The organism is Leyella stercorea, from assembly GCF_021531655.1.
Genome location: NZ_JADYUF010000030.1, coordinates 1 through 45,564, shown reverse-complemented (window position 1 = coordinate 45,564; position 45,564 = coordinate 1). Strand labels below are relative to the sequence as shown.

The window sequence follows — 45,564 nt, the reverse complement described above, 5'->3', positions numbered from 1 at the left end:
TTGCTTAGGCAAGCGGCAGAGCCGAGCGGCCCTGGGCTATGAGCTTCTGCCCCTTCGGGGCGTACTGCTGTGAGTTTTGACACGCCCTCTTCACTTACCACAAGTCTGGCATCCGCTCATGCGGAACCAAGACTATCTCAGTAGGAATCTTCAGCCACTTGCGATTCACCACAATCTTTAGTCGGCTTCCGCCAGTCTGCTTCAGCACATACGTATTGTCCTTAGGATTGTAAGTGAGCGTAGCTGTAAGGTCTTCCGACCCGTAATCGTTGATAATTTCCAACTCGGCCTTGTTCTTGCCCACAATCTTGGCATCGGTCACAAGCCATTTACGTGAGTCGCGCAACGCCCCGAAGAATCCAGGAACCGTCCCGAACACGTCCTGTCCAGGGACGCTAATATTAGCCTCATACAGATTCACGTCCATATACACCTTATACTCGTCGTTGTATATATAAGTGTGGAATACTTGGTTGGAATTTACGTTTTGTGCTGCTCCGACAAGTATGGAGGCCATCGCAAGTAAAAGCATAAGAAATCGTTTCATGTTTTTTTATTCTGTTTTTTATGGAAAAATATACAATTGTTAATATAACATTTGTCTGCACAACGGCAATTTTTGCCCTATAGCAATGCAAATATAACGAATTCAAATCAAGAATAGATGTAAAAAACGAAAAAAAAAGCAGAAATCCTCGTGTTTTTGCTTTTAATATACTATTTTTGCAGCAAATATTTAACTTTTTTATGAAAAAAGAGAGACTATTTCCTGATTATATTTTTGAGTCAAGTTGGGAAGTTTGCAACAAAGTAGGTGGTATTTATGCAGTTCTTTCCACCCGTGCAAAGACCCTTAAAGAGAAGCTTGGCGACAATTTGGTTTTCATCGGTCCCGATTGTTGGGGCGAGAAGCAAAGCCCGTATTTTGAGGAAGACCCCACACTTCTTAAGCCTTGGCGTACAGCAGCAGCCAAACAAGGTCTTAACATAAAGATAGGTCGCTGGACTGTTCCTGGCAATCCCGTAGCTGTATTGGTTGACTTCCAGCCTTATTTCGCCAAAAAGGACGAAATATATGGCGAATTGTGGGAGAAATACCACGTTGACAGCCTTCACGCTTATGGCGACTACGACGAAGCCTCTATGTTCTCGTATGCAGCAGCACTCGTAGTGGAGAGCTATTACAATTATTACATAAGCAAGAAGAAGCGTGCCAACAAGACCATATACCATGCCAATGAATGGATGACCGGTTTGGGCGCTCTATATATCAACGACCGTCTGCCGCAAGTTGCCACAATCTTTACTACACATGCTACAAGCATCGGACGAAGCATCGCTGGCAACAACAAGCCCCTCTATGAATATCTTGAAGCTTACAACGGCGACCAGATGGCTGACGAGCTCAATATGCAGAGCAAGCAATCAATCGAAAAGCAGACAGCTGCCCATGTAGATTGCTTCACCACCGTGAGTGAGATTACAGCACGCGAGTGTGCCGAACTGCTCGACAAGCCTGTTGATGTGGTTCTGCCTAACGGATTTGAAGACGACTTCGTACCGCAGGACAAGGCTTTCGACCGCAAGCGCGAGGCTGCACGCAAGCGTCTGCTCGACATCACACGCGCCCTCACAGGCGACGAAGTAGCCGACGACGCTATAATAATCTCTACAAGCGGACGCTACGAGTGGCGCAACAAGGGAATTGATGTATTCATCGAAGCTGTAAATCGTCTGCGTCTTTCTGCCGACGAGCTTAACAAAGAGATTGTAGCATTCATTGAGGTGCCGGCTTGGGTCAACTGCAAGCGCGACGACCTTGCCGAACGTCTTGAAAAGATGGCTCAGGGCGAAAAGTTTGACACTCCGCTCGACACTCCGGTCATCACCCACTGGCTCAACGAGCAGCAGAACGACCGTGCCCTTGGCATGATGAACTGGCTCGGAATGCACAATCAGAAGGGCGAGAAGGTGAAGCTGATATTCATCCCCTGCTATCTCACAGGCGACGACGGTATCGTTAACCTCTCTTACTTCGATGTCATCCTCGGCAACGACCTCTGTGTCTACCCGTCATACTACGAGCCGTGGGGCTACACCCCGCTTGAGGCTGTAGCATTCAAGGTGCCTTGCATCACTACCGACCTTGCAGGATTCGGACTATGGGCACACTCAGAGTGCGGAGGCAAGTCGACACTCGACAACGGCGTGGAGGTAATCCATCGTACCGACTACAACTACAATGAGGTGGCAGACGACATCAAGAAGACTGTCATCAAGTATGCCAATGCAACCAAGACCAAGCAGACACGTATGCGCAACAACGCACGCTCTCTGTCAGAAAAGGCTCTTTGGACTCATTTCATTGAGTACTATTACAATGCCTACGATTTTGCATTGCGCAAAGCTGAAGCAAGAAAAGAAAAATAATAAATATCAAATTATAAACTGAGCTTTAGCAAGTTCAGAGAATTCAGTAGTTAAAGGAGTTAAGAAGTTAAGCCAAATGCTTATAATGCTATATCAAGCAAAAAAAACTAATGGCTTAACTCCTTAGCGACCGTAGGGTGCGACAACTCCTTAACTTCTTAACTACTTTCGCTTGCGAAACTTAAATTATAAATAAAAAAATCTATGAAAATTAAAGCAGATTATGCTAACGCTCCCCAGTGGAAGGAAGTTACTATCAAGTCTACCCTTCCTGCAGAGCTGAAGTGTCTTGACGAGCTCGCGCACAATATGTGGTGGGCTTGGAACTATGAGGCTCGTGATATGTGGAAGAGCCTTGACAACGCCCTCTACGAAGAGGTAGGTCACAACCCGGTAATGCTTCTCGACCGCCTGAGCTACGAGCGCAAGGAGGCTATCGTTAAGGACAAGGCCATCATGGAGCGCGTTAAGGCTGTGTACAAGAAGTTCCGCGAGTATATGGACGTTGCTCCTGATGCAACACGTCCTTCTGTGGCTTACTTCTGTATGGAGTATGGTATCAACCAGGTTGTCAAGATCTACTCAGGTGGTCTTGGTATGCTCGCCGGCGACTACATGAAGGAGGCTTCTGACTCTAACGTCAACATGTGTGGCGTAGGTTTCCTCTATCGTTACGGCTACTTCAAGCAGACTTTGTCAATGGACGGTCAGCAGATTGCCCAGTACGACGCCCAGAACTTCAACTCACTCCCCGTAGAGCGCGTTCTCGACGAGAACGGTCAGCCTATGGTAGTTGACGTTCCTTACATGAACTATCAGGTTCACGCTTATGTATGGGTGATGAACGTAGGCCGTATCAAGCTCTACCTCCTCGATACCGACAACGAGATGAACTCAGAGTTTGACAAGCCTATCACACACGCCCTCTATGGCGGCGACAACGAGAACCGTCTGAAGCAGGAGATTCTTCTCGGTATCGGCGGTATGCTCACACTCAAGAAGCTCGGCATCAAGAAGGACATCTACCATTGCAACGAGGGCCACGCAGCTCTCTGCAACCTCCAGCGTCTTATCGACTACATCAAGGAAGGACTGTCGTTCAACGAGGCTCTTGAGCTCGTTCGCGCTTCTTCACTCTATACAGTTCACACTCCGGTGCCTGCTGGCCACGACTACTTCGACGAGTCGCTCTTCGGCAAGTACATGGGCGGCTATCCCAGCATGCTCGGCATCTCTTGGGACGAGTTCATCGGCATGGGTCGTACAAACCCCGATGACCACTCAGAGCGCTTCTGTATGTCTACATTCGCTTGCAACACATGCCAGGAGGTCAACGGCGTAAGCAAGCTCCACGGATGGGTAAGCCAGCGTATGTTCGCTCCTATCTGGAAGGGCTACTATCCTGAGGAGAGCCACGTAGGCTACGTCACCAACGGCGTTCACTTCCCCACATGGACAGCTACAGAGTGGCGCAAGGTTTACGCCAAGTATTTCGACAAGAACTACATCTACGACCAGAGCAACGAGAGCCTCTGGCACTCTATCTATAATGTGCCCGACGCAGAAATCTGGGAGACACGTATGGCTCTCAAGAAGAAGCTCGTTGACTACATCCGTGAGAAGTTTGCCGCTACATGGCTCAAGAACCAGGGCGACCCTTCACGCGTAGTGACATTGCTCGAGAGCATCACTCCTAACGCTCTCTACATCGGCTTCTGCCGTCGCTTTGCTACCTACAAGCGTGCCCACCTTCTCTTCACCGACCTTGAGCGTCTGTCTAAGATCGTGAACAATCCGGAGCGTCCGGTCAAGTTCATCTTCTCAGGTAAGGCCCACCCGGCTGACGGTGCCGGCCAGGGCTTGATCAAGCGTATCTTCGAGATCAGCCAGCGTCCTGAGTTCCTCGGCAAGATCATCTTCCTTGAGGACTACGACATGCAGCTTGCACGCCGCTTGGTTTCAGGAGTTGATATATGGATGAACACTCCGACACGTCCTCTTGAGGCTTCCGGTACATCAGGCGAGAAGGCCGAAATGAACGGTGTTGTCAACCTCTCAGTACTCGACGGCTGGTGGGTTGAGGGCTATCGTCAGGGTGCAGGCTGGGCTCTCAAGCAGGAGCGCACATACCAGAACCAGGGCTATCAGGATCAGCTCGACGCCGCCACAATCTACTCTCTCCTTGAGAACGAGATTCTGCCGCTCTACTACAACCGCAACAAGCAGGGCTTCAGCGATGGCTGGATCAAGACCATCAAAAACTCCATCGCCACTATCGCTCCCCATTACACAATGAAGCGTCAGCTCGACGACTACTATGATAAGTTCTACACCAAGGAGGCTGCCAACTTCAAGAAGCTGTCTGCCGACAACAACCGCCTCGCCAAGGAGCTTGCTGCCTGGAAGGAAGCTGTTGCCCAGCGTTGGGACTCAATCCGCGTAGTCAGCAAGGACGACTCTGTGCTTTACGGCGCCGAGACTGGCAAGAAGTACACTCTGCGCTACGTCATTGACGAGCAGGGCTTGAACGACGCCATCGGACTTGAGCTCGTGTCTATCAAGACCGACCAGAACGGCGAGGAGCACATCTTCTCTAAGCGTGAGTTTGAAGTTGTAGGCCACGAGGGCAACAACTATACATTCGAGACTACATTCGAGCCTGACGTAGCCGGCACATTCAAGAGCTGCGTGCGTATGTATCCTAAGAACGAGAACCTCGTTTATCGTGAGGACTTCTGCTACGTTAAGTGGCTTGACTAATATTCATCAAAAAAGGCTGACACCTCATCTCTGAAGTGTCAGCCTTTTTTATATATCTCTTTATTGAACTTTCGCAAGTTCAGAAGTTATAGAATTTAAAGAAGTTATAGATTTTAAAGCCGTATGTCTTATAGCTGAATATTCAGCAAAAAGAGTAATGGCTATAAATTCTAGCGACCGTAGGGAGCGCAGTTTCCTTGAGCTTTGTGAAAAACTTCTTTAACTTCTGAATTCTCTGAACTTGCTAAAGTTCAGTCTCTTTATAAGAACATTTTGTGACAAAGCCTGTTATCAACAGGCGATTTTCAGTTTTCATATACGCGCTTTATCAGCCATTCAATTTAATGGTTTCCATATCATCAGGCACTTCTATTCTTCCTCCAAATCCGATGGCAGCCTCCTTTGTGTAACAGTCCTTACGTGTAGCAAGAGTCTTCTCCTCCGTGTGGTATAGAATGAGGTTTTTGACATGAAGTTCAGCCGCAAGTCTTCCTGCGTCAAGAGCCGTACTATGACTCTTTTCGTAAGGCTTAAATATGTCGCGGTCGGCATAAAGACAGAAAGCCTCGCACATCATCCAGTCGGCATTTTCTATATAAGGGCGATTTGCATGATTGTATGGTTCATCACCAAGACACGCCAGTATGGTATGGTCTGGCAATACGGCACGAAATCCATACTGCTTCTCCTTCGTCGAATGGATGTCGAAGCAGGTCATCTGAATATCGCCGACGTTGAAGTTCTCACCATCCGTAAGTTCGTGAAACACAACACGCTCCTCAACTTTAGCCAATTGTTTTTTAGCCAGAATCATGTCAATAATAGTACGCACAACCTTCATCACCTTGTCGTTGCCATAGACGTGCAGCTTATCCTCATACCCCTTGCATTGGGCTACCATACGTACAATCCAAATTACGCCCAACACATGGTCGGTATGAGCGTGAGTGACAAAGAGGTGATGAATGTCAGAGATAGAAATCTTTGCCTTATCCAGCTGCGTAAGTATGCCATTACCACCTCCAGCGTCAACAAGAAGCAATGTGGTATCTGTGGATAGAACAAAACATGTATTGTAAATATGGGAAACTGTGGCGCTACCCGTGCCAAGCATCGTTATCTTATTCATTATATTTTATATTAGTTCTACGTACAAAGGTAGTATTTTTTGAAGACAAACAATGCCTTTTTCTTTATAATGTTTCTTATTTGTGAAACATTATACTTACCTTTGTATGCAAAAAGAAAATGTATGGCACAAAATATATTCCGACTTGTCTTGACAGACTAGGCACAAAACTTCATTGAGAGTTTACCCGAAGCTGTATCCTACAAGATTTACTACAACATCAAGCGTGTTGCAGGTGGTGAACGCAACAAGGAACTTTTTAAGAAGTTGGAGAATTCGGAAATATGGGAGTTTCGTACATTATACAATAAAACGGCTTATCGCTTATTCGCCTTTTGGGATAAAGACAAAGAGACATTGGTGATTGCCACTCACGGCATCATTAAGAAAACCCAGAAGACACCAAGTAAAGAAATTGCGAAAGCTGAAGCAATCAGAAAAGAATATTTCAAAAACAAGTAATTATGGCACAAATGAATCTTACTCCATTGGACGATGTGCTTGACAAGCATTTCGGCAAAGTTGGCACTCCAAAACGTAATGCTTTTGAAAGTGAAGTGGATGAAGCATTGCATGCTTATAGGCTGGGTGAAGCCATCAAGAAAGCTCGCATAGAACAGAACTTGACGCAAGAGCAACTTGGTGAGCGTATAGGAGTGAAAAGAGCACAAATATCTCGATTGGAAAGAGGTTATAGCATAACCATTCCAACTATGAGAAGAGTGTTCAAGGCATTGGGTGTAGTAACTGCAACTATTGACTTGGGAATAGCAGGCAAAGTTGCACTGTGGTAAATCTTTATTATATGGTGTAAAATGACAGAAAAGACAACAGACCTCATAATATCGAAGTTGCTTGATTAACGGTATTGAGCCAATCATGGATCTGCAACATCAGGAGTATCTTACCTTCTCTAAAGCTGCCATTCTGATGGGATGCACCCGACAGTATATCTACAAACTTGTGGCTAATGGCAAGCTGAAGGCATCAAGATTGAGCAGCCGAATGGCATTCGTAAGAAAGGCTGATATAGAGAAGATGTTTGAGGGTAATCCCTACAAGCGTGTGGTTCCTGCCAGCAAGAGCAAGCTCAGTAAAAAGGCAAAAGCTGAAAAGCCAACACAAAACCAGGAACCAATAAAAGGGGAAGAGGAGTATGAGGTGCTTGACTATTATCCAGGCTATCGTGACGAGAGCACGATGAAAGTCATCCGCCATGAGTCGTTTGGCATCTACATCTATGCCAAATCGAAGAACCTGATGGAACAGAAGTACAACCTCAACCTTACGGCAAGAGCCGATGCGATACGCTGCTGTCGCTTCGAGGCTATCGTCAACGAGCGTTACGATTTCTTCGACAAGTAGAAGATGAAAGGCGATTTCCTTGCCTACTTCAAGAAACTGGCGGACAAGAAGAACTCCAAGTGCCAACACGTTTATATGCACTTTCGTACCTCCATGCAAGGCAAGTGTACCTTCGGGAAGATAAACGTGGACTTGTGCAACAGATTTCGTGAGTATCTGCTGACAGCACCACAGGGACTGCATAAGAACAGAAAACTACATATCAACTCAGCAGCCAACTACTGGTAAACCGACGACAAACCGAGCGCAATCAAACTTGTTTGAATTGCCGAGGTGCGAAGGAGGAAACCGAAAGGTAACTTTCCGTGCTTCAATCCACACAGCCTATCGTGATCGGAAGATAAAGGAGAACCCAAATGGCTTCTTGGAACGTATCGAGACAATCCCGACTGACAAGGAGCATCTTTCACAGGACGAGGTTAGGTGTTCGCCGATTTCAAAGACTCCATGACATAGGCACCGCTGAAAAATTGGCAGAAAGATGCAGGGACAGTAGTAAGGGGTCGATGGTCGTACTAATTCTTTAAAATAGAGGAGAACGCAATATGTACATTTGCACTCTCCTTTATTTTTCGGCATTATTCAAACAACCACGATATACTACACAATTACACAGAAGCATTCGCTTCTATTTTCTCCAGTTTATTTTTCCTTTCAATATAAATATATAGAAAACAATCAATGAGAAAAAGATTATTCCAAGAAAAACAACAAGAAAAGAAACAATGATTAGTATTATCAATCCAATAAAAGTACGTTTGCAAAAAACTTCCCTTTTGAATAGTTCTAAAGTTGTAACACTATCATCTTCCTTTGCTTTTTTATGGCAATCATAAAGAGTTAAAACCAGCCATGTAACAATTGTCATTATAATTCCTGTGACAATACTTGTCACAATAATAGATTCGAAGGGCAACTTATCTTGATAATTAGTGTAATCATCATGCGTTGCTACTTCATAAATGTTTATACCATAGCAAGAAACAAAAAGAGTAAGACTGCCAACCACCGTAGATTTTTCTAGCTTCTCTTCATTATTCATATTCTCTATTACTATATTTACCTTATACTCTTATTGTCTTATAAGTTAGAAAATAAAAACTTGACATTAACGAACATATTTCAATTCGTTACTGTTTATATGGATAGAGCTACCATCCATATATTCTATATAGATGTCTGTTAGTACAAGCTTCTTTGCAGAATAATTGTACCAAAGACAATCCCAATATGTTCCGTAACCATAAGTCGCTCCTGGCTTTATAGGGCCAGTAACCTTACCACCACCTTCAATGGTTCCACGAGCTTCACATGAAACTGGGTCACCCACAGCATTTATAGGATAGCCACTCCAGTTTAAATATTTTATAGTCTTATTAGATACATTCTTCCATACAAAATGAGCGTCTACACCGCCAGCACTATTAGGAGATGATATATAAGCCTTCTTTATCTTTATCGTATTTTTTAACAGGTCTATTCTCTTAGCTCTCTTAAGACTATCCAGTCTCTTGGTTTCTGCAGCATCTATAGCGGCGAGAGAATCAAGTCTTTCTTTATCAGCCTCACTATTAGAAGTTGACTCTGTTTTATAAGAAGATGTTTGATTATTATCAGAACAATCTTTTAGTATACAAATACAAAAGAGAAAAATAATCAAAGAAATTAGTAATACAAAAGCTAATGGGAAGGTTGTAGGTTTTTCCCCGGTATTGTTGCTTTTAATCTTATTATTTGAAGAATAAGGAACTTGTTTGTTATCAAATTCCATGCTTTCCTCTTCCTCTATTTGAGGCATTTGAGCATTAACCTTAACTTGTCTTTCAGCCTCTTCTTGTTTCGCCTTGTTTTCTTCCTCTTTGCGTTTCTTATCGGCCTTCCATTCTAAGAACTCTTCAAATTCTTTCTTTTCGTCTTCTGTCATTATATCTCAGTTTTAAGTTATTACACAATTAATGAACATTAGTCTCATGCAAACTCACCTGTCCCACTTTAAATTTTAAAACGCCACCGTTGCAAAACAGCAACAGTGACGTTAATCTTTATTGCTATCTATTTGAAAGAATTTATTTTTTCTTCCAAGTATAGTTAAAACTTACGCCTTGACTTGATGAACCACTCCATTTCATCTTATTACCACTAACAACAATCGTTGCGTTGAAAGTGTCACCATAAGTGTTCTTAGCTGACATTTTATTGCCGTCAAGCTTCCATGTGCCATTGCCGATAGAGCTTGCAGTAGAAGAGAATTTGCCATCCTCACTTATGGTAATGGACTCGCCAACCATATAACCAGTTATGGTTTTACCGTCCACTTTATCTGTACTTGCGGTACATGTCCAAGTTCCAACTACTTCTTGCACATTGATGTCTTTGCTGCCGTCTCCGTCATCGTCACTACTACATGACATAAATAACATAACTGATACTGAGACTACGAGCATCGCTAAGATGCTCAAAATTTTGTTTGTTTTCATACTGTTGTTTTTTTTACTTGTATATTAATAGTTTAAACTTACTTATATATCATCATAAGCGTCATAATCTTCATCACAATCATCGGCTTCCTCATATTCCTCATCTTCTTCTACCAATTTCTTGTTAATTGAATCTTCAAAATTAAACATAACACTTCTGTTTATTATAAAAATTGACACTTCGCCACCAGGCACTGTAAACTTAGAACTATATAAGCATTTCTGATTTTCTGTTGCTTCCAATTCGTCACCATCACCTTCGTAATATGGGGCACAAAATGTACGTGAATCAGTCGTTGGATTTCCATATTTTCTCATATAGAGTTCTCTCACATTCAGATATTTACTCTTCAAAGACTCCCAAGAACGCTCTTGCTCCGAAACAACAATTACAGAATAGACGTGATTCAATTCTTCATTTTCACCTACATATATCTTAACTTTTAGCCCGGCAAATTGTCCAGTAAGAGATTCTCCATCATTATCGAAGCCTGCATTCATGATTTTTGCTCTTACTTTCTCTATTGATCCATTTAATGGAACCCCTTTGAACGTAATATGTCCTTCATCATCAGGACTGTCCGTTAACAGACTTTCGTACTTTTCATGTATTTTCGCTTCAAATTCTTCTAGTTCATCTTTTAGTTTTAAGGCATAAACATTGATAAAGTGTTCCATCATATTGTTTACATAATCAGCCTGCCCATCATAATATCTAAAAATGCGAACCACACCTTTAAGACCTTTCTCTCCTTCTTTGTAAATGAAAGGTGCAATATAGATGAGACAAGGCGCATTTTCTCCATCCGTGAATTTCTTTACTTCAAGGATGCACTCCTTCGAAACATATCCAATATGCTTTCCACTGTCATGGAAAATAGCAATTGCATTAGGATCATGTTCATTGTTAGGCTCAGCTTTTAGATAACCGCCTTCTATTGAATACTCTGTATAATTATCAAAGTCAACATAGAAAGACAATCCTGATATTCTTGCTTCAAGAGAATCTTTATTTATGTCTCCAGTCATGTCGTTTTTGTCAAAAGCGATAGAAAAACTTAAAGAAATACTACTTTTCATATTCTTTGTCTTATTGGGTAAGGTTTTGATGATATACGAAAGCAATCGTCTTAATAATATATCGATTATGGAACTTCTGTTATTATATTTAACTTAAACGCAAAAACGTGAGACTCTACACTTGTCCGTCACTTATTCTTGGTCGTAGGAAACCATTGCTTGATGACGAACAGATAGAATCTCACGCTGAAAGTTATAAATAACCCCGAAAAGTGTGCCGCTGAGGTTTGTCCTCCTTGGCACACTACGAGGGTTGATTGTACAACCTACCCGTGACATCTTCTCTGCTAAGCCATTGACAAGCATTTTGAATTTCCTACGTTCAGAATAATCAATGAACAAAGCGTTGACGACGCCTTATGTATGTTTTGCAAACGCATTTATTGCGAATGCGCAGCAAAGTTACTAAAAAACAATAAGAATAAAGACATTATTTGTTATCGGTTTCGTAAAAACTGAAATTTTAGTCCAATTATGCCATTATTTTAGTCCAATTATGCCATTATAATGACCGAAAAAATCATACAATATGTTAAATCCATAGTGCATGGTACAATAAACCGTGTCAACGCTATAAGAAATGTGGCAGAAGCGGTTGAATGCTTATGCTTTGATAGATGGCGACAGCAAGTATCTTAGCTTTATTGACGTGAATACGGAGATTGTTCACTACAAACGCGAAGTTATAGGTCAGAAGAATGCCGTAAAGGAAGAACTCGCCAGTGCCAAAATTTATAATACTACACTTTTGGAAATGTACAATGATTTGAAGGCTCGTTGGAATGCCATTTGGCAATAGCCTGAAATGACAGACGCATGGAGACGAGTGGAAGCACGTAAGGAGAAAGAAACAATAGGAAAAGGCTCGGCAAGAAGCCGAAGCCAAACGTGAAAGCATGGCTCGGCAAATTTCGGCTCCTAACGACACGGCATATTGTACAGCCATGGGTCCCAATCCTCCAAAATCAGCAAACCACTCCATCGGACAGGCATAGTTGCAACCGTTTCATTCTTCCAACTTTCCGCCACAGAATGCACAGTTATAGAGCCAAGGCGAAATCCAACATCCAGTCATATTAAATTACCTTTACTTGCCATGTTTAGTTTGCAATCTGTCAAAATACCGTGTGATTGAAAGTTAAATACGTTAAATCTTCACCTTTTCGTATCTAATCAGAATCAATACGGTCACTTTTCTACCGTTTAGAGCGTATAACATAGATAATCAACAAATAATAGATACGTAACGAGTACAAAGTAGACAAATTAAACAGAAAGTATATTTTGCATTGAAGCGGACTCCATCCGAATCCGCCTTAATAGATAAAGCCTTTGTCTTGCACCCAACCAACGTAGGACAAGGGCTTTTCTTTTTTCAGCGGTATGCTCCGCCTTCAGCACCTCCTTCGCTGCGCTCTTCGCACTTTTGGCTTTTGCAATCTCTCAGGCGTGAGAGTCAATAACGTAAGGTAGCATGAATGCAATTAATAAATTTATGTCTTCAAAACCCTGTTGAACCAAAAAAGGAGGTTTTGGCATAACAACCAAAACCTCCTGATATTGTCTTTGACAATAAGTATGCTTATTCAGCATCCGTTACTTGTCCGCTGGCACAGCATACCAATCGCCAGTCTCTTTAACGAGTTTTCTTGCGAAGCTTTCGGGGTAGCCCGGACGCATCACTCTCTTGAGAATCTTGCCGTCTTTCTCTTGCTTCACGCCCATATCGTTGTATTTTACGATGATGCGTATTGCAAGGTTCTTCCACTCCGCCAGCATCTGCTGGGCCTTCTCCACGCTATACTCGTTGAGCATACGCAGAGCAGCCGGCTTGTCTGTAGCATAGAGATTCATAGCCTTCTTCTCGAAATCGGCCTGCCGGGCAAAGTAGCTTGACTCAAGCGAATCGCGCACAGCCTGAAGTTCGGGGAATATCTGCGAGTAGCGTGGATAGACCATATTGCTCACCCAGTTGCATACCCAGAAAGCATTTTTGTCTGAGAAGGTCACAGCGTCGGCACCTGGAGTGTTATAGCACTCAGGCTGTACGGTATTGCCGCAATATACCGGAGTGTAGGCAATCATGTTGGCATCGTCGTTGCCGAACCAAATGACGCCACCAATCTCTCGCGGCATCCACGAACGTAGCTGCGATACGAACGAGAAAGCCGTCTGCTGGGTGGAAATCGGACGTTCGTTGAAGTAAGTCTTGCCGTCAACCTTGAACTGCAATGGTGTGGGACGATAAGGCATCTGATAGATTCCTCCTCCCACATTCGTTGTGTCGAGTGCCATGGCTGTGCCCTCATAGTGGTCGCGCATACCCATTTGCACGTCATGGACGCTCAATTTGCGGTCGGGGACAATCCAAAGCGGCATGTCCTCAGCATTGGGATCCTTGCCGAGTGCCCATGGCAAATAGCGGTCGAAACCCTTCTGATAATGATTGAAGAAGCTCCAGACACGAGCGTCGCAGAACCGGCGGCCGGAGAAGTCGGGACGGGCATAGGTGTTCTTCCATGAGAAGTCGGCATCCCTGCCGGTAAACCATCCCATCTTACGGGCATAGGAAATTACATTCTTCGAGCAGACGACATTCTTCTTGTCCCTCATATCGAACTTGCCGATACGGCTCTGATTGGCATGAGCGCATATAGCGTTGTCAGGTATTCGCATAGCCACCCATACAACACCCTTACTGCCCGGACCGGTACCCATCATCTCCATAATCCACGCCTCGTTAGGGTCGCAGATTGAGAATGTCTCGCCACTTGAGCAATAGCCGTATTTCTCGACGAGCGAGGTCATTACCGAAATGGCCTCACGAGCCGTCTTGGCACGCTGAAGAGTGACGTAGATGAGCGAACCGTAGTCGAGTATACCGGTAGTGTCTACCATCTCCTCACGTCCGCCATAAGTGGTCTCGCCAATAGAGAGCTGAAACTCGTTGATGTTGCCGATAACATTATACGTTACGGGAGCCTCGGGTATTTCGCCATGATACTCGCCTGTGTCCCAGTCGAATATCTTGCGCATCTCGCCCTTCTGATGAGTGCCTGCAGGATAATGGCACAAGTGGCCGAACATACCGTAGTCGTCGGCATTGTAGGATACGAGTACCGAACCGTCAACGCTGGCTTTCTTGCCAACAATAAGGTTGGTACAGGCAGAAGCCTCCATTGCCGATGCCGACATAATGGCGGCAAGGGCAAAAGTCTTGATTTGCTTTGATATGTTCATAATCAGCAAGCCTTAAACGACATATCAAGTCCCTTGACAGAATGTGTCAAGGCACCTACAGAGATGAAGTCGACACCACACTCGGCATAGTCGCGAATTGTGTCGAAAGTGATGCCACCACTCGACTCGGTCTCATACTTGCCTGCAACCATCTCTACAGCCTTCTTTGTATTCTCCACCGAGAAGTTGTCGAGCATGATACGGTTGATGCCGCCACAATCCATAGCCTGCTGCAGTTCATCAAAATTGCGCACCTCTATCTCAATCTTCAGGTCAAGACCCTTCTCCTTGAGATACTCGTGACAACGGTTGATTGCGTTGGCTATACCACCGGCAAAGTCAATATGGTTGTCCTTAAGCAGAATCATGTCAAACAGACCGATACGATGGTTCATGCCGCCACCAATCTTTACAGCCTGCTTCTCGAGCATACGCAGTCCTGGAGTAGTCTTACGAGTGTCGAGAACATGAGTCTTTGTACCCTTGAGGTGCTCTACATACTTGGCTGTCATTGTAGCGATACCGCTCATGCGCTGCATGATGTTAAGCATCAGACGCTCGGTCTGAAGCAGAGAGCGCACCTTGCCGGTAACAACCATAGCGATGTCGCCCTTCTTGACGTGGGCACCATCGCCTATGAGAACTTCAACCTGCATAGTAGGGTCGAATCGTGCAAATACACGCTTTGCCACTTCTACTCCGGCAAGGATGCCGTCTTCCTTTATCAACAAGTGCGACTTGCCCATAGCTGTGTCGGGGATACAGCAAAGGGTTGTGTGGTCGCCATCGCCTATATCCTCGGCAAAAGCGAGGTCAATAAGGCGGTCTTCCAATTCGTTTACACTAAGCATAATATAATGTTTGATTTATAATTATAAGTTTTATTGATTGTCGGTGATTATCACTCCGTCCTTGTAGGCATACAGCTTTCCGTCGGCAGAGCGCCCGATGGTGACAGTGCCCCCCAGCCACTCGGTAAACGGACGTTCGCCATACAACGGATAGGCACTACATACGTACGTTCCTTCCACTTCTACCACTCCGGGCTTCATCTCGTTGCCATCCTCGTCAATCACCCTATTAGCTGCCACTATGCGTGTCATAGTCGGCGGTTCATTAGAGGTGTGGGAGGAGGCAGACGCTTCAGGCTGTCAAGGCCCGGACGACCAATCGAGTCGGTCTTCAGGCTTTCGCCCTCCGGATTGGTAGCGGGTTCGGCTACATGCATCCTTACGAGTCGTACGTTAGACACGACAAACAGCTTGAATGTAGTGGCGGATGATGTAGGCATCGACCTGTCGCTCGACAACATCCAGAATCCACGCACAGACTTTATAGCCAACCGTCCCTCGTTCATTATCTGCATATGATAATGTGTTGACGAATTGATGCTGTTGTTGACATACTCCACGCTATCGTTGGCATAGGTTACGGCGAGCACAACAGAAGCATCACGCATTCCGTCCTGATATAGGAATTGAGTGTCGAAGTCGAGCACCATACGGTCGCCTTTATGGTACGAACTGTCGGCCTTTATCTCGAACGACATACGATTTGTTGCGACATAGGGCGACAGAACAAATGCCGATGAGCGTTTCCATACATTAGTAGTGTCGGCATTATCCGTGATATCGCCAAGGCCTGCCTGTCCGCCATGTTCTACAGCCTCACGATCAAGTCGATCGGCAATCTTGGTGTACACCTGCTGCAACTCACGCGTGTGGCGTGTGTAATACACCATCGACGAGTCGAAGTCGGCTTCCGTAACTCCGTGGTTCTGCAGAATGCTGACGCGATAGGCTCGCATAGCTATCGAGTCGGGCGAGTTGTAGTCGGTCTGCACAATACCTTCTGCCACGTGATAGTCGTACAAGATATCGGCCATCTCGTCGGGTTGCAGATAGCGTCCAGGTATACCAGGCTTGCATCCCGTCAGAACAAACGCCATAAATAGAGCCATGCATGCTGCCAGCAAACTACACTTTCCGGCTCGGCAAGCCGTATGTGATACAATGTTTGTATTTGTCATTTTTTCCAAGCTAAAGACATTCGCTCCAGATCGTTTCGGAAGAAGAGCAACAAGGCTGCCACTCCAACACTTATGCACGAGTCGGCAAAATTGAATATCGGCGAGAAGAAGACAAAGTCGTCACCGCCCACCATCGGCATCCAATCGGGGTAAGTAGTGCGTATAATCGGGAAATAGAACATGTCCACCACCTTGCCGTGCAGGAATGTAGAATATCCTGTACCGAACGGCACAAAACCAGCCACACTAAATGGTGTCGAGGCATCGAAGACAAGACCGTAGAACAGGCAGTCTATAAGATTGCCTGCGGCACCAGCCAGTATCATAGCCAGACAAACGACGTAGCCACGGCTGTACAGTCCGCTTTTTACTGCACGCCAAATGTACCATGATATGGCACCAATGGCAAAAGTGCGGAATAGCGACAGCACCAGTTTGTTGAAGAATGTCATTCCGTATGCCATTCCGTTGTTCTCGATAAACTCTATGTAGAACCAGTCGGTAACACGTATTGCCTCGCCCAATGTCATATTGGTCTTAACCTCAATTTTTATAATTTGGTCGATGACAAGAATCAGGGTCACGATGGCAACGGCAAGCCATCCGTTGGTGATGTACTTCTTTTTGTTTTCCATATTATTTCTTTCGTGCATTCTTCGACTCGACACTCAAGGTGGCGTGAGGCACGATGCGGAGTCTTTCCTTCGGAATGAGCTGACCGGTAATGCGGTCTATACCGTAGGTTTTGTTCTCGATGCGCACAAGTGCCGCCTCAAGTCCTTGAATGAACTTTTGCTGACGGTTGGCCATTTGTGCTATCTCCTCCTTCGACTGCGATGCGCTGCCTTCCTCCAGAGCCTTGTATGTAGGCGAGGTATCCTCCACCCCATTGCCGTCTGCATTCATCAGCTGCTGCATCATCGAGTTGAAGTCGCGACGTGCCAAGCGAAGTTTTTCGTTTATAATGTTCTTGAATTCCTGAAGTTCCTCGTCTGAGTAACGTAATTTTTCTGTCATAGTTGTTAGGATTATTAGTGGTATAACTAGGTTGAATATAGTAAAATGCAGTTGGGTGCGACCTGTTCAGCCGCACCCTTCTGCCCTATTATGTTTAAGCCTTAACTATCTTGATGTTGATCATGAAGCCGTCGATTTCGGTCTCTGTGCCGTCGTTGTCGGCGAGAGTAATGTCGAGAGCGAGCACCTGCGACTGGATGTAGTCGGCAAAGCCTGCCACAGCCTTCTCCACCTTCTCGTTAGGAGCGAGAGTGACGTGGATGCGGTCGGTAATCTCGAGTCCGCTCTCCTTACGGAGGTTCTGTATGCGCGAGATAAGCTCGCGAGCCATACCCTCGTTGCGAAGCTCGTCGTTGAGTTCTATCTCAAGCGCAACTGTCAGTTTACCCTCGTTGCTTACGAGCCAGCCCGGGATATCCTCCGAGATAATCTCAACATCGGCAGCCTCTACCTCTACGGCGTTGCCTTCTACCTCTACGGCAATCTTGCCATTAGTCTCGAGTTGGGCAATCTGCTCCTGGTCGAGAGCCGACATGGCAGCAGCGATGCCTTTCATCAGCTTGCCAAACTTCTTGCCCATGGTGCGGAAGTTGCACTTCACCTTCTTCACCAATACGCCAGAGCCTTCTACGAAGCGCAGTTCCTTAACGTTCACCTCCGAGAGGATAAGGTTCTTAACAGCCTCGATATGGCGACGCTGCTCGTCGTCGACAGCAGGAATCATGATAGCCTGTAGCGGCTGACGTACGGCGATGTTTACCTTCTTGCGCAGAGCGTGAACCATTGAGGTAATCTTCTGTGCCATACCCATACGCTCCTCAAGTTCGCGGTCGATGAGCTTCTCATCAGCAACGGGGAACTTGGCGAGATGTACTGATGTTGTACCCTCAAGCTGAGCTGCATCCAGGTCGCAGAAGAGCTGATCGGCAAAGAACGGAGCGAACGGAGCGAGCAGCTTGGCTACGGTAGTCAGACAGGTATAGAGAGTCTGATAAGCAGCAAGCTTGTCCTGCGACATTTCCTTACCCCAGAAACGTTTACGGTTCAAGCGTACATACCAGTTAGAGAGGTCATTGTTGACGAAGTCTTCAATGAGTCGGCCAGCACGAGTGGGGTCAAAATTCTCCATCTCCTTCTGCACACCGTTGATGAGAGTGTTCAGTACAGAGAGTACCCAACGGTCAATCTCCGGACGCTCTGCAACGGGCACCTGAGCAGCCTCGGTATCGAAAGCATCGACATTGGCATAGCCTGAGAAGAACGAGTATGTATTATATAATGTACCGAAGAACTTGCGGCGCACCTCGTCTACACCTTTCTCGTCATACTTGAGGTTGTCCCAAGGCTCCGAGTTGGTCATCATGTAGAAGCGAACGGCGTCAGCACCGTACTTCTCTATCTGGTCGAACGGATTTACGGCGTTGCCCAAGTGCTTTGACATCTTGTTGCCCTTAGCGTCGAGCACCAATCCCGAAGAAATTACGTTCTTGAAGGCCACCGAGTCGAACACCATTGTAGCGATAGCGTGCAGAGTGAAGAACCATCCACGTGTCTGGTCGACACCCTCGTTGATGAAGTCGGCTGGATAGAACTTGGGCGCAATGGCAAAGCCCTCATACTGGCTGTTGACAAGAGCCTTGCGGTCTTCCTCTGTACCGTGCGACATCTCGCCTTCAAACGGATAGTGAAGCTGAGCGTAAGGCATAGAACCCGAATCGAACCAAACATCGATAAGGTCGGCCTCACGATGCATTGGCTTACCCTCGTCGTTTACGAGCACGATATAGTCTACGTAAGGACGGTGGAGGTCGATGCGGTCGTAGTTCTCCTTAGAGTAGTCGCCCGGTACGAATCCCTTGTCCTTCATAGGGTTGCTCTTCATCACACCAGCAGCCACAGACTTCTCTATCTCGGCATAAAGTTCCTCAAGCGAACCGATGCACTTCTCGCCACGGTTTTCGTCGCGCCAGATAGGCAGCGGAGTTCCCCAGAAGCGTGAGCGTGAGAGGTTCCAGTCGTTGAGGTTCTCAAGCCAGTTGCCGAAACGTCCGGTACCTGTAGATTCGGGTTGCCAGTTGATAGTCTTATTGAGTTCCACCATACGCTCCTTGCGTGCCGTGTCCTTGATAAACCAGCTGTCGAGCGGATAGTAGAGGATAGGCTTGTCTGTACGCCAGCAATGTGGATAGTTGTGTACGTGCTTCTCGGTCTTGAAAGCCTTGCCCTCCTGCTTCAGTTCGTAGCAGAGCACAACGTTCAGGTCCTCAGCCTTGTCCGAAGCTTTCTTGTCCCAAACACCGTTCTGGTTGAACTGCGGGTCGTAGGCATTCTTAACATAGTCGCCAGCGTGGTGAGCGTATTTCTCGTTGTCTACACAAGTCTTCACGAAGTTGCCGTCAAGCTCTTCCAAGATGTAGAACTTGCCCTGGAGGTCAACCATCGGGCGTGTCTCGCCCTTCTTGTTGATGAGGTAAAGAGCCGGGATATTGGCATCCTTTGCCACCTTGGCGTCGTCGGCACCAAATGTCGGAGCGATATGGACAATACCAGTTCCGTCGTCGGTTGTAACATAGTCGCCGAGAATTACGCGGAAAGCCTCGCTCTCCATCTCCACGAACTTGTCGCGACCATCCTCGCCAGTAAACACTTTCTCCGGATGAGACTCAGCATATTCAGTCACAAACTTCGGAGCGAAACCGTCCACCTTCTCACATGGCTTCACCCACGGCATAAGCTGCTCGTAGTGCATGCCCTCAAGTTCTGTACCCTTGAAATGGCCTGTGATGCGCCACGGACATTGTTTTTTCTCCTTGTCAAACGGAGCCAACTCGCCCTCGGTACATTCCTGCTCAGGCTTCAAGTAAGCCTTCACAAGATTCTCAGCCATAACGATAGTGATTGGCTCGCCGCTATAGAGGTTGTATGTCTCTACCGAAACGTAGTCAATCTTAGGACCAACGCAGAGCGCAACGTTCGAAGGCAAAGTCCACGGAGTTGTAGTCCATGCTACGAAGTATGGCTTACCCCACTTTGTCCACTCTTCTTTCGGGTCACGGATTAGGAACTGTACGGTAGCAGTCAGATCCTTCACGTCGCGATAGCAGCCAGGCTGGTTGAGCTCGTGCGACGACAGACCTGTACCAGCGCCTGGCGAGTACGGCTGAATGGTGTAGCCCTTATAGAGCAGTCCCTTGTTGTAGAGCTGCTTGAGCAGCCACCACAGCGTCTCAATATACTTGTTGTCGTATGTGATATACGGATGGTCGAGGTCTACGAAGTAACCCATTTCCTCGGTCAGCTTGCGCCACTCGGCTGTAAACATCATCACATTTTCACGACACTTACGGTTGTATTCCTCGGTAGAAATATACTTCTCCGAAGCCTTGTTGTCAATATCCTTCTTGGTGATACCCAATTCCTTCTCTACGCCCAATTCTACGGGGAGTCCGTGTGTGTCCCAGCCTGCCTTGCGGTGAACCTGAAATCCCTGCATTGTCTTATAGCGATTGAATGTGTCCTTTATGGCGCGTGCCAATACGTGGTGAATACCAGGATGGCCATTGGCAGAGGGAGGTCCCTCAAAGAATACGAACTGCGGACAGCCTTCGCGCTCGTCGATCGACTTGTGGAAGACATCGTCAGCCATCCACTTGTCCAAAACTTCCTTGTTGGTTTCTACAAGATTGAAACCCTTGTGTTCAACAAACTTGTTTGACATTTTATAATTTAACGTTTTGTATTTATTTTCCTCAGAATTGTTATAACGGATGCAAAGATAATGAAAAATGAGGATATACGTGCGATATTGAATGTAAAAAATCACAACGCCAGCCCATACGTTTTCCTTTCTTCGTTCATTACCTCATCGTTGCCCGTTAATCCATAGTTCATCCTACGTTAATACACAGCTCTCATCCCGAACGAATCCCGAACGGTTCCCGAACGATTCTCATTCGCGTTTCGATTGGCGAACGAAGACGGAACGGAGGATGAACGAAGGACGAACGAAGACCTATCGAGAAGCTATCGAAGACTTATCGAGAAGCTATCGAAGACCTATCGAGAAGCTATCGAAGACCTATCGAGAAGCTATCGAAGACCTATCGAGAACTAACGAGGATTTTCGCTTGAATCCTTGCCGTTTTGGCATAATAATCGTATTTTTGTGGTCAAAAAAAGCAAAGCGTTTACCTATGAACATCGAAGAAGTCAGAGATTTCACATTGTCTCTATACGGCGTAACTGAAGACCAGCCGTTTGGCGATGACAATATAACATTCCGAGTTGAGGGCAAAATATTCCTATGCCTTTGGCTTGGTGGGGGCAAATACAACATCGAGGAAACCATGCTAAGATTTGCCTGTAAACTTTCACCTGAAAGGAACGAGGAACTGCGCGAACAATTCTCTGCCATCACGCCAGCCTTCCATTGGAACAAAACGCATTGGAGCGACGTTTTCTTCGAACAGTTGGAAACAGAATTTGTCAAGATAATAATAAAAGAGTCATACAACGTGATTGTCAGTAAGTTACCAAAATCCGTTAGAGTAAAGTATCAACATAGTATCACAACATGCAACAGCAATTTGTAGAAACAATAAAGATTGAGAATGGCAAGGTAATTAACCTCCCCTACCACCAGGCAAGAATGGAGCGTACCATACGCCATTTCTTTCCTGAGCGGTCTCTCCAACCTATGCCTTGTCTGGCAAAGTTGATTGTAGCCAATAACAACATGACGTTGGTCAAGACTCGTGTTGTCTACGGAAAGAGCGGGGTGGAACTCATAGAACACGTACCCTACTCTATGCGCAATATCCGCTCTTTGCAAGTGGTTTACGACGACAACATCAACTATAGCTACAAGAGTACCGACCGCTCAGCACTCAACAATTTGACAGCCCAAAGGGGCGACTGCGACGAGATAATCATCGTAAAGAACAATCTCGTCACAGACACCTCCTTCACCAATCTTGCAATCTTTGACGGTAACAGCTGGCTAACGCCCCGACACCCGCTACTACCAGGCACACGACGCGCCTTTCTTCTGGACAAAGGCATAATTAAAGAGGCAGAAATTACCATCAACGACCTTCTTAAGGCCGAACGGATAAGACTGTTCAATGCCATGATAGATTTCGGGGAGTGCGAGGTCGAAATAAGGAATGTCAAAGATACTAATTCACTATAGTGCTTCGTTCCAGAGGTCAGAACTTGTAGGGGCATCATCGCTGAATGTGGCTTTCTTGCCGTCATCGCTGACACCATTTGAGTTGTTCAGCAGCTGCAACGACCCCATGTCAATAACCAACACTTGTGGTTTGATATATTCACTTTTCATTATTATATATATTTTTTAATTATCTCCTCCCGTATATTGTCCGATAAACAATATAGCATTGGTATTCGTTTCGGTAATCATGTAAACGAAGGGACGATTTGCGTAGAACTTAACCTGGCGTGGCTGCTCATGAGGCAAAGATGTCAATGCGATAGCAGCCATAGTGGTTGCAGCAGCCTTGGTACCCTCTTCGCTGACTTCAATCTTTGCCTTCTGTAGCATCGTAGATACGAATAGTCCTGCATCAGCCATACGGCCGAAGTCGGCGCTGTCGCTAAACATAGTCTTTGCGCCCATATTTGACAATGGGGCCTTGAGACCGACTTTTGTTGTGGTAGAGAATCGAGGCAACTTAAGGTCGACTAAGCATTCTGTCATTTGCTGTTGCAACTTGGAGAACTCGGTTGTCGTGAACTGCTTCAGCATATCGTCAATAGAAACACCCTCATCGGGCAGCAGCACGGTCATAGAATACTGACCGTTGCCATAAGGCAGTTCAACGGCTGAATACTGGCTGTTGTCGGCATAGCGAAACTGATGTTTCTGGTGCATCATGTCAACCTTCTTGATGTCACGAGTGTAGCCCTGGAAGTTCTCAAGTCGAGTATATTTCCTATTGAACTTTTCAGTCCATGTACCATTGAAATATATGGCGTTCATCAGTACGGCAACATCGCTGGGATTAAGACGGTCGACAATGGAAGGAATCATGCCATTCGTATTGTCAGAACACCACTTGTTGACATGCTTAAGAGTCTTTGGCGAAGCAAAGTCGAGGTTCTCCACATTGGCAGAATACAAGTTGCTGATTGCAGATGTATAGGCTTTCTTCAGCTTGAATTGCTTGTTGACAGCGATATAGTTGGCAAAGTTGACTGTAGTGAGCCTGTCGCCATTGGCTGCCATACGCAGAATGGCAGCGTAAGTATCATTCAGTTCGCCGACAGAGATATTCTTGTCGCCGACCATAGCTGTCAGAATCTCGTCCTTTGTGATGCCGTCAGCTCCATTGGCAAGCATTCCCATAAGAAACGACACACTTACGGGCGAAATCACCTTTGACTCCATGTCCGCCTGAGTACGGAAGAGGTCGAGGGCAAACTGATTGCTACGGTCAACAATATTCTTCTGTGCGTCGGATAATATCAGATAATCATTGTCCATATTGTTGTTATTGTTAGAGACTTGAATGTCGGCATTGATATTATTGTTGACTTCCTGCTTGTGTTGTGTAGTGCCGCATGAGGCCAAAATCATTGCCGAAAGGCCCAAAATCGTTAAATTCTTCATAATTGTTTTTCGTTTTTATTGTTCATACTTAGCGTTGCATTCTGTTAGTGTTAATGCAGCACGGCATGAAATGTTGCATGGGAAATATTGTTTTTAACTTTCATTAAGCACATACAGGCCACGACGAGTACGCCACAGTCTCCTACTCCTCCATGTTTGCAATATAGCTGGCTATCTGCGAAAAGAATATACTGACCGACTCAAGTGGCGCATAGAAGAAGTAACGCTGGCAGTTGACAAAAGTTTCAGTAAGCTTGCCTCCGCTGTTGAGTGTGAAGATATGCCGTCCGCTGACCGACTCGCCACTTACGTCATTATTCTCTGATTGCAGGGTGTTAATTGCCATATCGTAGGCAGCAGGAATGACACGGCGCATGAATGGTATTTCGTCTTGCTGAAATCCTAATGTATAGACGAGAATACTGGCTTCAAACTCTGCCATCGAAAGGATATGGAGCCGCTGTAGCCAATTTTCGAGTTTTACGTAGTCGATGCGGTCGCCATAGTTGCGTAGGAATATGCCCATATTAAGGATATAGGCATAAGTTACGCCATGCAGAATGAACCGTTCGGTAGTCTGCACGATAATGTCGAGCATATTGAGGGTCTCAATAGAAGGTTCGGCAGAGTCGGGTTCAGCAGCACGTATTTTTCGGAGTCGGCGGTTGAGAAAACCGTTGCACAGACGTGAGAGTCCGGCATCAGGCACGCTCAACGTCGGGCATTGCAAACGGGTGTTGCCGCGTGCCGAATTTACTATAGCCTCGACGTAGTGCGTCTGCGCCATACGTTGCAGCAGATTCCATTTGTATGCCGACATTTGTTCTACGGGCTCATATTCGTTGAATGCTCCGTAGCGTAGTAGCCGGAAGAAGTTTCGTGTGATAACGTCCATAGTTTATGTTGAGGGGTGATAGGTTGTTGTGCTGAGGTGTAATTAGCTGTATCTTCGGGGCAGTCGGAATATTATGGTGAATAACACGCAGACAGCCAAAGCGAATGGGTAATACAGATAAGGTATGATTTGTGTCGGACTAAGTTTGGAGAGTCCCGACGCCATAAGCAGCTGCGCTCCATAGGGTATGAGACATTGCAAGATGCACGAACTGGTGTCGAGTATGCTTGCCACCTTGCGGTTGTCGAGAGCAAACTGTTGCGAGATGCGCTTGGCAATGCCACCAGTAGAGATTATAGCTACGGTATTGTTGGCTGTGCAGACATCTATTATGGCGACGAGCGACGCTATAATGCCTTCGGCGCCACGTTTGCCATGGATATGTCGGGTGATCTTTGCTATGATGTAGTCGATACCACCATTGTGGCGCACCAGTTCGAACATGCCTCCTGCGAGCATAGTGACGATGATGAGTTCGCCCATACCAATAATGCCGTCACCCATAGAGTGAAACCAGTCGAACACGCCCATGCTACCACTAATTATGCCGATGATGCCTGTGAGTATTATACCTATAGTGAGCACGAGCAGCACGTTGAGTCCGGCAATGGCTGTAGCAAGAACGGCTATATATGGTATTACGCGCAGGATGTCGACGGAATGAGGGGGTGCAGCGGTGCTCATATGCATACCTATGAAGGTATAGACACCAAGAATAACGAGGGCTGCGGGAGTGGTGATGAAGAAGTTCACCTTGAACTTGTCGCTCATGCTGCACCCCTGCGAACTGGTGGCAGCAATTGTGGTGTCGGATATAAACGAGAGGTTGTCGCCGAAGAAAGCTCCACCCACCACAACGGCGGTGAGCAGGGCTGCTGACGAGCCAGTGGACTGTGCCAGTCCAGCTGCTATAGGCACAAGCGCCACAATAGTGCCTACGCTGGTGCCTATGGATAGTGATATGAAGCAGGTGGCAAGAAAAAGTCCTGGCAGAAGCATGTTGTCGGGCAGGAGCGAGAGCATAACGTCGACCGTAGCATCAACCGCCCCCATAGCTTTCGCCGACTGGGCGAAGGCTCCTGCCAGTATGAATATCCACAGCATAAGCATAATGTTGCTCTTGCTGGCTCCCTTGCTGAAGGTATCTATGCTCTGACGCAGTCCGTCCTTATAAGAGATGGCTACGGCGTAAATACTCGCTATGACGAATGCCACACTAATGGGCACTTTGTAGAAATCCTGAGCAATGATGGATGCGACCAGATAGATGGTAACGAAGACAAACAACGGGCTTAAAGCCAACAATCCTTTACGATTATTCATTTCAGTATTTTATGTGTGTTGTGTGTAGGAGTGCGCACTTGTTAGAGCTGCGTACGACGATAGAAGTCGACATTCTCCTTGGTGAGCAACTCTATTGGCATATAGTTGACGGGCTGTACCTTCTTGCGCAGCACGATAGCCTTGAAGAGTGTATCAACACAGCTGAAGCCCTGCTGATAGCCGTGTTGGGCTATAAGGAACGAGATACTACCCTGGCGCAGACATTCGGCATTCTTGGCTACCATGTCGTAGCCCATTATCTGTATGTCGCGACGGTTGGTGCGCAGGAGATATTCACCCATGATGTGAGCCTTGGAATTGAGCGTGATACAATGATGTACATTGGGATGGGCTTCTAAGAAATCGCGCAGCATGGTGTCGTACTCGCTGCGTGTGCCTCTGAATGGGAGGTGAAGCTCAAGGATATTGATGCTGGGGAAATGGTCGTGCATATAATGGCGGAAGCCCACCTCACGGTTGACCTGCTGCTTACTGGTGACATGACCGTCCTTCATCAGCTTCATAATCATTATCTCCTTTTCGCCTGAAGCTATGAGCATGAGCATTCTGGCAGCGAAATAGCCGCTGCAGAAAGAGTCCTGACCGAAAAACGAAAGGGGTTTCAAGTCGGGCATGTATGAGTCGAGCATGACGAAGGGTATCTGACGCTCGTGGAGTTTGTCTGTGAACACCTTGGTGGTGTCGATCTCGATCGGCACGATGATTACTCCATTGGGATTAGACTCAAGACATTGGGTATAGCAATTGACAAACGACTCGTTGTTGAAACGTTCGTAGTACATGAGCTTGACATCTATATGGAAGTCGCGGCGCATCTCCATGGCCTTCTTCAGGCCTTGTTCCACTTCTTCCCAATAGGCTTCTGACTCATGCTGCGGAATGAGCGCAATGAACACGTACGACTTGTTATAAGCCAACGCACTTGCATAGACGTTGGGCTGATACTTCATTTCCTTCAACGCCTGCTCCACCTTTTCTCTGGCTGGCTTTGACACGTTGGGGCGGTTGTGCAAAACGCGGTCTACTGTTCCTACAGAAACTCCAGCTCTCTCGGCAATATCCTTAATTCTAATCTTATCCATTAATAAAAATCTGAAATAAAAAAAAACGCTGTGTGATAACACAATCTGTTTGTCTGTGCAAAGTTACAAAAAACTTTGAAAAAAATACAAACGTTTGGACAAGAAAAGATAATAAAAGGATAAGATAAAGGGATAAAAAGAAATAGTGCTGGGGTGATGAGACGATAAGACTTCTACATGAAATCACAACATCTCAACACCTCAACACTATAAATATTATTGAACCCACTTTAAATAGGGACTCATTACTTAATCATATCAACAGAGCGTTTGAGGAACGAGTCGAGGGCTGCACCCTTGAGCATACCGTTCTGCAACAGGGCGAGATCGATAAGCTGGTGTACCACCTTGTTGCCCTTGGCATAAGCTGCTATGATGTCGGCACGCTTGGTGCGCTGCTCCTGGATAGACTGCTCGGTATTCTTGACGTCGTCTTTCTCTTCCTGTGTTATCTCCTCGGGTTTCTTGGCGCTCTGGCTCTGGTGTAGCACGGCAAGACGTGCCTCAAGACCCTTTATCTCGCTGTCTACTGGACTGAGTTGGCTGCCACACTCCTGCTTCTCGCCGTCAAGCACGCCTTTGATCAGAGGATGGTCGCTATTGAGAACGAGATTGAAAGCGTCGGGCATCTGAGCGTAGAATGCCATACCTGCCTGATACTTGCTTGCCTCCTTCATACGGCGCATGTACTCGCTCTGGGTGATAATTACAGGTAGATTGTCGGCTCCGAGAGCCTGTACGTCGACATAGAACTCGGTACGATCCATTGTGGGCAGCTGCGAGCGGAAAGTCTCGGTGAGGCTGTCCTTGTCATCCTTGACCAGTTCGCTCTCCTTGCTGTCGTTCTTGACGATGAGGCGGTCGACGATATCGGCATCTACACGTGTGAAGCGTGTCTTCTCAAGTTTCTGCTCAAGCATAGACACCATTGGGGTGTCGAGCTGTCCGTCGAGCAGCAATACGCTGTAGCCCTTGTTCTTGGCAGCCTCGATATAGCTGTATTCACCCTCCTTGTCGTTGGCATAGAGATATACAAGATTGCCATCCTTGTCTGTCTGGTTGTCCTTGATGAGAGTCTTGTACTCGTTGTAGGTGAAGTACTTGCCGTCTACGTCCTTTAGCAGAGCGAAGTCCTTGGCACGGTCGTAGAAGTCGTCTTGCGAGAGCATACCATAATTGATGAATATCTTGAGGTCGTCCCACTTCTGCTCGTAGTCCTTGCGGTCGTCCTTGAAGATTGCGGCAAGACGATCTGCCACCTTCTTGGTGATGTACTTTGAAATCTTCTTGACATTGGCATCACTCTGCAAGTATGAGCGGCTCACATTAAGAGGAATGTCTGGTGAGTCGATTACACCATGCAGCAGGGTGAGGAATTCGGGTACAATACCTTCCACCTGGTCTGTGACAAACACCTGATTGCAGTAGAGCTGAATCTTGTTGCGCTGCAGCTCGATGTTCGACTTGATGCGTGGGAAGTAGAGGATACCCGTAAGATTGAACGGATAGTCAACATTGAGGTGAATCCAGAACAACGGCTCGTCCTGCATAGGATAGAGTGTGCGATAGAAGTTCTTGTAGTCCTCATCCTTGAGAGTGCTGGGTGCCTTGGTCCACAGAGGCTCTACGTCGTTTATGATATTGTCCTGGTCGGTGTCCTGCTGCTTGCCGTCCTTCCACTCCGTCTTCTTGCCGAAGGCTACCGGCACAGCCATAAACTTGCAGTACTTGTTGAGCAGTTCCTGAATCTTCTGCTTCTCGAGAAACTCCTTGCAATCGTCGTCGATGTGTAGCACAATGTCCGATCCGCGGTCAGCCTTGTCTGCATCGCTTATCTCAAACTCGGGGCTGCCGTCACAGCTCCACTTGATGGCCTTGGCACCGTCCTGATAGCTGCGTGTGATAATGTCCACCTTCTTGCTCACCATGAACGAAGAGTAGAATCCCAGTCCGAAGTGACCGATGATGGCGTTGGCATTGTCCTTATATTTGTCGAGGAAGTCGGTGACTCCCGAGAATGCTATCTGATTGATGTACTTGTTTATCTCGTCTTCGGTCATACCGATACCACGGTCGCTGATAGTGAGTGTACCCTCCTCGGCATTGAGAGTGACGCGAACGGTGAGGTCGCCAAGTTCGCCCTTGAAGTCGCCACGCTCGGCAAGTGTCTTAAGCTTTTGTGTAGCGTCAACGGCGTTGGAAACCATTTCACGAAGGAAGATTTCATGGTCAGAATAAAGAAATTTCTTGATGACAGGGAAAATATTTTCTGTCGTTACTCCAATATTACCTTTTTGTGCCATAATTTTGTTTGTATTATTAAGTTTTTAATATCAAATATTGAGTTTTTATTTCAAATGTTGAGTATTTCACTCGTTCGAAATCAATATTACAAATATCGTGCCATTACTACACAACGTTATCGGCGTTCGCATTTTGTCAGTTTTGCATTAGGCCTTTACTTCATATTATAATTATTATTTGTTTTTATAATGTGAAAAAACTTCTTTCCTGCAAACTGAATAGAAATAAAAATTATTACCTTTGCAATAATAACAACATCAGACAGAATAAAAAACGTAAAAAGACACACAGAATATGCCCGCCAAACCTCTTATAAGTTTCATTGTGTACAATCACGACGCAGAGCCTGCCATTCTGAGTCAATGCCTTGACAGCATAACGCAGTTGTCGCTGGCTTCTGCAGACAGAGAGATAATTGTTGTAGACAACGGAGATTCTACCGCAGCTCTTAATATACTGTTGGGAAAGGACGATGAGATAACGTACATCCACCAGCGCTATATGGGAGTGTCGGCAGCATACTCTATGGGGCTGAGGATGAGTACTGCACGCTATGTGCAATTCGTAGGCAGTCATGACCTACTGATAAGGGCTCCCTACGAGCATTGTCTGGACATAGCGCGCTATCACAATCCCGATGTGGTATTCTATAAGAATACTGACAATCCCGACAATGCTACCACTCCATTCACTTACGAGGGACCTATGCAGGGCAGCACATATATGAAAGGCAACACGATTCAAGCGGCCAAGATAGGCTACCTGTTTGAAAAGAACGTAATAGTGTCGGAGGAATTTAATGAAAGGATAGCCAACAAAAACGAGTTTCTCACCAAGCTGCTACTACGATCGGAGCGCTTCTTCTATACCGATTCTAACGCTTATATGGAGAGTCGGCTGTCAACTTTGTCGACTGCCGACGCTTCTATACATGCCCATCGACTGGCAGAGACGGAGAAGACGCTGCAGAACATGCTGAAACTTGTGGTGCCCGAAACCGACCGACCGGCCATGAACCGACGCATAGCCCAACTGACCATGGACTATCTGTGTGACGTGATACGCACCACCCACGACAAGAAGACCCTCGTGAAGACTATGGAACGCCTGGCTCGCAAAGGGCTTTACCCTCTGCCCGACCGCAACTACACCAAGAAGTATGCTTACTTCAGGAAGATGATTGGCAATCCCATTACACGAAATCTGCTCTTCTACCTTATTAAATAACAGCAAAACAAATAAAAACTACATAATAATATGAACAGCAAGAAACTACTCATACTCCTGGCTCTCGCACTCACCACATCGGGACTGAACGCCCAAAGCCGCAAAACCAAACGCTCGAAAGCGAAGTCTACAATTGTAAAACCTAAGCCTACGGACAATATGCCCGCTATGAGCCCTAAAGCCAAGGCCCTCTTTGACGATATGTTGACAAACACTCAGAAGGTGTTTGTCATAGACAGCACCGTGGTGGACATCAACAATGTGCTGGATGAGATACCGTTGCCAGCTTCTTACGGAAAATTCGTCAAGTACAACTCTTTCTTCAACACCGACGAGGCCAACGACTCGTATGTTTTTGTCAATGGATTCGGCAACCGATGCTACTACACCGAGATGGGCACCGACAGCATTGCTCGTCTGTACACACGCGACATGGTGGGCAGTCAGTGGGGCGAGGCGAAGCCGGTGAAGTCGGTGAATGGCAAATTCAAGAACATCAGTTTCCCATTTATGTCGTCTGACGGACAGACGCTTTACTTTGCAGGAGTTTCGGACGATGAGGGTCTGGGCAAGCGCGACATCTACATGACAAAGATTGAGGCAGGCGAGGGCACTTTCCTTAATGCCGAAAATATCGGTTTGCCTTTCAATTCACCTTCCGACGATTTTGCATATATCGTTGCTGATGCTGACAAGCTGGCATGGTTCGCCTCCACCCGAAACCAGCCCGAAGGCAAGGTGTGTGTCTACACCTTCGTGCCTACCGACACCCGACAGAATTATGAAGCTCTCAGCATGGGCGAGAAGGAACTGCATAGCCTGGCTTGCCTGAACAGAATACGCGCTACATGGCCTACGCCCGAAAAGCGCGAAAGTGCCATGCAACAACTCAATCAGCTGAAGCAAGAGAACAGTCTGACACATAGTAAGGCTGATGGCATAAACTTCGTGATAAACGACCGCATCACTTACAACAGCATCGATCAATTCAAGTCGGATGAGACGCGCATGGCTTACTACGAGACGGTACGTCTTCGTAACGAACTGACTTCCAAGACGGCCAAACTCTCTGCCATGCGTGCACAATATCATACAGCTGCTGACGGTGACAAGGCTCAGATTGGGTTGAAAATACAACAACTGGAACTGCAGACCGACGAACTACGACAAACGCTGAAACGTGCTTTGGGCGAACTACGACAGAAGGAAAGCAAAATCTAATGTCGATTACAAACTAATGGGGGTGTCAAATGAGAATTAAAGAAAGTTTTGGCTTCGCCCGTAGTCAACAGAAGTCAACGGACATTCGTAACTCATAATTCGAAATTCAAGATATGGAGAAGAAGTATTTTGCTGCTTCTGAGCTGATAATAAACGGCGACGGCAGCGTTTTTCATTTGCATCTGAAGCCAGAGCATCTGGCAGACAAGGTGATATTAGTGGGCGACCCAGGCAGGGTGGCTCTGGTAGCTTCGCATCTCAGCAATATAGAGTGTGAGGTAGAAAGCCGCGAATTCCGCACCGTGACCGGACAGTATGAGGGCAAGCGCATCACCGTGGTGTCTACCGGCATTGGATGCGACAACATCGACATCGTGATGAACGAGCTTGACGCTCTTGCCAACATCGACTTCAACACTCGCATGGAGAAGGAACAGACGCGCAGCCTTGAAATAGTGAGAATAGGAACTTGTGGCGGTCTGCAACTAAACACTCCCGAGGGCACATTCGTGTGCTCGGAATATTCTGTGGGATTTGACGGTCTGCTCAACTTCTACGCCGGACGCAATGCCGTGTGCGACCTACAGATGGAACGCTCCCTCATCAACCATCTGGGATGGACTGGCAATATGTGCCAACCTTATCCTTATGTGATCAAGGCCGACGAGACGCTCGTTGAGCGCATAGCTGAGGGTATGGTAAGGGGCATCACCGTGGCATGCGGAGGCTTCTTCGGACCGCAAGGCCGGCAGCTGCGCATTCCGCTTGCCGACCCTAACCAGAACGAAAAGATAGAAAGCTTCGAATACAACGGACTGCACATCACCAATTTTGAGATGGAAAGTTCGGCACTGGCTGGACTCGCCCGACTGATGGGACACCACGCCACAACGGTCTGCATGGTGATAGCCAATCGTAGGGCAGGACGCGCCGACACCGGATACAAGAACCATATCGACGACCTGATAAAGCTGGTGCTCGACAGATTGTAATTATCCATAAAGAATGGACTTAAACGAAATAATAAGCCACAATATTGCGCTGCCTGCGGCGCAGATAGCCTTGGACATAAACAAGGCGCTGGAGAAGCACAACTCGGTTGTAGTAACAGCGCCTCCCGGTGCCGGCAAGTCGACCTTGCTGCCTCTGACCATAATGGCTGGACTGAATAACAGCGCAAACGGACCAAGTAACGCGAGCAAGACATCAAGCTGCACAGGTAAGGTACTGATGCTCGAACCGCGCCGACTTGCCGCACGACAGATAGCCGAACGGATGGCTCATATGATAGGCGAACCCGTGGGGCAGACCGTAGGCTATAGGGTACGATTTGAAAACAAGGTGTCGAGCCAGACAAGAATCGAGGTGCTCACCGAGGGCATTCTGACACGTATGCTGGTGGACGACGCTACGCTTGAGGGTGTGGACGTGGTGGTGTTTGACGAATTTCACGAACGTAGCATCAACTCCGACCTTGCTCTGGCCCTGACACGCCAGACGCAACAGATAATACGCCCAGACATCAAGATTGTCATTATGTCGGCCACTATCGACGCTTCGAGAATATGCAACTTGCTGAAGGCTCCGCTCATAGAGAGCGAGGGCCATATGTTTGACGTTGACATCAAATATGCCAACGCAAATGCCGACCGTCGCGACATTTCGCAAATGGCTGCATCGGCTACGATAGAGGCACACAACCGGCACAAGGGCGACATTCTGGTGTTTCTGCCAGGACAGGGCGAGATAGAACGCTGCCAGCAACTGCTCGGCTCTGCGCTACTGCCCACAAGCGTGATACCCCTGTATGGCAACCTGCCACCCCAGCAGCAATACAAAGCAATAGCCCCGTCAAGGGATGGCGAACGCAAAGTGGTGTTGGCTACGCCAATAGCCGAAACATCGCTCACGATTGAAGGCGTGAGGGTGGTAGTAGACTCCGGACTGTGCCGACAGATGATGTTCGACGCACGCACCGGACTGAGCCACCTTGAGACGGTGCGCATCAGCATGGACATGGCGACACAACGTAGCGGACGTGCTGGACGTGTTGCCGAGGGCATATGCTACAGGCTGTGGACTAAAGCCTCCGAACACTTGATGGGCGAACAGCGCAAACCAGAGATAGAGGAAGCCGATCTGGCTCCGATGCTATTGGAGATAGCTGCTTTCGGCGAGAACGATGTGAAGGCTCTGCCATGGCTCACGATGCCGCCTCAGAGCAATGTCGTCAAAGCGCATAGCCTGCTAATATCGCTAGGAGCCATCGACGAGAAGGGCTGCATAACAACGCTCGGCAAGCGTATGGCTGCCCTACCCTGCCATCCACGTATAGCAAGGATGATTTTGCAAGCTTCCGACCAACTCCTCAAGGGTGTAGCTTGCGACATCGCTGCCATACTTGAGGAGAAAGATCCTATGGGCGAATCTGCCCGGACTGACCTTGGGCTGAGAATCACCACTCTACGACAAGCTCGCAGAAACAAGCAGACTGACAAATGGCAACGCATAGCACAAATAGCTGCCGAATACAGACGTATGGTTCATGTAGCTGAGGACAACAACGACGTAGCGCCTACTGACATAGGTATGCTGGTGGCTTATGCCTATCCAGAGCGCATAGCCATGAGCATCGACAACATAGGCGGCTACCGGCTGGCAAGTGGCGCTAACGTGAAGCTTGAGCAGAACGACTCGCAAGCGGGACACAAGTGGCTTGCGATAGCTTCGCTCAACAACGCCTCTACCGCTGCAGGACGCATATTCATGGCGGCTCCGCTCAATCCCGACGACCTTGACGACTCTATCATTACAGAACGCGACAACATATCGTGGGACAGCAAGCAGGGATGTGTGCTGATGCAAACGGAAAGAAGAATAGGAAAGCTCACCATAAGCTCTAAGCCTATACACAATGCCGTGGCTGAGGATGTGGTAAATATAATATGTGAGGCTGTGAAGAAGGACGGAATGAGCATGCTTGACTGGAGCAACGCCGAGGTGACTCGTCTGCAAAACCGTGTGGCTCAAGTGGCTGCATGGCATCCCGAACTGAACATTCCCGACATCTCGACTGAGCATCTGACTGCCAATGCTAAGGATTGGCTGCCGCTGTATATTGACGAGGGAGGACACATCAAGTCGACTGCTGCCGAACTGAAGAAACTGAAGCTCGCCGAAATTCTATGGAACTCGATTTCATACGAAACGCAACTGGAAATAAACCGACTCGCCCCTACTCACATCGCCGTGCCTACTGGCTCGCACATTCGCATCGAATACCGACATGGGGCTGAGGCTCCCGTGCTGAGTGTACGACTACAGGAATGCTTCGGCATGAAACGCACTCCATGCATTGACGACGGCAGACAACCACTACTTATGGAACTGCTGTCGCCTGGATTCAAACCGGTACAGTTGACTCAAGACCTCGAAAGCTTCTGGCAAGCAACTTACTTCGAAGTGCGCAAGGAGCTGCGACGCAGATACCCCAAACACTACTGGCCCGAAAACCCACTGGAAGCAGAGGCAGTAAGGGGAGTGAAGAAGTCTTGAATTCGTACGCATTCTAACAATTAAAAAATTAAATATAAAATGACAACTAAAAGTTTACTGATTAAGGACACAACAGTCGATGAACGCATGGATATAGTGAAAGAGGCACTTGGAGGCTTCGGCGACGCAGAATGCGAAGGCATCGACATGGACGACCTATACGACGACTATATCTTCGGACGCAAGGAACTGGCTGAAATAAACAGAGAGTTCAGCGCTCAGAATGCCGGTTCGGTGAGAGCCGACAAAGCCGACAAGACTAAAGGGTGCGGCATGGGAAGATAACAAATATCAAAAACATATAACAAAAAAACAACTATGAACAAAATCTTATTAACCACACTCCTGACCGCTTACGGCTTTACCACACAGGCGCAAGACAATCCGCTATGGATGCGCCATCCGGCAATATCGCCCGACGGCAAGACAATCGCATTCTCCTATCGTGGCGACATCTTCACGGTATCGTCCAACGGAGGCACAGCCAGACAAATCACAGCAAACGCTGCATTCGACTCCTATCCGGTATGGAGCCCCGACGGCAAAAACATCGCTTTTGCATCGAGCCGCGAGGGTAGCATCGACGTGTGGGTGATGGATGCCAACGGTGGCATACCGCGCCGCGTGACAACACACAGCGGCAACGAATATCCGCTGCGCTGGAAGGACAACTCTACAATACTGTTCAAATCGTCGATGATGCCTACCACAAAATCGATAATATTTGCAGGCTCCTTCCCACAAGTGTACGCTGTAGGCATTGACGGCGGACGCCCCAAACTCTACTCTGAGGTGACAATGGACGCTCTCGACATCAACTCGTCTGGCGACGTGCTCTATATGGACCGCAAGGGATATGAGGACGAATGGCGAAAGCACCACCGCTCGCCTATCACACGCGACATCTGGCTCAAGAGAGGCGAAAAGTTCAAGAAGCTCACCTCGTTCGACGGCGAAGACCGCGACCCCGTATGGGCTGCCGACGGTAAGTCGTTCTACTATCTGAGCGAGCAGAACGGTACACTCAACATCTACCACCGCACTCTCGATGGCAAGGAGACACGCATCACCAGCCACGAGAAGAATCCCGTACGATTCCTATCAGCTGCCAACGACGGCACGCTGTGCTACGGCTACGATGGCGAGATATACACCGTGCGCCAAGGAGCACAGCCACAAAAGACTGCCATCAGAATAGTGGCTGACAACGAGGGCAAGGAACTCATACGACAGATCAAGAACTCGGGGGCTTACAATATCAAGCTCTCGCCCAACGGAAAGGAAATAGGATTTGTACTGCATGGTGACGTGTACGTTACGTCGATAGAATACCGCACTACAAAGCAGATAACAAACACTCCCGAACAGGAGCGCGACATAGACTTTGCGCCCGACGGACGCACCATAATATACGACTCGGAACGCAACGGACTGTGGCAAATCTACGCCACTACCATCAAGAACAAGGACGAAAAGCAGTTTGCTTATGCTACCGAACTTGTAGAGGAGCGACTGACACAATCCGACCAGACTTCATTCCAACCGAAATTCAGCCCTAACGGCAAGCAGATCGCTTTCTGGGAAAACCGTGGCACCCTGCGCGTGATGGACGCTAAGGGCAAGAACGTGAAGACCGTGATGGACGGCAAATACGTCTATTCGTACAGCGACGGTGACATCGACTACACATGGAGCCCCGACAGCAAGTGGCTGCTATCCTCGTACATCGGCGTGGGAGGTTGGAACAATTCGGACATCGCCCTGGTAAATGCTTCGGGCAACGGCGAAATACACAACCTCACCGAAAGCGGATATAATGAGGGCGACGCCAAGTGGGTGCTCGGAGGCAAGGCCATGCTGTTCAGCAGCGACCGTGCCGGATACCGCAGCCACGGCAGCTGGGGAGCTGAGTCGGACGCTTACTTGATGTTCTTCGACCTTGAGGCTTACGAGCGCTTCCGCATGAACAAGGAGGAGCGTGCCCTGGCTAAGGAGAACATGACCAATAAGGAGAAGAAGCAGGAGGAAAAGAAGGAAGAGAAGGAGAAGAAGAATCTTGAGAAGCCGAAAGCACAGGAGACAGAGGATCTGAAGTTCGACCTTGATAACTGCCGCGACCGCATCGTGCGCCTCACGGTAAACTCCTCGTTCCTCGGCGACGCTTTGCTCGACAAGGATGGCGAGAACATCTACTATAAGGCTTCGTTTGAGGGTGGTGCCGACCTGTGGCGCCGCAACCTTATTACAGGCCATACTGAACTGCTGATGAAGAACCTCGGAGGTGGTGAGATGGTGTTCGACAAGACTTACCAGAACATCTATCTGGCTGGCGACGGCGGCATCAAGAAGGTTACGCCATCAAGCAGAGCCGTCAAGAATATCGACTTCGAAGCTCCGTTCAACTATCAGCCCTACAAGGAGCGCGCCTATATGTTCGACCACGTTTGGCGACAGGTGAAGGACAAGTTCTACGACAAGAACCTGCATGGCGTAGACTGGGAAGGCTACCGCAAGACTTACGAGCGCTTCCTGCCCTACATCAGCAACAACAACGACTTTCAGGAGATGCTGAGCGAAATGCTGGGCGAGCTGAACGCTTCGCATACCGGAGCGAGATACAACGGCATGTGGGCACCGCTCCAGACTGCCAGCCTCGGACTCTTCCTCGACGATAACTACACCGGCGACGGACTGAAAATTGCTGAAGTGGTGAAGGGCAGCGAGATAGCCTGCAAGCAGACTAAGGTAAAGACCGGATGCATCATCGAGAAAATCGACGGCACGGACATCAAGGCCGGTATGGACTACTTCCCTCTGCTAGACGGGAAAATAGGCAAACCAATACGACTCACCATTCGCACTAAGGGCGGCAGTACCTTCGATGTCAACACAAAGGGAATGTCTATGGGCAAAATGAACGAACTGCTCTACAAGCGCTGGGTGGAACGCAACCGCCATCTGGTAGACAGCCTGTCGGGCGGCCGACTCGCCTATGTACACGTCAAGGCAATGAACAGCGAGAGCTTCCGCACCGTCTATCGCGAACTACTTAGCGACAACAACCGCAACCGCGAGGCGGTAATCGTCGACGAACGCCACAACGGAGGCGGATGGTTGCACGACGACCTCTGCACGCTACTCAACGGCAAGGAATACCAGCAATTCATGCCACGCGGACAGTTCATCGGTCGCGACCCGTTCAACAAGTGGACCAAACCCTCGTGCGTACTCATCTGCGAGGACGACTACAGCAATGGTCACGGATTCCCGATGGTCTACAAGACGCTCGGCATAGGCAAACTCATCGGTGCTCCAGTAGCTGGTACTATGACTGCCGTGTGGTGGGAGACTATGATCGACCGCTCTTTGGTGTACGGCATTCCGCAGGTGGGATGCATGAGCCTCGATGGCACGTATGCCGAGAACACTCAGCTCAATCCCGACATAACAGTATACAACACACCTGAAGACTTCATCAATGGCAACGACCGCCAGCTGAAAGCTGCTGTGGACGAAATGCTGAAGCAGATAGGCGAAAAGAAATAAAAAGGGTTCATCCGGAATATGGAGTTATTTAATCATAAACCCTACAAGAGGGTGTGTCTTGACACACCCTCTATATAAAAATGTATTGCTGTCCGGTAAAACTCCAAAGAGAATAAAATTCCTTCCCGAAGTCCCGTAAAATAGGACTTCAGGGTTTATTTTTTCAAAAGTAAGCCCCCCTTAATCGAAAAGGCGAGTATTGTCTATAACTTGTGGAAACAAGAAGCTCTCTATCTATCCAGATGGAGGTTTCATCAACGAGTGGAACATTGCCCGTCAGCCAAATGGCGAACGATTTGAAGTAGAGACAATAACCTACGATACAAAGATTTACCTTTATCGTAATAAGGATATTAAATTTGATGTAGCAATAGAAGATACGAAATGAATTTAAAAGATATAGTCATATTATTCAAGAATCACCAAATCCATTATGGACTAAATGGTGATTCTAACTTAGAAGAATTATATAAATGGGAATTGGTGTCCAAACAAAATGGACACCCAGACCCTAATGCTATAGATTTTTCTAAAGAGATTAATTCTATAGAATTTAAGAATCTATGTTTTAGTTCACAGATTACCGCAATTAGAAATTTTGTGAAATATGAACCAGAAGAGTATAGAAAACTCTTTAGAGCATTATTTGATGAAAATATCCTTCTACAAGAAAGAATAGAAAACTTTACTGAAAGCTGCAAAACATTATGGGATGATAAGATCAAAGCAAAGTTTACCAATCATACGAGTGCAATGTGTGATGAGCGACTTATCAGTTGTTTCCTGACATTCCATAATCCTCAGAAATATACTTTTTATAAAAATGATGTATATAAGAATTTATGTAAGCTTTTAGGGGTTAAGCCACGAAAGGCAGGTCTAAAGCTTGTTCATTTTTACGAATTACTGGATCAATACGTTATTCCAGAGATTGAGAAAGAGAATGAATTGATTTTGTCCATCAATGACGAAATAAAGAATAATGGATGTATTCAAAGTATGCCACTTACAGCTCAAACGGTATTGTGGTACTATAATAGGACATTATTAAAAAATACAGATACTGACAAGGAAGATAATGAAAATGATCTTGTTGAAACAAAAATAGACAGCACTATGATGTATCAAAAATATATTGACTTGCTTAAAGAGAGCAAGAACTTAGTTCTGACGGGTGCTCCTGGTACCGGTAAGACCTTTATGGCTCAGGCCATAGCAAGAGAAATGGGATGTAGTAAGGACGAAATGTGCTTTGTGCAATTTCATCCCTCTTACGACTATACTGATTTTGTAGAAGGTCTGAGACCTATCATGATGTCTGAAGGACAGATGGGATTTGAGCGTAAAGATGGAATTTTCAAAGAGTTTTGCAAAAAAGCTATCAAGAATTTGGAGGACAGCAAAAAAACTCTCACTGAGTTATCGGAAGAAAAATCACTGAATGATAAATATAATACAGTTATTGATAAAATTAATAATGGTGATTTGAATGAATTTAAGCTCAAAACAAACGGAAAATCCATGGAAGTGGTTAAGGTTACAGACTTTAATAACATAGAACTGAAAACTCCTGGAACTAGTAGTAATCGTACTTATACCGTTTCTTTTGACAGATTGGCAAAACTTGCAAAAGTATTTACTACAACAGAGTCTTTGAACAATATTTCAAACATTAGCGATGCTGTAAGGGATGCTATCGGAGGTTGTCATGCTTCAGCTTACTGGGCTGTACTTAAAGAAGTATACAAACAAAAGAACATTTCAACATTAACAGCAAGTAACGTAGTCAAAAAAGATTTTGTTTTCATCATTGATGAAATTAATCGTGGAGAAGCTTCAAAAATATTTGGTGAACTATTCTATGCCATTGACCCTGGTTATAGAGGCAAGAAAGATATTCGAGTAAAGACTCAATATCAGAACCTTGTCCCTGAAACAGATGTATTTGCAGAAGGATTTTATATTCCTGAAAACGTATTCATTCTTGGTACAATGAATGATATAGACCGTAGTATCGAGAGCATGGACTTTGCTATGCGTCGCAGATTCACCTGGAAGGAGATAAAGCCAGAAGATACACAATCTATGCTCGACAAACTCGAATGTGCCACTAAGGCAAAGAATGTTATGGTAAGATTGAATAATGAGATATCCAAGATTGAAGGGCTTGGCCCAGCCTACCAAGTTGGCCCATCATACTTCTTAAAGTTGGGTGATAACGGTGTAAACTTTGAAAAGCTATGGAATATGAATATCGAACCATTGCTTAGAGAATATATCCGTGGTTTCCGCAAATCAGAAGAAATCATGGAAAAGTTGAGAAATGCTTACTTCGATACCAAAGAAAGCAACTCAAATATTAATGATAACGAATTGGTCGATGAGAATTAACTTAACAGACAATAATATTGGACAGGTGAAAGCTGGGACATTTCTTCGTAAAGATGTCTCAACTTTATTCCCTATTGCCGACAAGACAATAGCTCAATTATGTCACGAAAATGAGAATCTCCTAATATTTCCCTATAGTATAGAGGATTCTGACGACAAAGTCGGTGAAGCTTCTGTTATAACCATTCTAAATACAAGAGACCCTGAAAAGGTACGTATTTCCACAGGAAATGTGATGGGTTTTATCGGTATAGGAAACCTGCAGGTAAAAATTAAATCCCGTTTTGACGAAGGACGCGACGACTATCTCTTACATTACATGCTTCAAAAGGTCTTTTCATTCAATCTCTTTGACCTTAATCACAACAACGAAAAAGAGGATGTATTTGACTTTATTATGTTTATGTTCCCTCACTTGCTAAGGAACGCAATGCGCCAGGGCATATACAGAGAGTATCAGAACTTCAAACATAACGATGCAAAATTAAAAGGTACGATTGACTGGGGACGCCATATTGCCCAAAACATTCCGTTTGCAGGAAATGTGGCATACTCCACTCGTGAATATACCTATGACAATGACATGACTGAGTTAATCCGTCATACAATTGAGTTTATGAAGTCAAAGAGATATGGTCAATCCGTATTGGGTTTGGATCAGGAAACTATAGATAATGTAAAATCTATAATTTCACTAACTCCTTCATATAACAAAAATGAGCGAAGTGCAATTATTGGTAAGAACCTAAGACATAAGAGTCATCCTTACTATACAGAATATCAGCCCCTGCAATGCCTTTGCTTACAAATTCTTAGAATGGAAGAAGTAAAGTACGGAGAAACAGATGAGGAGATTTGCGGTATTCTGTTTGATGGAGCCTGGCTTTGGGAAGAATATCTGAATACCATTCTACAAAAAGATGGCTTCAAGCATCCTGAAAACAAGAAACATAAAGGTGGCATCTATTTGTTTGAAGATCATAGTGGAATCCGTTATCCAGATTTCTATAAAGATGATATTGTTCTTGATGCAAAATACAAGAAGCTTGAAAGTTATGAAATGGTTTCAAAAGTTAATCGTGATGACCTTCATCAGTTAATCACATACATCACTAACTTACAGGCCTCGAAAGGAGTTTTTATAGCTCCTTTGTCTGAAAGACAGCAGAAAATTCCAAAATCACGATTGAAGGACTCGTCTGCATCACTATATATATTAGGTATTGAGATTTGTCATACGTCCACTTCTTATGCAGACTTCTGTGAAAAGATGAAAGCAAAAGAAGCATTCTTTGTAGATAAATTAAGACAATTATAATAGGTCAAAACAACTTATTAAAGCAGGAAGAAACAGTTCTTTCTGCTTTTTTTCTATCATTTTTGCACATTCTTTTGATTGTGCAGATAGACTGCACAATCAATTCATACCTTTGCATTAGAAGTTAAACATTAATAGAAAAAGGTATGGGACTATTCGATTTTTTATTTTCAAGCGGCGTTTCAAACAGCCAAAAGAAAGCGCATAGTAATGCTTCTTACACCATCATTTCTGCGACTTCTACAGTATCAGATTTGAAAATGTCTATTGGTGACGAATCTATTTGGATAAAATGCAAGAAGCAATAAAAAAGGGTAAGTACGTTACGTAAGGGTGCAAGATGTCGCCACTGTGAGGACGGTTCCAAGGCAACTTGAAGTTGACGTCCTTGCCTGAGTTCTGCAGTTTTGCAGCCAGATTGATGGAAACAGAAAAGGCTGTGTCTCTGTCGCGGGCGCCATGACGAATATACCAGTGAGGTAGTGGCAAACTGATTAAGTGGGAATCGCTTGCGTCCTACCTACTCAGTTTGTAAGCAACTTTTTTATTTCCTCTCTGATAGATGAACTTGCATTCATTTTGTATTGTCTTCGTTTTGCACTATCTTTGCACACATGAAGAAGATATTATTCCTACACGGATTCTTCGCCACGGGCAGTTGTCCGATGGCGAGAGCCTTGAAAGAAGCGTTTGAGGGGACGGCGGTGGTGCTGACTCCCGACTTGCCATTGCATCCCAAGAAGGCGTTGAATGAAATACGTTCTATTATAGACAAAGAGCAGCCCGACTTGCTTCCAGGCAACAGCTGCGGCTCTTTCCTCGCACAGATGATGGCTCCGGTGGTGGGCATTCCTGCCCTGCTCGGCAATCCGTATTTCATGATGACGGAGTTTCTGAAGGAGCGAATCGGCGAGCATGAATACAAGGCACCGAGAAGGGACGGAAATCAGCAGCTGGTGATTGACGAGGCGCTGATAGAGGTGTTTGCGGAGCTGGAAGCCGTGCAGTTTGACCATTGCAACCCATATTATAAGGATCGTGTGTGGGGACTTAAATGTTGATGGAGTTTTCAGCAAAATTTTAACCGTTTCACAGAAATAGACAAATAATTATGGAGACATTCAATAATGTAATAAACAGTGGCCAGCTTGTTCTGGTCGATTTCTTTGCTACATGGTGCCAACCTTGCAAGGCAATGCACCCCATTCTGGAGCAGGTGAAAAGTGTATTGGGCGACCGCATCCGAATCATCAAGGTGGATGTAGACAAGTACGGCGTAACTGCAAGCCAATTCCGCATCCAATCCGTGCCTACACTGATGCTCTTCCGAAACGGAGAAGTATTGTGGCGCACAAGCGGTGTGGTAGATAAAGCCGAACTGCTGGCTACGCTTGATCCTTTCTTGAAATAATGAACAGAATAAAGGAGTAAAATAGGAAAATGAGCATAAATACATTACATAGTTGCCTCGCCTACTATCTCCTTGCTATCAATGCAGTTGCATTCATCGTGTACGGCATTGATAAGTACAAGGCAAAGAAAGCCAAATGGCGCATTCCGGAAGTAACGCTTTTATTGCTGGCTGTCGTTGGAGGAAGCGTCGGGGCATGGATGGGAATGAAAGTCTGGCACCATAAGACGATGCACAAGAAATTCAAATACGGCATTCCTGCCATTCTGCTGATACAGATTGCGCTGATGGCGTATTTGCACATGAATTAATGACAAAATAAATAACTAAGTATATGAGCATTAAAAAGAATGGGATATACTGGAAGGGCATCAAGCGCCGGATAGGGAAATTCTTTGAGAAGGTGCACGAATGTATACTTATCTTTACCGACTGGCTGGGATAAGTGCACATAGTAAATAAAATGCAAAACATTGATATAATCTGATGGGAACAGAAAGAATTTTACTTCGCCATTGGCAAGAATCGGATGCAGAGTCGCTCTTCAAGTACGCCTCAGACCCTGACGTAGGACCTCATGCTGGATGGCCGGCACATAAGTCTGTTGAGGAAAGTAAGGAGATAATCCGGACATTCTTCCATAATGACACGACATGGGCGATTGTGTTGAAAGAGACTGGCGAGGCTATCGGCTGCATCGGCTACTACACCCATGAAACCAGCAACATCCCTATCGGAGAAAACGACTGCGAGGTGGGCTACTGGGTAGGAAAGCCTTATTGGAACAGAGGAATCTGCACCGAAGCCTTGAAGCTGATGCTCGACTACAGCATCCACGAGAAGCATTTCGAAAACATCTGGGCAGACCATTTCACAGGCAATCCTGCATCGGGAAGAGTCATGGAGAGATGCGGTTTCTCAGACACGGGAATGCTGAACCGATGCAGCCAGCTCGTGGGGGGCGACAAGGATATGGTCAAGGTGTTCAAGTACAAAGGATAAGAAATAAATGAACTTTTAAAACATTTTGATTATGGTAAAGATAAAGTTAAGCAATGGCGTGTAAATGCCACAACTTGGATATGGTGTTTATCAGGTGGAACCTGATGAGT

The 45,564-nt window shown here is 46.4% G+C and carries 40 protein-coding genes and 1 pseudogene; 22 read left to right on the top strand and 19 right to left on the bottom strand.

Annotation, left to right across the window (positions count from 1 at the left end):
• Positions 1-94 precede the first annotated feature (94 nt).
• Positions 95-547, bottom strand: coding sequence for a hypothetical protein (locus I6E49_RS09680; protein WP_235402007.1), 453 nt, complete (start codon positions 545-547; stop codon positions 95-97).
• Between the two features lie 200 nt (positions 548-747).
• Between I6E49_RS09680 and I6E49_RS09675 the strand changes: the two genes are divergently transcribed.
• The gene (locus I6E49_RS09675) at positions 748-2,430 is read left to right on the top strand and encodes a glycogen/starch synthase (protein WP_235402006.1); all 1,683 of its coding nucleotides are present in this window, start codon (positions 748-750) and stop codon (positions 2,428-2,430) included.
• A gap of 204 nt (positions 2,431-2,634) precedes the next feature.
• The gene (gene glgP / locus I6E49_RS09670) at positions 2,635-5,190 is read left to right on the top strand and encodes an alpha-glucan family phosphorylase (RefSeq protein ID WP_235402005.1); all 2,556 of its coding nucleotides are present in this window, start codon (positions 2,635-2,637) and stop codon (positions 5,188-5,190) included.
• A 328-nt stretch (positions 5,191-5,518) separates the two neighbouring features.
• Here glgP and I6E49_RS09665 read toward each other — a convergent pair whose 3' ends face one another.
• Positions 5,519-6,319, bottom strand: a complete 801-nt coding sequence (locus tag I6E49_RS09665; protein WP_235402004.1) for an MBL fold metallo-hydrolase — start codon at positions 6,317-6,319, stop codon at positions 5,519-5,521.
• Between the two features lie 174 nt (positions 6,320-6,493).
• Here I6E49_RS09665 and I6E49_RS09660 point away from each other — a divergent pair, with 174 nt between their 5' ends.
• From I6E49_RS09660 to I6E49_RS14750, 4 genes and pseudogenes are all read left to right on the top strand, one after another.
• Entirely contained in the window at positions 6,494-6,781 is a 288-nt protein-coding gene (locus I6E49_RS09660) for a type II toxin-antitoxin system RelE/ParE family toxin (protein ID WP_235402008.1), read from the top strand.
• Between the two features lie 2 nt (positions 6,782-6,783).
• The gene (locus I6E49_RS09655) at positions 6,784-7,113 is read left to right on the top strand and encodes a helix-turn-helix transcriptional regulator (protein WP_235402002.1); all 330 of its coding nucleotides are present in this window, start codon (positions 6,784-6,786) and stop codon (positions 7,111-7,113) included.
• A gap of 76 nt (positions 7,114-7,189) precedes the next feature.
• A pseudogene (locus tag I6E49_RS14650) lies at positions 7,190-7,406 on the top strand (helix-turn-helix transcriptional regulator); the annotation flags it as partial.
• Positions 7,407-7,687: 281 nt separating this feature from the next.
• Positions 7,688-7,912: a phage integrase SAM-like domain-containing protein gene (locus tag I6E49_RS14750; RefSeq protein WP_441006968.1), complete on the top strand. Its 225-nt coding sequence runs from the start codon at positions 7,688-7,690 to the stop codon at positions 7,910-7,912.
• Between the two features lie 400 nt (positions 7,913-8,312).
• On the opposite strand, the gene I6E49_RS09640 is transcribed toward I6E49_RS14750, so the two are convergent.
• The 4 genes from I6E49_RS09640 to I6E49_RS09625 all read right to left on the bottom strand — a co-directional run bounded on the left by I6E49_RS09640 (position 8,313) and on the right by I6E49_RS09625 (position 11,241).
• Positions 8,313-8,726: a hypothetical protein gene (locus I6E49_RS09640; protein ID WP_235402000.1), complete on the bottom strand. Its 414-nt coding sequence runs from the start codon at positions 8,724-8,726 to the stop codon at positions 8,313-8,315.
• A gap of 66 nt (positions 8,727-8,792) precedes the next feature.
• Positions 8,793-9,608 carry a hypothetical protein gene (locus I6E49_RS09635; RefSeq protein WP_235401998.1) on the bottom strand — a complete coding sequence of 272 codons (816 nt, stop codon included), beginning with the start codon at positions 9,606-9,608 and terminating at the stop codon, positions 8,793-8,795.
• A 142-nt stretch (positions 9,609-9,750) separates the two neighbouring features.
• Entirely contained in the window at positions 9,751-10,161 is a 411-nt protein-coding gene (locus tag I6E49_RS09630) for a lipocalin family protein (protein WP_235401996.1), read from the bottom strand.
• Between the two features lie 42 nt (positions 10,162-10,203).
• Positions 10,204-11,241, bottom strand: a complete 1,038-nt coding sequence (locus tag I6E49_RS09625; protein WP_235401994.1) for an HIRAN domain-containing protein — start codon at positions 11,239-11,241, stop codon at positions 10,204-10,206.
• 580 nt (positions 11,242-11,821) lie between these two features.
• On the opposite strand from I6E49_RS09625, the gene I6E49_RS09620 reads away from it, so the two are divergent.
• On the top strand, positions 11,822-12,040 hold the full coding sequence (locus I6E49_RS09620) for a hypothetical protein (RefSeq protein WP_235401992.1): 219 nt from the start codon (positions 11,822-11,824) through the stop codon (positions 12,038-12,040).
• Between the two features lie 797 nt (positions 12,041-12,837).
• On the opposite strand, the gene I6E49_RS09615 is transcribed toward I6E49_RS09620, so the two are convergent.
• The 7 genes from I6E49_RS09615 to ileS all read right to left on the bottom strand — a co-directional run bounded on the left by I6E49_RS09615 (position 12,838) and on the right by ileS (position 21,245).
• Positions 12,838-14,436: a dipeptidase gene (locus I6E49_RS09615; RefSeq protein WP_441006969.1), complete on the bottom strand. Its 1,599-nt coding sequence runs from the start codon at positions 14,434-14,436 to the stop codon at positions 12,838-12,840.
• Positions 14,437-14,483: 47 nt separating this feature from the next.
• Entirely contained in the window at positions 14,484-15,332 is an 849-nt protein-coding gene (gene nadC / locus I6E49_RS09610; RefSeq protein WP_235401989.1) for a carboxylating nicotinate-nucleotide diphosphorylase, read from the bottom strand.
• 30 nt (positions 15,333-15,362) lie between these two features.
• Complete coding sequence (locus tag I6E49_RS09605) at positions 15,363-15,584, bottom strand: hypothetical protein (RefSeq protein ID WP_235401988.1); 222 nt, start codon at positions 15,582-15,584, stop codon at positions 15,363-15,365.
• Positions 15,581-16,510 (bottom strand): DUF4296 domain-containing protein, encoded by a 930-nt coding sequence (locus tag I6E49_RS09600; RefSeq protein ID WP_235401987.1) that lies wholly within the window; start codon positions 16,508-16,510, stop codon positions 15,581-15,583. Before I6E49_RS09600 ends, I6E49_RS09605 begins: the two co-directional genes overlap by 4 nt.
• The gene (locus I6E49_RS09595; protein WP_235401986.1) at positions 16,507-17,145 is read right to left on the bottom strand and encodes a lipoprotein signal peptidase; all 639 of its coding nucleotides are present in this window, start codon (positions 17,143-17,145) and stop codon (positions 16,507-16,509) included. Before I6E49_RS09595 ends, I6E49_RS09600 begins: the two co-directional genes overlap by 4 nt.
• 1 nt (position 17,146) lies before the next feature.
• Entirely contained in the window at positions 17,147-17,527 is a 381-nt protein-coding gene (locus I6E49_RS09590; protein ID WP_235401985.1) for a TraR/DksA family transcriptional regulator, read from the bottom strand.
• A 94-nt stretch (positions 17,528-17,621) separates the two neighbouring features.
• Positions 17,622-21,245, bottom strand: coding sequence for an isoleucine--tRNA ligase (gene ileS, locus I6E49_RS09585; protein WP_235401984.1), 3,624 nt, complete (start codon positions 21,243-21,245; stop codon positions 17,622-17,624).
• Between the two features lie 475 nt (positions 21,246-21,720).
• Between ileS and I6E49_RS09580 the strand changes: the two genes are divergently transcribed.
• Both I6E49_RS09580 and I6E49_RS09575 read left to right on the top strand, forming a co-directional pair.
• A complete protein-coding gene (locus I6E49_RS09580) occupies positions 21,721-22,119 on the top strand; it encodes an MmcQ/YjbR family DNA-binding protein (RefSeq protein WP_235401983.1) in 399 nt (132 codons plus the stop codon).
• Positions 22,101-22,718, top strand: coding sequence for an aminotransferase class IV family protein (locus tag I6E49_RS09575; RefSeq protein ID WP_235401981.1), 618 nt, complete (start codon positions 22,101-22,103; stop codon positions 22,716-22,718). The genes I6E49_RS09580 and I6E49_RS09575 overlap by 19 nt, the downstream gene beginning before the upstream one ends.
• On the opposite strand, the gene I6E49_RS09570 is transcribed toward I6E49_RS09575, so the two are convergent.
• The 6 genes from I6E49_RS09570 to htpG form a co-directional block, all read right to left on the bottom strand.
• Positions 22,713-22,868 carry a hypothetical protein gene (locus I6E49_RS09570; protein ID WP_235401979.1) on the bottom strand — a complete coding sequence of 52 codons (156 nt, stop codon included), beginning with the start codon at positions 22,866-22,868 and terminating at the stop codon, positions 22,713-22,715. The two genes, I6E49_RS09575 and I6E49_RS09570, sit on opposite strands and share 6 nt — an antisense overlap.
• A 15-nt stretch (positions 22,869-22,883) precedes the next feature.
• Positions 22,884-24,158, bottom strand: coding sequence for a serpin family protein (locus tag I6E49_RS09565; protein ID WP_235401977.1), 1,275 nt, complete (start codon positions 24,156-24,158; stop codon positions 22,884-22,886).
• 142 nt (positions 24,159-24,300) lie between these two features.
• Positions 24,301-25,053, bottom strand: a complete 753-nt coding sequence (locus I6E49_RS09560; protein ID WP_235401975.1) for a hypothetical protein — start codon at positions 25,051-25,053, stop codon at positions 24,301-24,303.
• A gap of 42 nt (positions 25,054-25,095) precedes the next feature.
• Positions 25,096-26,376: a Na+/H+ antiporter NhaC family protein gene (locus I6E49_RS09555; protein ID WP_235401973.1), complete on the bottom strand. Its 1,281-nt coding sequence runs from the start codon at positions 26,374-26,376 to the stop codon at positions 25,096-25,098.
• Positions 26,377-26,417: 41 nt separating this feature from the next.
• A complete protein-coding gene (locus I6E49_RS09550) occupies positions 26,418-27,479 on the bottom strand; it encodes a LacI family DNA-binding transcriptional regulator (protein WP_235401972.1) in 1,062 nt (353 codons plus the stop codon).
• A gap of 245 nt (positions 27,480-27,724) precedes the next feature.
• Positions 27,725-29,782 (bottom strand): molecular chaperone HtpG, encoded by a 2,058-nt coding sequence (gene htpG / locus I6E49_RS09545; RefSeq protein ID WP_235401971.1) that lies wholly within the window; start codon positions 29,780-29,782, stop codon positions 27,725-27,727.
• Between the two features lie 295 nt (positions 29,783-30,077).
• On the opposite strand from htpG, the gene I6E49_RS09540 reads away from it, so the two are divergent.
• The 13 genes from I6E49_RS09540 to I6E49_RS09480 all read left to right on the top strand — a co-directional run bounded on the left by I6E49_RS09540 (position 30,078) and on the right by I6E49_RS09480 (position 45,454).
• Positions 30,078-31,010 carry a glycosyltransferase family 2 protein gene (locus tag I6E49_RS09540; RefSeq protein WP_235401970.1) on the top strand — a complete coding sequence of 311 codons (933 nt, stop codon included), beginning with the start codon at positions 30,078-30,080 and terminating at the stop codon, positions 31,008-31,010.
• Between the two features lie 30 nt (positions 31,011-31,040).
• Positions 31,041-32,231 (top strand): hypothetical protein, encoded by a 1,191-nt coding sequence (locus I6E49_RS09535; protein WP_235401969.1) that lies wholly within the window; start codon positions 31,041-31,043, stop codon positions 32,229-32,231.
• A 113-nt stretch (positions 32,232-32,344) separates the two neighbouring features.
• Positions 32,345-33,223, top strand: coding sequence for a nucleoside phosphorylase (locus tag I6E49_RS09530; protein ID WP_235401968.1), 879 nt, complete (start codon positions 32,345-32,347; stop codon positions 33,221-33,223).
• A gap of 13 nt (positions 33,224-33,236) precedes the next feature.
• On the top strand, positions 33,237-35,786 hold the full coding sequence (gene hrpB / locus I6E49_RS09525; protein ID WP_235401967.1) for an ATP-dependent helicase HrpB: 2,550 nt from the start codon (positions 33,237-33,239) through the stop codon (positions 35,784-35,786).
• Positions 35,787-35,825: 39 nt separating this feature from the next.
• Positions 35,826-36,071, top strand: a complete 246-nt coding sequence (locus I6E49_RS09520) for a hypothetical protein (protein WP_235401966.1) — start codon at positions 35,826-35,828, stop codon at positions 36,069-36,071.
• 33 nt (positions 36,072-36,104) lie between these two features.
• Positions 36,105-39,332 carry a S41 family peptidase gene (locus tag I6E49_RS09515; RefSeq protein WP_235401964.1) on the top strand — a complete coding sequence of 1,076 codons (3,228 nt, stop codon included), beginning with the start codon at positions 36,105-36,107 and terminating at the stop codon, positions 39,330-39,332.
• A gap of 384 nt (positions 39,333-39,716) precedes the next feature.
• A complete protein-coding gene (locus I6E49_RS09510) occupies positions 39,717-41,723 on the top strand; it encodes an McrB family protein (protein ID WP_235401963.1) in 2,007 nt (668 codons plus the stop codon).
• Positions 41,713-43,041, top strand: a complete 1,329-nt coding sequence (locus I6E49_RS09505) for an McrC family protein (protein ID WP_235401961.1) — start codon at positions 41,713-41,715, stop codon at positions 43,039-43,041. The genes I6E49_RS09510 and I6E49_RS09505 overlap by 11 nt, the downstream gene beginning before the upstream one ends.
• 146 nt (positions 43,042-43,187) lie before the next feature.
• The gene (locus tag I6E49_RS09500; RefSeq protein ID WP_235401959.1) at positions 43,188-43,349 is read left to right on the top strand and encodes a hypothetical protein; all 162 of its coding nucleotides are present in this window, start codon (positions 43,188-43,190) and stop codon (positions 43,347-43,349) included.
• Between the two features lie 306 nt (positions 43,350-43,655).
• A complete protein-coding gene (locus I6E49_RS09495; protein WP_235401957.1) occupies positions 43,656-44,102 on the top strand; it encodes a YqiA/YcfP family alpha/beta fold hydrolase in 447 nt (148 codons plus the stop codon).
• A 50-nt stretch (positions 44,103-44,152) separates the two neighbouring features.
• Positions 44,153-44,452: a thioredoxin gene (gene trxA / locus I6E49_RS09490; RefSeq protein WP_235401956.1), complete on the top strand. Its 300-nt coding sequence runs from the start codon at positions 44,153-44,155 to the stop codon at positions 44,450-44,452.
• 29 nt (positions 44,453-44,481) lie between these two features.
• Positions 44,482-44,763 carry a DUF1294 domain-containing protein gene (locus I6E49_RS09485; protein ID WP_235401955.1) on the top strand — a complete coding sequence of 94 codons (282 nt, stop codon included), beginning with the start codon at positions 44,482-44,484 and terminating at the stop codon, positions 44,761-44,763.
• Positions 44,764-44,938: 175 nt separating this feature from the next.
• Positions 44,939-45,454 carry a GNAT family N-acetyltransferase gene (locus I6E49_RS09480; protein WP_235401954.1) on the top strand — a complete coding sequence of 172 codons (516 nt, stop codon included), beginning with the start codon at positions 44,939-44,941 and terminating at the stop codon, positions 45,452-45,454.
• Positions 45,455-45,564 lie beyond the last annotated feature (110 nt).

Excerpts from the sequence above, each read along its gene's own strand:
- I6E49_RS09680 (WP_235402007.1), bottom strand. The coding sequence starts at position 547 with ATGAAACGATTTCTTATGCTTTTACTTGCGATGGCCTCCATACTTGTC.
- I6E49_RS09675 (WP_235402006.1), top strand. The coding sequence starts at position 748 with ATGAAAAAAGAGAGACTATTTCCTGATTATATTTTTGAGTCAAGTTGG.
- glgP (WP_235402005.1), top strand. The coding sequence starts at position 2,635 with ATGAAAATTAAAGCAGATTATGCTAACGCTCCCCAGTGGAAGGAAGTT.
- I6E49_RS09665 (WP_235402004.1), bottom strand. The coding sequence starts at position 6,319 with ATGAATAAGATAACGATGCTTGGCACGGGTAGCGCCACAGTTTCCCAT.
- I6E49_RS09655 (WP_235402002.1), top strand. The coding sequence starts at position 6,784 with ATGGCACAAATGAATCTTACTCCATTGGACGATGTGCTTGACAAGCAT.
- I6E49_RS14750 (WP_441006968.1), top strand. The coding sequence starts at position 7,688 with ATGAAAGGCGATTTCCTTGCCTACTTCAAGAAACTGGCGGACAAGAAG.
- I6E49_RS09640 (WP_235402000.1), bottom strand. The coding sequence starts at position 8,726 with ATGAATAATGAAGAGAAGCTAGAAAAATCTACGGTGGTTGGCAGTCTT.
- I6E49_RS09635 (WP_235401998.1), bottom strand. The coding sequence starts at position 9,608 with ATGACAGAAGACGAAAAGAAAGAATTTGAAGAGTTCTTAGAATGGAAG.
- I6E49_RS09630 (WP_235401996.1), bottom strand. The coding sequence starts at position 10,161 with ATGAAAACAAACAAAATTTTGAGCATCTTAGCGATGCTCGTAGTCTCA.
- I6E49_RS09625 (WP_235401994.1), bottom strand. The coding sequence starts at position 11,241 with ATGAAAAGTAGTATTTCTTTAAGTTTTTCTATCGCTTTTGACAAAAAC.
- I6E49_RS09620 (WP_235401992.1), top strand. The coding sequence starts at position 11,822 with ATGTGGCAGAAGCGGTTGAATGCTTATGCTTTGATAGATGGCGACAGC.
- I6E49_RS09615 (WP_441006969.1), bottom strand. The coding sequence starts at position 14,436 with ATGTCGGCATCGGCAATGGAGGCTTCTGCCTGTACCAACCTTATTGTT.
- nadC (WP_235401989.1), bottom strand. The coding sequence starts at position 15,332 with ATGCTTAGTGTAAACGAATTGGAAGACCGCCTTATTGACCTCGCTTTT.
- I6E49_RS09605 (WP_235401988.1), bottom strand. The coding sequence starts at position 15,584 with ATGACACGCATAGTGGCAGCTAATAGGGTGATTGACGAGGATGGCAAC.
- I6E49_RS09600 (WP_235401987.1), bottom strand. The coding sequence starts at position 16,510 with ATGACAAATACAAACATTGTATCACATACGGCTTGCCGAGCCGGAAAG.
- I6E49_RS09595 (WP_235401986.1), bottom strand. The coding sequence starts at position 17,145 with ATGGAAAACAAAAAGAAGTACATCACCAACGGATGGCTTGCCGTTGCC.
- I6E49_RS09590 (WP_235401985.1), bottom strand. The coding sequence starts at position 17,527 with ATGACAGAAAAATTACGTTACTCAGACGAGGAACTTCAGGAATTCAAG.
- ileS (WP_235401984.1), bottom strand. The coding sequence starts at position 21,245 with ATGTCAAACAAGTTTGTTGAACACAAGGGTTTCAATCTTGTAGAAACC.
- I6E49_RS09580 (WP_235401983.1), top strand. The coding sequence starts at position 21,721 with ATGAACATCGAAGAAGTCAGAGATTTCACATTGTCTCTATACGGCGTA.
- I6E49_RS09575 (WP_235401981.1), top strand. The coding sequence starts at position 22,101 with ATGCAACAGCAATTTGTAGAAACAATAAAGATTGAGAATGGCAAGGTA.
- I6E49_RS09570 (WP_235401979.1), bottom strand. The coding sequence starts at position 22,868 with ATGAAAAGTGAATATATCAAACCACAAGTGTTGGTTATTGACATGGGG.
- I6E49_RS09565 (WP_235401977.1), bottom strand. The coding sequence starts at position 24,158 with ATGAAGAATTTAACGATTTTGGGCCTTTCGGCAATGATTTTGGCCTCA.
- I6E49_RS09560 (WP_235401975.1), bottom strand. The coding sequence starts at position 25,053 with ATGGACGTTATCACACGAAACTTCTTCCGGCTACTACGCTACGGAGCA.
- I6E49_RS09555 (WP_235401973.1), bottom strand. The coding sequence starts at position 26,376 with ATGAATAATCGTAAAGGATTGTTGGCTTTAAGCCCGTTGTTTGTCTTC.
- I6E49_RS09550 (WP_235401972.1), bottom strand. The coding sequence starts at position 27,479 with ATGGATAAGATTAGAATTAAGGATATTGCCGAGAGAGCTGGAGTTTCT.
- htpG (WP_235401971.1), bottom strand. The coding sequence starts at position 29,782 with ATGGCACAAAAAGGTAATATTGGAGTAACGACAGAAAATATTTTCCCT.
- I6E49_RS09540 (WP_235401970.1), top strand. The coding sequence starts at position 30,078 with ATGCCCGCCAAACCTCTTATAAGTTTCATTGTGTACAATCACGACGCA.
- I6E49_RS09535 (WP_235401969.1), top strand. The coding sequence starts at position 31,041 with ATGAACAGCAAGAAACTACTCATACTCCTGGCTCTCGCACTCACCACA.
- I6E49_RS09530 (WP_235401968.1), top strand. The coding sequence starts at position 32,345 with ATGGAGAAGAAGTATTTTGCTGCTTCTGAGCTGATAATAAACGGCGAC.
- hrpB (WP_235401967.1), top strand. The coding sequence starts at position 33,237 with ATGGACTTAAACGAAATAATAAGCCACAATATTGCGCTGCCTGCGGCG.
- I6E49_RS09520 (WP_235401966.1), top strand. The coding sequence starts at position 35,826 with ATGACAACTAAAAGTTTACTGATTAAGGACACAACAGTCGATGAACGC.
- I6E49_RS09515 (WP_235401964.1), top strand. The coding sequence starts at position 36,105 with ATGAACAAAATCTTATTAACCACACTCCTGACCGCTTACGGCTTTACC.
- I6E49_RS09510 (WP_235401963.1), top strand. The coding sequence starts at position 39,717 with ATGAATTTAAAAGATATAGTCATATTATTCAAGAATCACCAAATCCAT.
- I6E49_RS09505 (WP_235401961.1), top strand. The coding sequence starts at position 41,713 with ATGAGAATTAACTTAACAGACAATAATATTGGACAGGTGAAAGCTGGG.
- I6E49_RS09500 (WP_235401959.1), top strand. The coding sequence starts at position 43,188 with ATGGGACTATTCGATTTTTTATTTTCAAGCGGCGTTTCAAACAGCCAA.
- I6E49_RS09495 (WP_235401957.1), top strand. The coding sequence starts at position 43,656 with ATGAAGAAGATATTATTCCTACACGGATTCTTCGCCACGGGCAGTTGT.
- trxA (WP_235401956.1), top strand. The coding sequence starts at position 44,153 with ATGGAGACATTCAATAATGTAATAAACAGTGGCCAGCTTGTTCTGGTC.
- I6E49_RS09485 (WP_235401955.1), top strand. The coding sequence starts at position 44,482 with ATGAGCATAAATACATTACATAGTTGCCTCGCCTACTATCTCCTTGCT.
- I6E49_RS09480 (WP_235401954.1), top strand. The coding sequence starts at position 44,939 with ATGGGAACAGAAAGAATTTTACTTCGCCATTGGCAAGAATCGGATGCA.